The following is a 51,064-nucleotide window of genomic DNA, read 5'->3' on the forward strand; positions in this document are numbered from 1 at the left end:
CGGTCGACCACGAACTCGACGTTCACGCCGTCCGGGTAAGCGGAGGCCGGGCTGACGGGCGGCGGCGAGAACAGATCGCCGGCGTCCGCCAGGTCCTCCACGAAGGCGACCGCGTGCGGGTTGCCCATGTTGACGTTGCGCGCGGGCCAGCTGCGCTCGCCGACACTCACGGTGACGTCACCCTCGGGGAGCACCGCCTTGCCCATGCCGACCGTGACGTCACCGTCCTTGGCGATGTGCACGGTCTTCACGCCCCCGCGCGTGGCGACGGCGAGGTCCCCTTCGGTCACGTGTCCGGCGCGCTGGAGGTAGCGGGCGAACACGCGCACGCCGTTGCCGCACATCTCGGCGATCGAGCCGTCGCCGTTGCGGTAGTCCATGAACCACTCGGCCTCGGCCGCCATGCCCTCGGCCTCGGGATGCGCCGCGGACCGCACCACGTGCAGCAATCCGTCACCGCCGATGCCCGCGCGGCGGTCGCACAGGGCGGCGACGACGGCCGAGGGAAGGTCGATGGCGTTCTCGGGGTCCGGGACGATCACGAAGTCGTTCTCGGTGCCGTGACCCTTGAGGAAGGCGATCCGCGTGCTCATGCCCCGATCGTACGGGGCGCTGTGCGAGCAGGGCCGACGAAGGGTGCCGGGGGATCCGGCCGTGCGGCCGTGCGGGCCCGCCGCGGCCGTGTCGCGCAGCTCCCCGCGCCCCTTCGAGGGAGCCCGTTCTCTAGCGGAGCCTCGCCACGCGCCAGACGGCCAGTACGACCACCGCGGCGACCATCACGGCGTACGCGAGGACGACCCGCCAGTCGGGTCTGCGGCCGGAACCCTTGGCCGGCAGACCGGGCCAGGTGTAGCCGACGCGGCGGGCGGCCATCATGCCCCAGCCGGCCGCGGTCGAGCAGATCAAGAGGCCGAGCATGGCGATGACGGCGCCGCTGTCGCCGAAGTCGAAGGCGAGCGGGAACGCGAACATCAGGGAGCCGAGTGCCGCGAGGCCCACGATGGGCGCGAGCTGCCAGATGCGCAGCCGGCGCTGCGGGCGCAGCTCGACCTCGACCTCGTCCGCGAACATCGCGCCGGGCTCGGGTCCGTCGTCGGTCACACCCTGCGTCTCGTCGGGCCCGTCGGAGCTGAGACGGTCGGTCTCCTGCTCCGCCTCGTCCCGGTCCTCCCGGTCGGCGGTGATGTGATCGGTGTTTCGTGCGGTGTCGCGAGGGCCGGCCTCCATCGCCACGCGCCCTCCCAACTAGGACTCAACTCGGTCGATCGAAGCTCGATGATGGCACGCCGTCGCAGGACCGGATGACGGCCTGGGCGTCCCGATGCCATGACGTGATCAGGCTGTAACCGGTCGTTCGACCAAGGACAGCGCGAGCTGCGGAAGTTCTGTGCGATCGGCCGCAGCCCCACTCAACCAGTGCACCCGTGGATCGCGCCTGAACCATGAATCCTGACGGCGCGCGAAGCGCTTGGTGGCACGGACGGTCTCGGTCCGCGCTTCCTCGAGGGTGCACTCCCCGGCGAGCGCCGCGAGCACCTGCTGGTAGCCGAGCGCACGCGAGGCCGTACGCCCTTCGCGCAACCCATGCGCCTCCAGCGCGCGCACCTCGTCGACGAGACCGGCGTCCCACATGCGGTCGACCCGGCGGGCGATGCGCTCGTCCAACTCGGGGCGGGCCACGTCGACGCCGATCTGGACGGTGTCGTAGACCGAGTCGTGACTGGGGAGGTTGGCGGTGAAGGGCTTGCCGGTGATCTCGATCACCTCCAGGGCCCGGACGACCCGGCGGCCGTTGCTCGGCAGGATCGCGCGAGCCGCCTCGGGGTCGGCGGCGGCCAGGCGGGCGTGCAGCGCGCCGGAGCCGCGCAGCGTGAGCTCCTCCTCCAGGCGGGCGCGGACCTCGGGGTCGGTGCCGGGAAACTCCAGGTTGTCGACGGCCCCGCGGACGTACAGACCGGAGCCGCCGACCAGGATCGGCCAGCGTCCCTCGGCGAGCAGCGCATCGATTCGCTCGCGGGCCAGGCGCTGGTACTCGGCGACGGACGCCGTGACGGTCACGTCCCAGAGATCCAGGAGGTGGTGCGCGACGCCGCCGCGTTCCTCGGGCGTCAGCTTGGCGGTGCCGATGTCCATCCCTCGGTAGAGCTGCATGGAGTCGGCGTTGACGACCTCGCCGCCGAGACGCTGGGCCAGGAAGACGCCCAGATCGGACTTTCCGGCCGCGGTTGGGCCGACGACGGCGATGACGCTGGGGGCGGGGGGTGCACTGCTCACGGCCCCAGTCTCGCAAACCTCCCACCCCGCTCTCGAACGAGTTACGTGACGCCACAGCCGCGGGGTCGTTGCCCGTTGCGAGGTTCCTGCCGCCGGATCGCGGAGGCGGTGGCCCGGGCCGCGCAAACTGACGCACCGGGCGACGCGGGATTTCGCCCGCACGAGTAACGTATGGAGTGGATATGGGCGTTTTTGCACGACTTCTTCGGCGGTCGAAGGCCACGGCGGAGGCGCCTGCCGCCGACGCTCAGGCCGACAGGGCGAAGGCCGGGCCCGAGGCGGAGGAGACGGCCAAGGCCGCGGAGTCGAAGGGCGCGGACGGAGCCCCCGAGGGGGACCAGTCGGCCGCCGAGCCGACCACCGAGGTCAGCGAGCCCGAAGGTGTCGACATCCCCAAGCAGCAGTCCACCGACAAGGCGGCCGACAACGAGGCCGGTGAGGGCGCCCGTACGTGACCGCCCCGTGCGAGGGAAGGTGAACCCATGGGTCTCCTGGACAACGTGAAGGCCAAACTGGGCCCGGCCAAGGACAGGGTGTCGGACCTCGCGCAACGGCACGAGGGAAAGATCCATCGCGGCCTCGACAAGGCCGCGCAAGTCGTCGACCAGAGGACCAAGGGCAAGTACAGCGACAGGATCCGGTCCGGCACGAGCCGCGCCAAGGACGCCATGGACCGGCTCGCGCACCAGGGTGACAGCGGACCGTACGCCGGCGGCACGACACCGCCGCCCGGCGCGGGGACCACGCCGCCGGAGGCGGGCCGGAGGGTACCGCCGCGGGACGCGGGCGGCACCCCGCCGCCGGACGACGCGCCACCGCCCGCTTCCTGATCGCACATCGGCACACTGAAGGGCACCTCGGACGGCCGCGGAGCGCTCGCTCCCGGCCGTCCGCCGTTTCCAGCGCCCTGCCGTCCGGTCTACGACCAGGCGGCGACGATGTATCCCACCCCGTACGGCGCATCCTCGTACAGCAGCGATCCGCCGAGGCCCGCGCCCTCGGCCGCACCCGCCAGGACCTGCCAGGGAGACCGGCCGGACACCTTCAGCTCGTGCGCCAGACCGGTGTCCAGCGCGGTGAGGGCGGCCAGGTCCGCCGCGCCGAGCGCCCGTGCGACCTCGGCGTCGAAGGGCGCCGCCCGCTCGTCCAGATAGCCCGGGGCCTTGAGCGTCCGGCAGGCGCTGGCATCACCCATCACCAGCAGCGCGACCCGCTCGGCCCGACCGGCGACGTCCCTCCCGGCCCGGACACACCGTTCGGGCGCGAGCCGCTCCCCCACGCCGAGTCCTTCGACAGGGGCGTCGGACCACCCGGTCCGCTCCAGCAGCCAGGCGGCCACGGTCAGCGAGTACGGCAGCCGCCGCTCCGCCTCCCCGCCCCCGGCCGGTCCCAGCCGTACGTCGAGATCGACGCCGAAGCCGCGGAACGACCCCTGTGTGCCCGCCGGATACGTCTCGGGCCCGGTGCTCTCCCCCGGCCCGACGACCACGAGCCGGTCGGGCCGGGCGGCGGCGAGCACGCCCAGCGCGTCCGCGCAGGCGGCCCGCGCGACGTCCAGCTCCGGGGCAGCGCCCGCGGCGACCTCGGGAACGAGCAGGGGCGGGCAGGGGCAGACAGCGGCGGCGACAAGCATGATCGGCAGGGTAACTCCGGAGTCAGGAGGCAGGCATTCCGCGGGGCGGGCGGTGATCGACCCTCCGGACCGCAGACGGTACGCATCTCGTGCGGCGGAGCGGGTGCCTGCTCAGACGGTGACGGCCCAGACAGTGACGGTCGACGCGAGCGCCTGTCCGCCTGGCACCCGCAGTCTCCTCCGGCTGGGACCGGTCGACGCCCTCTCCTCACGGCTCAGGCGGGCCCCGCCGTACCCTCACGGCTGCCGGCCGGTCCCGCCGTCTCCTCGCGGCTCGGTTCGGCCCCGCCGTCTCCCCCGGAATCAGTCGCAGCCGCAGCCGCTCGTCGCGACCGGCAGCGGCTCCGGGGCGCCGATCTTCGGCAGGCCCAGCATGACGCCGGCCGGCTTGGCCTGCTCGGCCGCGTTCCGCTTCTCCCAGGCGTCGCCCGCGCGCGTGCGGCGCACGTCCAGCACGGGTCCCTCGGCGAGGAGGTGGTGCGGGGCGGCGTAGGTGATTTCGACCGTGACCACGTCACCGGGGCGGACCTCCCGGTCCGGCTTGGTGAAGTGGACGAGGCGGTTGTCGGGGGCGCGGCCGGACAGGCGGTGGGTGGTGTCGTCCTTGCGGCCCTCGCCCTCGGCGACCATCAACTCCAGCGTGCGGCCGACCTGCTTCATGTTCTCCTCCCAGGAGATCTCCTCCTGGAGGGCGACCAGACGCTCGTAGCGCTCCTGGACGACCTTCTTGGGGATCTGGCCTTCCATCTCGGCGGCCGGGGTGCCGGGGCGCTTGGAGTACTGGAAGGTGAAGGCCTGGGCGAAGCGGGCCTCGCGCACCACGTGCAGTGTCTGCTCGAAGTCCTCTTCGGTCTCGCCGGGGAAGCCGACGATGATGTCGGTGCTGATCGCCGCGTGCGGGATGGCGGCTCGGACCTTCTCGATGATCCCCAGGAAGCGCTCCTGGCGGTAGGAGCGGCGCATCGCCTTCAGGACCGGGTCGGAGCCGGACTGCAGCGGCATGTGCAGTTGCGGCATCACGTTCGGCGTCTCGGCCATCGCGGCGATGACGTCGTCGGTGAAGTCGCGAGGGTGAGGCGAGGTGAAGCGGACGCGCTCCAGGCCGTCGATCTTCCCGCAGGCGCGCAGCAGTTTGCTGAAGGCCTCGCGGTCACCGATGTCGGAGCCGTACGCGTTGACGTTCTGCCCGAGCAGCGTGACCTCGCAGACGCCCTCGGCGACCAAGGCCTCGATCTCGGCGAGGATGTCGCCGGGGCGGCGGTCCTTCTCCTTGCCGCGCAGGGCCGGGACGATGCAGAAGGTGCAGGTGTTGTTGCAGCCGACGGAGATGGAGACCCAGGCCGCGTACGCGCTCTCGCGGCGCGTCGGCAGCGTCGAGGGGAACGCCTCCAGCGACTCGGCGATCTCGACCTGCGCCTCCTCCTGCACGCGGGCGCGCTCCAGCAGGGCCGGGAGCTTGCCGATGTTGTGCGTGCCGAAGACGACGTCCACCCAGGGCGCCCTCTTCACGATGGTGTCGCGGTCCTTCTGCGCGAGGCAGCCGCCGACCGCGATCTGCATGCCGGGGCGGCCGGCCTTCTTCGGCGCGAGGTGGCCGAGGTTGCCGTACAGCTTGTTGTCGGCGTTCTCCCGCACGGCGCAGGTGTTGAACACCACCACGTCGGCCTCGCCGTCGGCGTTCTCGGGGGCGCGGACGTAGCCCGCGTCCTCCAGCAGTCCGGCCAATCGCTCGGAGTCGTGGACGTTCATCTGGCACCCGTAGGTGCGTACCTCATATGTGCGCGTGCCGCCCACTGTCTGGCTCCGGTCGATGCTGCTCATGGGGACAAGGGTAGGCGGTCGCCGGAAGTGACTCGGTCGCCTGTGGACAACCGGGTTCCCGAGCTCACGGCTCGATCAGGCCGGCTCTGATCGCGTACCGGGTCAGCTCCAGGCAGTCGCGCACGCCGAGCTTCCGGAGGAGGTTGGCGCGGTGGCATTCGACCGTCTTGAGCACTGAGGAAAAGGAGTTCGCCGATCCATGGCTCGTGAACTCGCCGGCGAGCGAGCGCAGGGCGCTGGTCAGCCCGTGCGCTCGAGGACACAGGGGCGCAGTCGGCGGGCGATCCGGCGGATCTCGTCCAGGCCGGCCCGGGTCGCCTCCCGCGCCTGGCCCACCTCCTCGCGCAGTTTCTCGGGCGCCCGGTCGGCGACGCTTTGAGTGGGAGCAGGACGGCGGTCAGGGTCTGCCCGAGCTCGTCGTGGAGTTCCCGGGCGATCCGGTGCCGTTCGCTCTCCTGCGCGGACAGTGCCCGGGCGGCGCCCGCGGCCCGCTCGGCCTCCAGCCGGTCGAGCATCGTGTTGTACGTCGTGATCAGCCCGGCCGCCCCAGCCGGGCCGCTCACCACCGGCCGGGAGCCCGGGCGCAGCAGGTCCGCGGTGGTCATGGCCCGGTCCAGCCGTTGCAGGGGTACGAGGCCGAAGCGCAGCCCGAGCGCGTTGCCGGCGAGCAGCGTCATCAGGCCGCAGAGCAGGACCAGCGCCTCGCCGGGCAGGACGGGGGTGGACACGGTGACCGGGCCGAGCAGCAACGCGGTGGCCCCGAAAGGCCCGCGGCGTTGAGTGAGAAGATCCGCCAGGACAACGACACGTTCCCGGCTCCGCTCCTTCCGGCCCTCGGGTATGACACAGCCCGCTCCACCCTCTCCGCGACCGGCCGCCGCGTATATCCGTCACGACACCCATGTCGTCGCGGTACGGCCGGATGGCAGCATGCGGAGGTGACTCGATCCGATGATCGCCACGGTTCACCGGACCTTCAAGAGCACGACGAACACGACGAACACGACGGACAAGGGGAAGCAACGTGTCAGCTCCGCGCCTGAGGGCGACGCCGCTGCCGGGTATCGGGGTCCAGTACGACCTGGAGACCCGGGAACACCGCCATCTGTCGGTGGTGGCGCACCGCGACGGCACGCGCACGGTGAACGTGTACCGGGCCGACGACCCCGACTCCTGCGCGCAGTCGCTGCGGCTGACCGGCTCGGAGGCCGGTTCGCTGATCGACGCGCTGAAGCCGTCCCACCACAGCCCGAGCCTGCTGTACACGACGGATCTGGGGCTGGTCGCCGAGCGGATCGAGGTGGCCGCGACCTCGCGATGGAACGGGCGGGTGCTGGGCGACACGCGGATGCGCACGGACACGGGCGCGTCGGTGGTGGCGGTGCTGCGGCGGGCCGAGGCGATCCCGTCGCCCGCGCCGGACTTCCGGCTGGCGGGCGGTGACACTCTGATCGTCGTCGGGACGCGTGAGGGCGTCGACGCGGCCGCGGCGATACTCGAGCGGGAGTGAGCCGGTGCACTCCGCGGTCCTGCTGATCGAGTTCGGCTCCATCATTCTCGGCCTCGGCCTGCTCGGCCGGTTCGCCGCCCGTTTCCGGCTTTCGCCGATACCGCTGTACCTCCTGGCCGGTCTGGCGTTCGGCGAAGGGGGTCTGCTGCCGCTCGGGGCGAGCGAGGAGTTCGTCGCCACGGGCGCCGAGATCGGCGTCATCCTGCTCCTGCTGATGCTGGGCCTGGAGTACACGGCGAGCGATCTGGTCTCCAACCTCAAGACGCACTACCCGTCCGGTCTGGTCGACTGCGCGCTCAACGCGCTGCCGGGGGCGGCGGTGGCGCTGCTGCTCGGCTGGGGGCCGGTGGCCGCCGTGGTCCTGGCCGGTGTCACCTGGATCTCGTCATCGGGCGTGATCGCGAAGGTGCTCGGCGATCTGGGCCGGGTCGGCAACCGCGAGACGCCCGTGGTCCTCAGCGTGCTGGTGCTGGAGGACCTGGCGATGGCCGTGTACCTGCCCATCGTCACGGCACTGGTGGCGGGGGCCGGGCTGCTGGCCGGCAGTCTCACCCTGGCGATCGCGCTGGGCGCGGCCGGGCTCGTGCTGTTCCTGGCCGTGCGCTACGGCAGGGTCATCTCGCGCTTCGTCTCCAGCGACGACCCGGAGAAACTGCTGCTGGTCGTGCTGGGCCTGACGATCCTGGTCGCGGGTGTGGCCCAGCAGTTGCAGGTGTCGGCGGCGGTGGGGGCCTTTCTGGTGGGCATCGCGCTGTCCGGTGAGGTGGCGGAGGGTGCGCACACCCTGCTGAGTCCGCTGCGTGACCTGTTCGCGGCGATCTTCTTCGTCTTCTTCGGGCTGCACACGGACCCGTCGAGCATCCCGCCCGTGCTACTGCCCGCCCTCGGACTGGCCGTCGTCACCGCGCTGACGAAGATCGCCACCGGGTACTGGGCGGCCCGGCGGGCCGGGATCTCCGTCAAGGGCCGCTGGCGGGCGGGCGGCGCACTGGTGGCCCGTGGCGAGTTCTCCATCGTCATCGCGGGCCTCGCGGTCGCGGCCGGAGTCGAGCCTTCCCTCGGACCGCTGGCCACGGCGTACGTCCTCATCCTGGTGGTCCTGGGCCCGCTCACCGCGCGCTACACCGAGCCGGTGGCGTCCTGGTGGGTTCGGCGCCGCGAGCCCCGCCGGCCGGAGCCCACGCCCCGGACGACGGAGGTGGAGGCACCGGTCGCCGACTGAGGGAGGAACCAGGTGGTGCGGGTCGGTCGCCGCCGACCAGGTGGCTGGCCCGAGCCCGGTCCCGCAGCCCCGGCCCCGGGAAACGGACTCGGCCCGACTTTTGGGCTGCTTCGCCCCCGCTTCCTGCAGGTGCGAGGCGACGACGGTGACGCGGGAGAAGTGCAGGCGGTGTGCCGCCCGAAGCCGGTCCAGCAGCATCCGCTGGCAGTCGGCTCACCCCCGGCCAGGTGCCCCGGTCGGATCCCCGTCCGGGTCGGTCGTCCCCCAACCTCATGCGGGAGCCCGGGTCAGTCGCCCCCGCCCGGCACCCACCCCTGCCTCCTCAGCACCCCCGGCACATCCGGCGCCTCGTAGTGCTCTCCCTTGAGGACCTTGCCGTCCTCGCGGCGGGAGACGGTGCCGTCCGGGCCGATCTTGGTCATGTTGGAGCGGTGGATCTCGGCCAGGACGGCGTCGAGGTCGATGCCGTGGACCAGAGCGGTGCCGTAAGCGACGTAGACCACGTCCGCCAGCTCGTGGGCGAGCCGGTCGAGCGGGCCCTTCACCGCCACCTCGGCGACCTCCGCGGCCTCCTCCGCGAGGAGTTCGCCCCGGTGGGCGGCGAGTGCCGGGGAGACCTCCGTCGGGGTGCTGCGGGCGTCCAGGCCGAAGGCCAGGTGGAATTCTCGGACCAGGTCAGCGGGCGAGGAGCTCATGGGGGCGACTGTAGTGGCCGGCACTGACACTCCTGACCGCCCGGATGCGGACCCCTCCCCTGGTCAGGCGGGCACAACGGCTGGCAGGATCTCGCGCATGTCCCAGACGTTCCCCCGTATCGGCAGGCGCCGTGCCATGCAGGGCGGCACCGCCGCTCTCCTGGTCCTCGGACTGCTGCTGTGGTGGCTGCGCCCCTGGGCCGAGGAGCCGCCGGGCGGGACGATCACCTTCAGCACGGGCACGCGTGCGGGGGTGTACCACGAGTACGGCGAGCTGCTGCGCATCGAGATCGCCAAGGACATGCCCGACCTGAAGGTGCGGTTGCTGACCAGTGCCGGTTCTCAGGAGAACGTCGCGGATGTGGCGACGGGCAAGGCCGACTTCGCGATCGCCGCGGCCGACGCGGTCGCCACGTACATGCTCGACAACAGTGCGGGAGCCGACCGGCTGCGCGGTGTCGCGCGCCTGTACGACGACTATGTGCAGCTCGTCGTGCCGCCGGACTCGGACATCCGCTCCATCGCGGACCTGCGGGGCAAGCGGGTGGCCATAGGACTGCCGAACTCCGGCGTACGGCTGATCGCGAACGGCGTGCTCAAGGCGGCCGGCATCGACCCGAAGAAGGACATCAAGCCGTCGTCGGACGGCATCGACACCGGGCCCAAGCGGCTCGGGCACGGCCTCGACGCGTTCTTCTGGTCGGGCGGGCTGCCCACGGACGGGTTGAGCCGGCCGGCCAAGAAATCGGCGTCGGCCTTCCGGTTCGTGCCGATCGATGCCGGGCTCGTGGCCAAGCTGCACGACCAGGGCGGTGCCACGCGCTACTACCGCGCCACCAAGATGCCGGAGTCCGCCTACCCCACCATCCAGCGCGGCGACCCGGTGCCGACCCTGGCGGTGTCCAACCTGCTGGTCACGCGCAGCGACATGGACCCGCGGCTCACCGAGTGGCTGACCCGTACGGTGCTCGACAGCCGGGACGGCATCGGCGCGACCGTGCACTCCGCCCAGCTGGTCGACGTCCGCACGGCGATCTACACCGATCCGCTCCAGCTGCACGTCGGCGCCCAGCGGTACTACCAGTCGGTCAAGCCGTAGGCGCTGACCTGGGCACTCGCACCGTCACTCGCAGCCCGTGCGGCTCGTGATGGTCGTAGGCGATCGAGCCGCCGCCCGCCGCGAGCAGCGCCCGTGAGATGGACAGGCCGAGGCCGGAGCCCTTGATGTTCTGGTGGCGGCCGCTGCGCCAGAAACGGTCGCCGATGCGGGCGAGTTCCTCGTCGGTGAGGCCGGGGCCGTTGTCGCTGACGACGACGGTGGAGGTGGCGCCATAGGAAGCGACGCTCACCTCGACCGTCTCGCCCTCGGGTGTGAACTTGACGGCGTTGTCGATGATCGCGTCCAGTGCGCTGGAGAGCGCGACCGGGTCGGTCCACGCGGTCGTCGGCGGGCAGTCGCCCGCCAGGCGTACGCCCTTGGCGTCGGCGGTCGGGGACCAGGCCGCGAGGCGTTCGGCGGCGAGCTCACCGATGTCCGTGATCCTCAGATCGGCCTCGGTGTGCTCGGCCAGCGCCAGGTCGAGCAGATCGTCCAGGACCTGTGCGAGGCGCTTGCCCTCGGCCTGGACCGAGGCGATCTCCTTGTTGCCCTCGGGCAGCTCGAAGGAGAGCAGCTCGATGCGCAGCAGCAGTGCCGCGAGGGGGTTGCGCAGTTGGTGCGAGGCGTCGGCGACGAAGGCGCGCTGCTGCTCCAGCACGTCCTCTACGTTGTCCGCCATCTCGTTGAACGACCGGGCCAGGCGCCGCAGTTCCGGCGGCCCACCGGCGGCGGCGACCCGGGACTTGAGCCGCCCGGTGGCGATGTCGTGGGTGGTGGCGTCCAGGACCCGTACGGGCTTGAGCACCCAGCCGGTCAGCCGCAGGGCGGCGCCGACGGCCAGCAGCATCGCGGCGGACTCCCCCGCGCCGATGACCAGCCAGCCGTGCAGCGTGCGCGAACGCATCTGCCCGGTGGGCGAGTCGGTGACGACGACCGCGACGACATCGCCGTCCCGGATGACCGGCGAGGCGACCACGAGGTTGCGGCGCTGCCAGGGCCACACCTGCTTCGGGTCGTGGCTGCGCCGGCTGAGCTTCGCCTCTTCGAAGGCGTCGCGTACCTCGCCCTCCTTGGGCAGGGACCATCTGGCCGGTGCGTGGGCCATGGCGGTGCCGGTGCGGTAGAAGACGCCGGAGCGGATGCCGTAGACCTCGTAGTAGCTGCGGAGCTCGCTGCTGAGGGTGGCCAGGCGCTCGTTCTCGAACGCGCCGGTGGTCCCGTCGGGCGAGTCGGTGACGAACTGGGCGAGGGCCGCGAAGCGTGCCGTGTCGTCGATCCGGTCGACGACGACCTTCTGCTGTTGCGCGCCGGCGAGGCTGACGGCGAGCGGGATGCCGAGCGCGAGGAGCACGGCCGCCATCAGGATGATGAGCAGCGGGAGCAGACGAGTGCGCACCCGGCCCCGCTACCCGGCAGGCGCGACGAGCCGGTAGCCGACCCCGCGCACGGTCTCGATGAGGGCGGGCATGCGCAGCTTGGCGCGCAGGGACGCGACGTGCACCTCCAACGTGCGCCCGGTCCCCTCCCAGCTGGTCCGCCACACCTCGCTGATGATCTGCTCCCGGCGGAAGACCACCCCGGGCCGCTGCGCGAGCAGGGCCAGCAGGTCGAACTCCTTGCGGGTCAGCTGGACCACCGCCCCGTCCACACTGACCCGGCGCGTCGGCAGCTCTATGTGCACGGGGCCGAGCCGCAGCTCGGTCTCGATGCCACTGGAGGTGTCCTCGTGGGAGGTACGCCGGCTCACGGCGTGGATGCGGGCGAGCAACTCCCCGGTGTCGTAGGGCTTCACCACGTAGTCGTCGGCGCCGAGGTTGAGGCCGTGGATGCGTGAACGCACGTCGGACCGCGCGGTGACCATGATCACCGGGGTGCTGGTCCGCTTGCGGATCTTGCCGCAGACCTCGTATCCGTCCTGGTCGGGCAGGCCGAGGTCGAGGAGGACCACGCCGAAGCAGTCGCCCTCGGGTACCAGTGCCTGGAGGGCCTCCTCACCGCTGCGCGCGTGCGTGACGTCGAAGCCGTGCCGTGCCAGGACCGCCGCCAGGGCGGCGGCGACGTGGTTGTCGTCCTCGACGAGCAGCAGCCTCACCCGGACCCCCTTCGGTTCACTGGCCGTACGATCTAGATGTGTACAAAAACGCGTGCACGCGCGCGCGTGCACCTTGTGCAGTCACGCTGATGGATGAGGACGGCGTCAAGAGGGTTCCGGTTGCGGAGAGCTTCCGTTACCCGGCTGGTATGAGCGCTGCTCATAAGTGCTACGACACGTGTCCGATTGCTATCGGATCGTGATGCTCAGATTCCCCTCAGATGTAATGACGCAGGTCGTAGAGGGTTACTACTGTCCTCCGAAACCGAGGAGGACGGAGCCTGAGAGCGATGACCGAAGTATCGGTGGCCAAGGAAGATGTGGCCGCGACCGGCGAACTGGTCGTCCTGAAGAGCGTCAACAAGCACTTCGGCGCGTTGCACGTACTCCAGGACATCGACCTGACGATCGCCCGCGGTGAAGTCGTCGTGGTCATCGGACCCTCCGGGTCCGGCAAGTCCACCCTGTGCCGCACCATCAACCGCCTGGAGACGATCGACTCCGGCTCGATAGCGATCGACGGCAAGCCCCTGCCCGCCGAGGGCAAGGAGCTGGCCCGGCTGCGGGCCGACGTCGGCATGGTCTTCCAGTCCTTCAACCTCTTCGCGCACAAGACCGTGCTCGAGAACGTGATGCTCGGCCAGATCAAGGTCCGCAAGAAGGACAAGCAGGCGGCCGAGGAACGGGCCCGGGCCCTGCTCGACCGGGTCGGCGTGGCCGCGCAGGCCGAGAAGTACCCGGCACAGCTCTCCGGCGGCCAGCAGCAGCGCGTCGCGATCGCGCGGGCTCTGGCCATGGAGCCGAAGGTCATGCTCTTCGACGAGCCGACCTCCGCGCTCGACCCCGAGATGATCAACGAGGTGTTGGAGGTCATGCAGCAGCTCGCCCGCGACGGCATGACGATGATCGTCGTCACCCATGAGATGGGTTTCGCACGATCGGCTGCAAACCGCGTGGTGTTCATGGCGGACGGCCGGATCGTCGAGGAGGCTGCGCCCGACCAGTTCTTCAGCAATCCGCGCAGCGACCGTGCCAAGGACTTCCTGTCGAAGATCCTGCACCACTGAGGCGCGCGTCGCGCCCGCGACGATCCGCGTCACCCGCAACATCGGTTTTTCTCTTCACGGCAAAGGATGTTCACCATGAAGCTCCGCAAGGTCTCCGCTGCGGCCGCCACCGCTCTCGTCCTCGCCCTGACCGCTACTGCCTGTGGTGGCGACGACGGCGGTGACTCCAACGGCTCCGGCTCCGGCGGCGGCGACAAGATCAAGATCGGCATCAAGTACGACCAGCCCGGTCTGGGCCTGAAGGAGCCCGACGGTTCCTTCTCCGGCTTCGACGTGGACGTGGCAACGTACGTGGCCAAGGAACTGGGCTACGAGCCCAACCAGATCGAGTGGGTCGAGACCAAGAGCGCCGACCGTGAGAACGCGCTGGCCCGCGGTGACGTGAAGATGATCGCGGCCACGTACTCGATCACCGACGAGCGCAAGCAGAAGGTCGACTTCGCCGGTCCGTACCTGCTGGCCCACCAGGACCTGCTGGTGAAGGCAGACTCGGACATCAAGGAGGGCACGGACCTCAACGGCAAGAAGCTGTGCTCGGTGGCCGGCTCCACCTCGGCTCAGAACGTCAAGGACAAGATTGCGCCGAAGGCCCAGCTCCAGCGGCTCGGCGGTTACTCGGAGTGCATCGCGGGTCTGCAGAGCGGCCAGCTCGACGCCCTGACCACGGACGACGCGATCCTCGCCGGTTTCGCGGCGCAGGAACAGTACAAGGGGCAGTTCAAGCTCGCCGGGCTCAAGCTGAGCAACGAGAACTACGGCATCGGTGTGAAGAAGGGCGACACCGCGACCGTGAACAAGATCAACGACGCGCTGGAGAAGATGGTCAGCGACGGCGCCTGGGACAAGGCCGTCAAGGACAACTTCGGGCCGGCGAACTACAAGTACGAGAAGGCCCCGAAGATCGGCCAGATCGTCCAGTAACGCGGGATTCCGCCGACGCAGGATCCCCGCGACACAGCGGGGATCCGCAGGCGCGCCGCCGCCTCTCGCTTCTTCGGCGGCGGCGCGGCACGTCCGCTGCCCAAGCCACACACCCGGAAGCGCGGGAGATCGTGTTCGACTTTCTATCTGACTATGACGACCCGAGCCTGCTGGGTGCCTTCTGGGTCACTGTGCAGCTCACCGTCCTCTCGGCCGTCGGATCCCTGATCTGGGGCACCCTGCTGGCGGCCATGCGGGTCAGTCCGGTTCCGCTGATGCGCGGGTTCGGCACCGCCTATGTGAACATCGTCCGGAACATCCCTCTCACCGTCATCATCGTCTTCACCTCGCTCGGCCTCGCCAACATCTTCGGCGTGACGATGGGCGTCCCCGACGACTTCGAGGCCAAGGCATTCCGCTTGGCGGTCCTCGGCCTCGTCGCCTACACCGCCGTCTTCGTCTGCGAGGCGATCCGCTCGGGCATCAACACAGTGCCTGTCGGCCAGGCGGAGGCCGCCCGTGCCATCGGGCTGAGTTTCAGCCAGATCCTGCGGCTCGTGGTGCTGCCGCAGGCGTTCCGCTCGGTCATCGGGCCGTTGGCCAACGTGCTGATCGCGCTGACCAAGAACACGACCGTGGCGGCCACGATCGGAGTGGCGGAGGCCGCCCTCCTGATGAAGGACATGATCGAGAACGAGGCACAGACGGTGCTCATCGGCGCGGTCTTCGCCTTCGGTTTCGTGGTACTGACCCTGCCCACCGGCCTGATCCTGGGCTGGTTGAGCAAGCGACTGGCGGTGAAGCGATGACGTCCGTCCTCTACGACGCCCCCGGCCCCCGGGCCAAGCGGCGCAACGTGTTCTTCTCGGTGGTCTTCTTCGTCCTGCTCGCCCTGCTGCTGTGGTGGGTCTGGCAGACGATGGACGAAAAGGGCCAGCTGCAATGGTCCCTGTGGAAGCCGTTCACCACGTCCGAAGCGTGGACGACGTACCTGCTGCCGGGCCTGGCTGACACCCTGAAGGCCGCGGTCCTCTCCATGGTCATCGCCCTCCCGCTGGGCGCCGTCCTCGGTATCGCACGCATGTCCGACCACCGCTGGGTGCGCATCCCGGCCGGCGCGGTGGTCGAGTTCTTCCGGGCCATCCCGGTGCTGCTGCTGATGCTGTTCGCCAACGAGTTCTACGTCCGCTCCACGGGCATCCCCAGCGATGAGCGGCCCCTGTACGCGGTCGTCACCGGCCTGGTGCTCTACAACGCGTCGGTGCTCGCCGAAATCGTCCGCGCGGGCATCCTCTCCCTGCCCAAGGGGCAGTCGGAAGCCGCAATGGCGATCGGCCTGCGCAAGGGCCAGACGATGAGCAGCATCCTGCTCCCGCAGGCCGTCACCGCCATGCTGCCCGCCATCGTCAGCCAGCTGGTCGTCATCGTGAAGGACACCGCGCTGGGCGGCGTGATGCTCGGGTTCACCGAGTTGCTCAACACGCGCAGCACCCTCGCGGCCAACTACGCGAACGTCATCCCCAGCTTCATCGTGGTGGCGGTCATCTTCATCGTGCTGAACTTCATCCTCACGTCCTTCGCCTCCTGGCTGGAGCGCAGGCTGCGCCGCAGCAAGCGGAGCACGGGTGCAGTTCTCGGTGCCGACAAGGTCGACGACGTGAACGCGGCCGAGGTGGGCGGCACCTACGGCACCGGTGCCGGCGGCACGATCTGACGGCCCGAAAACCGCTACGACTGTGGCCCGCCGGGGATCCGGCGGGCCACAGTCGTGCCGAGCCCTGAGCCATCCGGCTCCGGCCACCCCTGACACCCATCGAGTGACGAGCGCGTCGCCCGGCTACCCTTGGTGCAGCGGCATGATCGCCACCAACCCCTGGTCACTTGACGCAAGCACCGGCAATGGGTTGCATACGTTCTGTGATCGTGCACCCTGCTCCAACTTCCTGTTCACCTGCGTCTCTCAGGACAACACCACGGGCAGGGGGCGCCGCGCCGTGGATCCGGTGATCATCGTCGGAGCGGGGCCCGTCGGGCTCACGCTCGCCCTGGCGCTGGCGCGTCAGGAGGTGCCGTGCGTCGTCCTGGACGAGGGGCCGGGCAAGGACGAACCCCGTGCGGCGCGCACCGTCGTCCTGCGCGAGGACACCGCCGCTCTCGTGGAACGGCTGACCGGCGTACGCCTCGACCAGGCCGGTGCCCACTGGGCCGGATGGCGGTCGGTGCGGCGCAAGCAGGTGATGCGCGAGGTCTTTTTCGACGGCACCGAGCCCGTCCCGCTGCACATCGCCCAGCACGTGCTGACCGACGCCCTGCGCGCGGCCCTGTCGGGCGAACGGCTCGTCAAAGTCGCGGTGGAGAGCCGGGTCGACGGCATCGAGCAGGAGTCCTCGGGCGTCACGGCCCACACCCGCGGCCCCAAGGGCACGTGGTGGCGCGGCAGTTTCCTGGTCGGCTGCGATGGGCCCCGCTCGACCGTGCGCAAGCTCCATGACATCCGTTTCCCGGGCCGTACGGCGGTGGAACGTCACGCCGTCGCCGCACTGCGCACGGAACTGCCCTGGCCCGACGAGGCCTTGCTGCACCGCATGCCGCCCTGGCGCATGTCGGGGCCCTCGGCCAACGAAGTCACCGCCCGCCCGCTGCCGGACGGCGTCTGGCGCCTCGACTGGCTGCTGCCACCCGGCAAGGACCTGGTCACCCCCGAGCTGCTGCTGACCCGGATCCGGGAGACCCTGGCCGGCTGGACGGGCGGCACGACCCCGCCGTACGAACTGCTGGACACCGGCGTCCACACGGTCCACCACCGTCTGGCCCGCCGCTGGCGCGCCGACCGCGTCTTTCTCGCCGGGGACGCTGCCCACCTGCTCGGCGCGCTGGGGACGCACGGGCTGGACGAGGGGCTGCGCGACGCCGACAACCTCGCCTGGAAACTGGCCCTTGCCTGGCACCACGGACCGCACGAGGCTCTCCTCGACAGCTACCAGAGCGAACGCAGGGCGGTCGTCGCCGCCCGGCTCCGCGCCGCCGACCAGGCCCTGCCGCTGCTGCGCGGCGGCGGGGGCCTGCGCTCCTACGTCCCCGGCTCCTCCCGTGGCCATGACGCACTCCTGACGGACGGTCACCTGGGACAGGGCCAGCTGGGCGCGCCGGGGACGTACGTCGATTCGCCGCTCGCACCCCAACGCCTCGAAGGAGAGACCCCGGTCGACACACCGCCCGGCGCGCCCATCACCGATGTTCGGGTCACGGCGGAGGACGGCGCCTTCGTGCGACTGCGGGACCGGCTCGGGCGGGGCGCGCTGCTCGTGGTGCTGATCGCCCCGGGCACGGGCGTGTGGGAGCGGAAGCACTGGGCCAGGGCCGGCATCATGCCCCAGCTCGCGGCGGCGGTCACGGCGCTGCCGCACCCCGCCGAGCTGCTGGTCGCCGAGAGCTACCCGGGCGCGGCCGCACACACCGTGCTCCTGGTGCGCCCCGACGGGCACCTCGTCACCGCGCTGAGCGGAGTGCGCCCGGCCGACCTGCACGCGGCGGCGGAGGCCGCGGTGGGCGGGCCGGTGAAGGCGCAGGCCGGAGCCGGTGCCTCGGTGGGCTCGCCCTGACCTCGACAGCCGGCCCGACGTGCTCACCGTCACCGTGCTTCGCCATGGTGACGGTGAGTCGACCGGTCTTGGCGGTCATGGTGTACTCCGGTGCGTGACCGACACCTGTGTGCGCCTGTGGCGGAGGGTCCATATGGACCTCGTCCGCTATGCGGGCTGCGTGTGTCGCCCGTCCTGCCGCCGTGTGGCCATCGACGAGTTCCTGGAGCGCGTGCGGGCGGGCTACGAGCGGATCGAACCGCGGGAGGCGTACGAGGCCGCCCGGACCGGGGACGCGCTGCTGGTGGACATCCGCTACGCCGCCCTGCGCGAACGGGACGGTCTCATCCCCGGCGCCGTCGCCGTCGAGCGCAACGAACTGGAGTGGCGCCTCGACCCACAAGGCTCCCACCGCCTCCCCGAGGTGACGAGCCACGCCCTCCGCGTCATCGTCGTCTGCAACGAGGGCTATGCCTCCAGCCTGGCAGCCCATTCGCTGCACCAACTGGGCCTGCACCGGGCCACGGATCTGGTCGGGGGATTCCAGGCCTGGCGGGAGGAGGGGCTGCCAGTGGAGTGAGCCCCTCCGGGCAGCGCAGGTTGTCTCCTCGGGGACGCGACCGAACCGTCCGGCGCGATGGTCACCTGCCCGGCGGTTCAGCCAGGACGACGACATGGTCGTGCCGGGCATCGCACCCGAGCACCGGATCGCCGTAGCCGCCCTCCGGGTCCATCAGCACCGACTTGCCCAGCCGCCAACCTGGCGTCTGCAGAAGGCGCAGAACAAGTCGAGTCGCTCCAGAAGGAGCGTTTGCTGAGCAGGCCGGCCGTTCAGAACCCCTCGTCGCCCAGAAACTCCCTATCCTCCCCCTCCTCCTCCAACGCCTGCCGGACCACCCGCAGGGCCATGCCCTCGGGGTAGCCCTTGCGGGCGAGCATGCCCGCGAGGCGGCGGAGGCGTTTGTCCCGGTCGAGGCCGCGGGTGGAGCGGAGCTTGCGTGCGACGAGTTCGCGGGCCGTCGCCTCCTCCTGCTCGGAGTCCAGCCGGGAGACGGCCTCGTCGATCAGCGTGGAGTCGACGCCCTTGGTCCGCAGCTCCCGGGCGAGGGCACGCCGGGCCAGTCCTCTGCCATGGTGGCGGGACTCCACCCAGGCCTCCGCGAAGGCACTGTCGTTGATGAGGCCGACCTCTTCGAACCGCGACAACACCTCCTCCGCGGCGTCGTCCGGGATCTGCCGCTCGCGCAGGGCGTCGGCGAGCTGCTTGCGGGTCCGCGGGGTCCCGGTCAGCAGACGCAGGCAGATCGCCCGAGCCTGCTCGACCGGGTCCCCTGGAGGCACCTCCTGCCCGGCCCTCGACGAGGAGAGGGCACCTCCGTCCTCGACGTCGGCCGCCTCACCGAAGCCACGCCGACGACGCCCCCGCCGACCGCCGCGCTGCCCACCGCCACGCGAGCCGCCCCCGGATGAGCCGCCCCCGTGCGGCTCATCGCCTCCGAACGGCGCATCCCCGCGCCCGTCCTCCCCGTCCACGACCGAGCCCGTGTCGTCTCCGGTGTCCCTCCCCCGTGGGACACCGGAGCCGGCGTACTCGTACTCCGCCCAGTCGGTTCGTCGTGTCACGGGTCAGCTCTTGGCTGCGGCGGCCTTGGACTTGCTCGTCTTGGCCGCTGCCGGGGCGGGGACAGCCGGCGCCGCGTCGGCCGGTGCGGCGACCGCGGCGTCCGTGCCCGGCTCGGCGGCCGGCTCCTCGGGACGCACGCCGACACCCAGCTTCTCCTTGATCTTCTTCTCGATCTCGTTGGCCAGGTCGGGGTTGTCCTTCAGGAAGTTGCGCGCGTTCTCCTTGCCCTGGCCGAGCTGGTCGCCCTCGTACGTGTACCAGGCGCCGGCCTTGCGGACGAAGCCGTGCTCCACGCCCATGTCGATCAGGCCGCCCTCGCGGCTGATGCCCTGGCCGTAGAGGATGTCGAACTCGGCCTGCTTGAAGGGCGGGGCGACCTTGTTCTTGACGACCTTGCAGCGAGTGCGGTTGCCGACCGCCTCCGTACCGTCCTTCAGGGTCTCGATGCGGCGGATGTCGATACGCACCGACGCGTAGAACTTCAGCGCCCGGCCACCGGTCGTGGTCTCCGGGGAGCCGAACATCACGCCGATCTTCTCGCGGAGCTGGTTGATGAAGATCGCGGTGGTCTTGGACTGGTTGAGCGCGCTGGTGATCTTCCGCAGGGCCTGGCTCATGAGGCGGGCCTGCAGACCGACGTGGCTGTCGCCCATCTCGCCCTCGATCTCCGCGCGCGGGACGAGCGCGGCGACGGAGTCGATGACGATGAGGTCGAGGGCGCCGGAGCGGACCAGCATGTCCACGATCTCCAGGGCCTGCTCGCCGTTGTCGGGCTGGGAGAGGATGAGGTTGTCGATGTCGACGCCGAGCTTCTTGGCGTACTCGGGGTCGAGTGCGTGCTCCGCGTCGACGAAGGCGACCTGGCCGCCGGCCTTCTGCGCGTTCGCCACCGCGTGCAGGGTCAGGGTGGTCTTACCGGAGGACTCCGGTCCGTAGATCTCCACGACGCGGCCGCGCGGCAGGCCGCCCACACCGAGGGCCACGTCCAAGGCCGTGGACCCGGTCGAGATGACCTCGATGGGCTCCATGGTCCGGTCGCCCATGCGCATGACCGCGCCCTTGCCGAATTGCCGTTCAATCTGTGCGAGAGCGGCATCCAGGGCCTTCTCGCGGTCGGTTCCTGCCATGGGTTCCACCCGATTTGCTTGAGTCGATCGCTTCACGTCAAAGACGCTAACGCCTGCCACTGACAACGCGCCCCGACGCACGTCCGGCCTGTGGATAACTCGGGCACTTCTCCATCCAAACTATGTCGAAATGCCCACCGTTGAGCCTTGCCGGCGCCTCCATGAGAATAGATGTTCGATTTTCGTGTCAAGCGCACCACACGGCATCTCGGTGTCACGGTGGTCGGCCTCTCGAGGCAGGCGCCTCGACTCGCGCCGTCGGGGCCGGTCCCGGCCAGGCGGCCCGCCCGCGCACCGAGCACGTCCAGTCCGCCGTCTTCATGGCCCTGCCCGGGCTGGTCCTGTCGTGGCGGAGCGGTGCCCGTCAGGGTCCCTCAGGAGGAACTCTCCCCGGAGCCCCCGCCCCCGCGTCGCTCCGCCCCTGGCTGCCGTGCCGTCCACAGTCCCCTCGCGCGCGACAACAGGCCCGGCCCCTCCCCACGGCGCCGATGGCCATGGACCCGGGGGTCGTCCGTGACGTCGTAGCGCTTCACGTAAGCGCCCAGGAAGGCCTGCAGCGTGGCGATGGCGGGGATGGCGATCAGCGCGCCGACGGCGCCGAGGAGCGCGGCGCCGGCGACGACCGAGCCGAAGGCGACAGCGGGGTGGATGTCGACGGTCTTGGAGGTCAGCTTGGGCTGCAGCACGTAGTTCTCGAACTGCTGGTAGATCACGACGAAGATCAGCACCCACAGCGCGTACCAGGGATCCACCGTGAACGCGATCAGCATGGGCAGGGCGCCCGCGAGATACGTGCCGATGGTGGGGATGAACTGCGACACCAGGCCCACCCACACGGCGAGCACGGGCGCGTAGGGCACGTCCAGGGCCTGCAGCAGCACGAAGTGCGCGATACCGGAGATCAGCGCCATCAGGCCGCGCGAGTAGATGTAGCCGCCGGTCTTGTTCACGGCGATCTCCCACGCGCGCAGTACCTCGGCCTGCCGGGCGGGCGGCAGGACGGAGCAGATCGCGCGGCGGAGCCGGGGTCCGTCGGCGGCGAAGTAGAACGAGAACAGCGCGATCGTCAGCAGTTGGAAGATGCCTCCGATGACCTGTGCGGACACGTCCAGGACGCCCGTCGCGCTGTTCTGCACGTAGTTGCGCAGCCAGTCGGAACGGAGCAGACCCTCCTGGATGTCGACGCGCTTCAGGTCGGTCTTGAAGTGGGCGTTGACCCAGCTGATGACGGAGTCGAGATAGTCAGGGAACCCCTCGACCATCTTGATGAGCTGGCCGGCGAGCATCGATCCGAGCAGCGTGACGAAGCCCGCCGCCACGATCACCACGCCGATGAAGACGACGAACGCGGCGAACCCTCGGCGCATGCCCCGCGAGGCCATCCAGCCCACCGCGGGCTCGATGGCGAGCGCCAGGAAGAACGCGATGAGGATGTTGACCAGCAGGCCGGTGAGCTGGTGGAAGGCCCAGCTGCCCAGCTGGAACACGGCGACGAGGGCGAGCGCGAGCACCATGGCGCGCGGCAGCCAGCGCGGCATGCGGCCGTTCGGTCCGGCCCCGCCGGCCGGGGGCCGGGCGGGCGGCGTCGTATCGGACGCGGAGGACTGCTGGGCTGCCTGCCCGGTCTCGTCAGTGGGTGCCACGGACCAAGTCTCGTACACGCCACCGACAGCCGTCTGCCCGGCTGCGATCTTCGTGACCGGTCAGCGATCTTTGAGGTCGGTCAGCGATCTTCGAGGTCGACCGTCCACGGTGTCAGCGCCGCTCCCGGGGCACGTCCATCACCGCGCAGACCACCTGCCACACGGCCTTGGCGTCCCAGCCGGCGTCCAGCGCCTCGTTCACCGTGCGCCCGCCGAGTTCCGCCATCACGTGGTCGCGCGCGAAGGTGTCGGCGTATCCCGGGCCGAAGTGCTCATCCATCCGCTGCCAGAAGACCGTCAACCGCATGACTCCAGTATCCCGCCCTGGGGGTGTGCCTGAGCCGGGACGCCTGCCGGCGCCGCTTTCCGCCCTACGGTCTGACCCATGCCCGAAACCGGAGCCTCCGCACTCCCCCCGACGCCCGCGCCGCACAGCCCCGTCACGCGCGCGGAGCGGTTCGTATGGCTCACCGCCCGCGTGCTCGAGCAGCGCCTCTTCACACACCGCTTCCGGGGCGGCTCCGCCGATCCGGTGGAGATCGCCCTGGACGCCTACCGCAACGAGGACGGCGGGTACGGCCACGCACTGGAGCCCGATCTGCGCGGCCCCGTCAGCCAGCCGCTGCACACCGCCCACGCCCTGCGCGTCCTGGACGCCGTCGGGCGCTGCGCGGGACAGCGCGTGGAACGCATGTGCCGCTATCTGACGTCGGTGTCCACGGTGGACGGCGCGCTCCCGGCGATCCATCCGAGCCAGCGCGGCTACCCGACGGCGCCCTTCGTGAGGGTCGTGGACGACCCGCCCAGCGAACTCCTGGCCACCGGTCCGGTGGTCGGGATCCTGCACCGCAACGAGGTGTGGCACGCGTGGCTCTTCAGGGCCACGGACTTCTGCTGGCAGGTGGTCGAGTCCCTGGAGAGGTCGCATCCGTACGAGGTCGAGGCCGCCGTCGCCTTCCTGGACTCGGCTCCCGACCGCCCGCGTGCGGAGGCGGCAGCCGACCGTCTGGGCCGTCTGGTCCGCGCACACCGTCTGGCGGCTCTGGACCCCGGGCATGTGGACGCGTACCCGGTGTCCCCCGGCTACGCCCCGGGCGAGCACCACTTCCCGTACGACTACGCCAGGACACCGCGCTCCCTCGCGCGGGCGTGGTTCACCGACGATGAGATGGCCCGCTCCCTGGACCACCTCGCGGCCCTCCAGCAGGAGGACGGCGGCTGGCCGGTCCGCTGGCGCCACTGGGCCCCGGCCCCCGCACTGGAGGCTCGCCCGGCAGTGACGATCGAGGCCCTGCGCACCCTCAGCGCCTATGGCCGCAGCATCGGCTGATCAGGCCCCCATGACCCGCACTCCCGCGGTCACCACCACGGCCGCCGCCACGACGAGCAGGAACGGCGCACGCAGCATCAGCGCCACGGCGGCGGCACCGACCCCGGCGGCCCGCGCGTCCAGCATCAGCGTCTGCCCGTCGGCGAAGGTCTGCTGGGCCGTGAGGGCCGCGAGCAGCGCCACGGGCAGCAACGCCGCGAGCCGCTCGACGACGGGCCGCTCCAGGGCCTCCGCGGGCACCGACAGCCCGGCCAGCTTGACGGCGTAGCACCCGAGGACGGTCACACCGATGGCGATCCAGACGTTCAACGCTCATCCTCCTGTCCCCGGCGACGGCCGTCCGCCCACAGCACCACCGGCGCCGCCAGCGCGGCCAGCAGCACCGGCACCCCGGCGGGCAGCACGGGCAGGAGCCCGAGCCCCAGCAGCACGGCGAGCCCGGCGACGGCCCGTTCGGTGCCGGTCTTCAGCATCGGCGCGAGCAGCGCCAGGAACACCGCGGGCCCCGCCGCGTCCAGCCCCCACGCGTCGGTGTCCCCGAGGGCCTCGGCGCCCAGGGCACCGAGCAGCGTGGTGAGGTTCCACAGGACGTACAGGGTCAGCCCCGTCACCAGGAACCCGATCCGCGCACCGCGCCGCGTTCGCTGCGCGAGCGCGACGGCGGCCGTCTCGTCGATCACCCACTGGGCGGCGAACGGCCGCACCGCGCGGGGGAGGGCCAGCACCTGCGACAGCCGCAACCCGTAGAAGGCGTTCCGCACCCCCAGGAAGAAGGCCCCGGCAGCGGCCGTGAACGGACCGCCCCCGGCCGCGAGGGCCCCCACCAGCGCGAACTGGGAAGCACCGGTGAACACCAGGAGGCTGAGGGCACATGTCTGCAGCAGCGTGAGTCCGCTGCCGGCCGACGTCACTCCGAAGGCGAACCCGGACAGCCCGACGGCCACCCCGACACCCAGCGCGTCCCGCACGACGGCCCGGTCCGCTTCCCCACCTGTCCCTGCATCTTTGAGAGCTGTCCGATCTGCCACGCCCCGCACGCTACGAGCAGTGCCTACCGCGGGTCTTGTACGTTCTTGCGCTCCCGCTGATACGCCCCCGGAGGCACGCCGACCATCCGGCTGAAGTGCCGGTTGAGGTGCGGCTGATCGGTGAACCCCACGGCCACGGCGACCTCCGAGGGGGCCGTGCCCATGTCCAGCAGGCGTCGCGCCCGCCGCACCCGCGCATCCGTGAGCCACGCGTGCGGAGGCATCCCGTAGGCGTCCCGAAAGGCCCGCAGCAAAGCGAACGGACTGGTCCCGAGGTCGGCCGCCAACCGCTCCAGGCTCGGCGGTCGCGCCATCCGCTCTTCCAGCACTCCACGCGCGCGTGCCGCGATCCGGGTCCCTGCCGTCCGCACCTGGCGCCGCGGCATGGGCCCCCCGTTCAACCGCAGCAACCTGGTCACCGCAACCCGCAGCAGCGTGTCCGCGGCCAGCGCGTTGCCCTGGTCGGCCGCCCGCAGCACCTGATGCACCAGCCCCACGGCGTACGGATCGTCCACGACCGGACTGACGAAGCCCGGCGTCCCCCGCAGCACCGTGGTCTCGGCCGCGATCTCCGCCACCACGTCGACGGACGGGTACACGGCCCCGTACCGCCAGCCCTCGGGCACCCCGGCCCGCCCGGTGTGCGGTGTGTCGGGATTCACCAGTGCGAGAGCGCCGGCCCCCGCGTACTGATCGCCCCCACCGTGGTGGAACACCTCCACCCCGTCGGCGATGCCGGCGATCACGAAGTTCTCGTGCGTATGCCGCACGAAGGTCTTCCGCACATACCGCGCCCGCAGCAGATCCACACCGGGCAGCTCGTCGTACCGCCAGTGCCGCGCGCGCTCGCTCATCCGACCATTGTCCGCGGCCATGGACGACAGGACGCGCCCCGGTGCATCCGCACTCTCCGGCGGCGAGGGCGGGGACGGGTCGGGGGTGCACACCGGCGGGCGGTCGGCGGGATCAACGGCCAGTCGGTCGGCGCCCAGGCCTCTCGCGCCGTTCCGAGGACGCACACCCCCGGCGCGGCCCCGGCCCACCGCGAACCGGCAGGCGTGACCGAGGCGCCCCCGATGTCAGTGCCCGGGTGCACGATGGACGCATGCCCAGCACAGCACCCGGACCCCTGGACGGCTTCTCCCCCGCGACCCGCGCCTGGTTCACGGGCGCCTTCTCCGCGCCCACCACGGCTCAGGCCGGCGCGTGGCAGGCCATCCACGAGGGCTCGGACGTCCTGGTCGTGGCCCCGACCGGCTCCGGCAAGACCCTGGCCGCCTTCCTCGCCGCCCTGGACCAGCTGGCCTCGACGCCTCCCCCCGCCGACCCCAGGAAGCGCTGCCGCGTCCTGTACGTGTCCCCCCTGAAGGCCCTCGCGGTGGACGTCGAGCGCAACCTCCGCAGCCCCCTGACCGGCATCCGCCAGGAATCCGTACGCCTCGGCCTGCCCGAACCCGAGGTGAAGGTGGGCATCCGCTCGGGCGACACCCCCGCGGCCGAGCGCCGCGCCCTGTCGACCCGCCCGCCGGACATCCTGATCACGACGCCGGAGTCGCTGTTCCTGATGCTGACGTCGGCCACGCGCGACGCACTGACGGGCGTCGAGACGGTGATCCTCGACGAGGTGCACGCGGTCGCCGGCACCAAGCGCGGCGCCCATCTCGCCCTCTCCCTGGAGCGGCTGGACGAGCTCCTCCCGAAGCCGGCCCGACGCATCGGCCTCTCCGCGACGGTCCGCCCGGTCGACGAGGTGGCTCGCTTCCTCTCGCCCCGCCGCCGGGTGGAGATCGTGCAGCCGGAGTCGGGCAAGGAGTTCGACCTGTCCGTGGTCGTCCCGGTCGAGGACCTGGGCGAGCTGGGCGGCTCCCCGGTGGCGGACGGCCAGGAGGGCGCCGAGCGTCCGTCGATCTGGCCGCACGTGGAGGAGCGGATCACCGACCTCGTCCAGTCCCACCGCTCCACGATCGTCTTCGCGAACTCCCGCCGCCTCGCGGAGCGCCTCTGCAACCGCCTGAACGAGATCGCGTACGAACGGGCCACGGGCGAGCCCCTCGACGAGCACCACTCCCCCGCCGAGCTCATGGGCGGCTCAGGTGCCGCCCAGGGCGCACCCCAGGTCATCGCCCGCGCCCACCACGGCTCGGTGTCCAAGGAGCAGCGCGCCCTGGTCGAGGAGGACCTGAAGGCGGGCCGCCTCCCCGCAGTCGTGGCCACCTCCAGCCTCGAACTGGGCATCGACATGGGCGCGGTCGACCTGGTGGTCCAGGTCGAGTCCCCGCCGTCGGTCGCCTCCGGCCTCCAGCGCGTGGGCCGGGCCGGCCACCAGGTGGGCGCGGTCTCCACCGGCGTGGTCTTCCCCAAGTACCGCGGCGACCTCGTGCAGGCGGCGGTGGTCACCGAGCGCATGCGCACCGGCTCCATCGAGTCCCTCAGGGTCCCCGCCAACCCCCTGGACGTCCTGGCCCAGCAGGTCGTCGCCATGACGGCCATGGACACCTGGCAGTTCGACGACCTCCTCGCCGCCGTCCGCCGGGCCGCTCCCTTCGCCTCGCTGCCCGAGTCCGCCTTCACCGCGGTCCTCGACATGCTCGCGGGCCGCTACCCGTCCGACGCCTTCGCCGAGCTGCGCCCGCGCGTGGTGTGGGACCGCGTCACCGGCGAGATCACCGGCCGCCCAGGCGCACAGCGCCTCGCCGTCACCTCCGGGGGCACGATCCCCGACCGCGGCCTCTTCGGCGTCTTCCTCGCGGGCGCCGACCCGAAGAAGGGCGGCGGCCGGGTCGGCGAGCTCGACGAGGAGATGGTCTACGAGTCCCGCGTCGGCGACGTCTTCACCCTCGGCACGAGCTCCTGGCGCATCGAGGACATCACCCGCGACCGCGTCCTGGTCTCCCCCGCCCCGGGCGTACCGGGCCGGCTGCCCTTCTGGAAGGGCGACCAGCTGGGCCGCCCGCTCGAACTGGGCCGGGCGGTGGGCGCGTTCCTGCGCGAGGTCGGCTCGCTGTCCAAGGACGACGCCCGGCTCCGTCTCCTCGCCGCCGGCCTGGACGCCTGGGCGGCCGACAACGTGCTCTCCTACCTGGACGAGCAGCGTGAGGCCTGCGGACACGTCCCGGACGACCGGACGATCGTCGTGGAGCGCTTCCGCGACGAGCTCGGCGACTGGCGCGTGGTGGTGCACTCCCCCTTCGGCGCCCAGGTGCACGCCCCCTGGGCGCTCGCCCTCGGCGCCAAGCTCTCCGAGCGGTACGGCATGGACGCGCAGGTCATGCACGCCGACGACGGCATCGTGCTGCGCCTGCCGGACGCCGACCTGATGGGCCTGGACCTGCTGGACCAGGAGCCGGTGAAGACGGGCCGGGAGTACGACGCCGAGCAGGCCCCCGTGGGCGCCGCCGACATCGTCTTCGACAAGGGCGAGGTCGACCAGGTCGTCACCGACCAGGTGGGCAGCTCGGCGCTGTTCGCGGCGCGTTTCCGCGAGTGCGCCGCCCGCGCGCTGCTGCTGCCGCGCCGCAACCCGGGCAAGCGCACCCCGCTGTGGCAGCAGCGGCAGCGGGCCTCACAGCTGCTGCAGGTGGCGAGCGAGTTCGGTTCGTTCCCGATCGTCCTGGAGGCGGTCCGGGAGTGCCTCCAGGACGTCTTCGACGTGCCCGGACTCGTCGAGCTGATGGGCGATGTGGAGTCCCGCAAGGTCCGCCTCGTCGAGGTCACCACCCCCGAGCCGTCCCCCTTCGCGCGCTCCCTCCTCTTCGGTTACGTCGCGCAGTTCCTGTACGAGGGCGACTCCCCGCTCGCCGAACGCCGCGCCGCCGCCCTGTCGCTGGACTCGCGGTTGCTGGCCGAGCTGCTCGGCCAGGCGGAGCTGCGCGAGCTGCTCGACGCGGAGGTCCTGACCGAGCTGGAGCGCGAGCTCCGGTGGCTGACGGAGGACCGCCGCGTCAAGGACGCCGAGGGCGTCGCCGACCTTCTCCGCATGCTGGGTCCGCTCACGGACGCCGAGCTCGCCGAGCGGGGCGCCGAACCGCAGTGGGCGCGGGAGCTGGCCGGTGCCCGCCGCGCCATCCGGGTCAGGATCGCCGGTGCCGACCACTGGGCGGCGATCGAGGACGCGGGCCGCCTGCGCGACGCGCTGGGCACGGCCCTGCCCGTCGGCGTGCCGGAAGCCTTCACCGAGCCCGTCAAGGACCCGCTGGGCGACCTCCTCGCCCGTTACGCCCGCACCCACGGCCCGTTCACGTCGGCCGCGGCGGCGGCCCGTTTCGGCCTGGGCGTGGCCGTCACCGAGGGCGCTCTCCAGCGGCTCTCCGCGGCGGGCCGGGTCGTCCAGGGCGAGTTCCATCCGGCCGGGATCGGCCAGGAGTGGTGCGACGCGGCCGTGCTGCGCCGACTGCGCCGCCGCTCCCTGGCCGCCCTGCGCCACGAGCTGGAGCCGGTGCCGCCGGCCGCGCTCGCCCAGTTCCTTCCCCAGTGGCAGCACATCGGCAAGGGGCACTCCCTGCGCGGCGTCGACGGACTGGTGCGCGCCGTCGAGCAGCTGCAGGGCGCGTCCGTGCCGGCCTCCGCCCTGGAGAAGCTCGTGCTGCCCTCCCGGGTCGTGAACTACACCCCGGCGATGCTGGACGAACTCACCGCCGCCGGAGAGATCGTCTGGGCCGGAGCGGGCTCCCTCCCCGGCAAGGACGGCTGGGTCTCGCTCTACCTGGCCGACGCGGCACCGCTGCTCCTGCCGCCCCCGCACCCCCTGGAGCTGACCGCCCTCCACCAGTCCGTCCTGGACGCCCTCTCCGGCGGCTACGGCCTGTTCTTCCGCCAGATCGCCGACCAGGTCCGCGCCACGACCCATCCCGAGGCCACCGATCCCCAGCTGGCGGACGCCCTCTGGGACCTGGCCTGGTCGGGCCGCCTGACCAACGACACGCTCACCCCCATGCGCTCGCTGCTGGGCTCGGGCCGCACCGCCGGATCCACGGCCCACCGCGCCAAGCGCGCCGTCCCGCGCGGCCGCTACGGCTCCCTGACGGCCGCGGCCCGTACCGCGTCCCGCTCCGGGCCGCCGACCGTCGCCGGCCGCTGGTCCCTGCTCCCGGCCCACGAGCCGGACCCGACCGTGCGGGCCCACGCCCTCGCCCGCACCCTCCTCGACCGGCACGGCGTCGTGACCAGGGGCGCGGTCTCGGCGGAGGGCGTCGAGGGCGGTTTCTCGGCGACGTACCGCGTCCTGTCCGTCTTCGAGGAGAGCGGCCAGGCCCGCCGCGGCTACGTGGTGGAGGGCCTGGGCGCGGCTCAGTTCGCGATGGACGGCGCCGTGGACCGGCTGCGCGCGGTGTCCAACGCCCGCGACCGGGGCGAGAGCCTGCCCGGCCCTCCGCCGGACCCCGGCCTCGATCCCTTGCCCGCCCATGACTTCGCCGGACCGGACGGCTCGGCCCCCTCGGGCGACCACACCGACGCCCCCGGCCCCGACGGCTTCCCCGGCCTGGGCGTATCCTTCGACGCACCTCAGCCGTCCCGGGACGAGTGGGTCTCGCCCCGCGACTACACACCGCGGAACACCCCGCCCTGGCAGAACGGCGGACGCGCACCGTACGACTCCGATTTCACGGGCCGCCGCACCCGCCCCGAAGCGTCCGGGGCCGTCGTCCTGGCCGCCGCCGACCCGGCGAACGCGTACGGCGCCGCCCTGGGCTGGCCCGAACCCCCGACCGGCGCCGGGCACAAGCCGGGCCGCAAGGCGGGCTCCCTGGTGGTGCTCGTCGACGGCGAACTGACGCTCTACATGGAACGCGGCGGCAAGTCCCTGCTCGCCTGGGCCGCCGACCCGGAGGGCGGCCCCGCAGAAGACCCCCGCCTGCGCGCAGCGGCGGAAGCTCTCGCCGCAGCCGCCCGCGCGGGTTCCCTCGGCACGGTCACCGTGGAGCGCGTCAACGGCGCCCAGGCCCTGACCTCCCCCATCGGCACTCTCCTGGAAGGAGCGGGCTTCATCGCGACTCCCCGCGGCCTCCGCCTCCGCGCCTGATCGTCCCGGCGACGTGCCACTCTTGAACCATGCCCGAAGGTGACACGGTCTGGCAGGCCGCGAGACGGCTGCACGACGCCCTCGCGGGCAAGGTGCTGACCCGCAGCGACCTCCGGGTGCCCCGTTTCGCCACGGCCGACCTCACGGGTCGCACGGTCCTGGACGTCACCCCGCGCGGCAAGCACCTCCTCACCCGCATCGAGGGCGGCTTGACCCTCCACTCCCACCTGCGGATGGACGGCGCCTGGAAGGTGTACGAGAACGGCCGGCGCTGGACCGGCGGCCCCGGGCACCAGATCCGCGCGATCCTCGGCACCACCGACCGCACGGCCGTCGGCTACCGCCTGCCCGTCCTGGAACTCCTGCGCACGACCGACGAGCACCGCGCGGTGGGTCACCTCGGCCCCGACCTCCTGGGTCCGGACTGGGACCCCGACCGGGCCCTGGCCAACGTCCTCCAGGACCCTGCCCGCCCTCTCGGCGAGGCCCTGCTCGACCAGCGCAACCTCGCCGGCATCGGCAATGTCTACAAGTGCGAACTCTGCTTCCTCCTCGGCGTCACCCCCTGGCTCCCGGCAGGCGACCTGCCCGCCGACCGCGCCGCACAGCTCCCCGTGCTCGCCAGGAAACTGCTGGAGGCCAACCGCGACCGCCCGATCCGCGTCACGACGGGCCGCCGCGGCCATGACCTCTTCGTCTACGGCCGGGCACCCCGCCCCTGCCTGCGCTGCCGCACCTCGATCCGCGTCGCCGAACAGGGCGACGGCTCGCGCGAACGCCCCACGTACTGGTGCCCCACCTGCCAGCCGGGCCCCGCCCCGGCCGTTTCCCCGACCCGGCGGCGAGGCCGCACCGATTGACGCCCCGTCAGAGACGCTCGTACGGTCCCTGGATGCCTGTCACGGCGTACGACCTCACCGGCCGGAGCGCGCGTTCGTCACCGGCGACGCGAGCGGCCTCGGCGCGACTGCTCACCGAGACGGGCGGCCACCGTGCACTGCGCGGACCGCGACACCGAGGGCCCGCACGAGACGGCCACCACAGCCACCTCCACTGCGGATCCGGTCCGCCACCAAGCCCACAGCCACTCCCGCCCACCCAGAAGCTCACCCCCGCCGCGAAGCCATCCCCGATCCCGTCATCCCCCACGCCCTCCGCCACCGCCGCGCGCCCACCGCCCCCTTCGCGCGCCGCTTCGGGACGCAATGCACCGGGAGCACGCTCAGCCCCCACCCCCCGGCCGCGACCGCCGCCTCCACCGCTCCCGCCTCGGCTACGACCACCAACCGCAGCACCGCCCACCACCACAGCACGCCCAGCCCGAGCACGGCCCCGCGGGCCCCCCAGCGCGCTATCCCCGCCATGGCCGCCACCTCCAGCGGCCCGAAGCCGTTCGGCCGCTCCACCCGACGGACAGGGCGCGGCACGGCCACCCAGGCACACCGCAGACGCCACCCGGGGGCACAGGCGCGACACCACACACCGCTCCGCGCCGAGCGGCGAAAGCCCGGCGCGGCCCGTCACCCGCTCCGGCGGCCGCTCGAGTCACCCGTTCTCGGCCTGGAACATCCAGTGATGCTTCTCCAGGTCCGCCGTGATCCCGATGAAGATGTCCTGGCTCACCGGATCGGGCTCACCGGTCGCCTCGACCCGCTCCCGCATGCGCGCGATGACCGCGCTCAGGGCGTCGACCAGCGCCCCCACGGCGGCCGTGTCGTCGACCCAGCCCTCGGGGGTCACACCGATCCCGCTGCCGACGGCCACGGTCGCGGCCCGCCCGTCGGGCGGGATCCCGAGCGCCGCGGCGCGCTCGGCCACGGTGTCGGAGTACTTCCGCGCGGTGTCGACGACCTCGTCGAGCTGGAGGTGCACGGAACGGAAGCGCGGCCCCACCACGTTCCAGTGGATCTGTTTCGCCACGAGAGCGAGATCCACCAGATCGACGAGGGCACCTTGCAGCGCCTCGGACACGGTCTTCAGGTTCGCGTCCGACAACGGGCTCTTCACGACGTACATCCGCACCTCCGTGGACTGCCCCCGCCATCCCCTCAACGATGACCGCCCCGAGCTCCAGCGGCAAACGCACACAAACCTGACACCTCAGCGCCGGTCGGTCGCGGGCAAGCGAAAACCCCGACCGGCACCCTCCGGGTCTTCCGGAGAGGCACGACCGGGGCCTCGTTCATGCCACGTGAGCGTCGAGCCTCACGCGGCGACGACGTCCACCGCCTCGGCAGGCGCCTTGATCGTCACCCGTTCCGGCGGCACACCGGTCACCGAAACGGAACCCAGCATCGGGCGAACCGGTGTGGGTACGGGCTCGCTGGGGGTGGCCGCTGCAGACTGGGCCAGCTCGGCGAGGGCGAGCTCGTCGCTCACTTCCCGCATGAGCTCGGACATCCGTACGTCCAACGCGTCGCAGATGGCGGAGAGCAGCTCGGAGGAAGCCTCCTTCTGCCCCCGCTCCACCTCGGAGAGATAGCCGAGTGAGACTCGGGCGGACGAGGAGACTTCGCGCAGAGTACGGCCCTGGCGCTGGCGCTGCCGACGCAGCACGTCACCCAGCAGGCGACGGAGCAGAATCATCGGTGGCTCCCTCCTCGGACCGCGTAGCCGCATCCATTACGCCCCACCGTACCGCCTTGCGCCGCGGCCGTGCGGGGAGCGATGTCGTGTTCACTCAGGGCTGCAAACATCAAAACCCCCCGTTCCGTTCCGTATCCTGTGCCCGCTCATTCCCAGTCTGTTCGCCCGCAAGCTCCTTCATGAGCAGTGCGAGTACGCTCCGTACACTCTCTCTACGAATTTCCGCGCGGTCGCCGTTCAACCGCAGACCCTCCACTTTTCCGCCGCCGGCAGAACCGGAGTCCGGCCCGAAGGGCCCGTCCACGGCGATGAAAACCGTCCCGACGGGCTGCCCGTCCTGCGGCTCCGGGCCCGCCACACCGGTGGTCGCGATGCCCCAGTCGGTGCCGAGCGCCTTGCGCACGCCGACCGCCATCTGCGCCGCGACCTGCGGATCCACCGCTCCGCGTGCCGCCAGCAAAGTGGCGTCGACACCGAGCAGATCATGCTTCAGTTCGGTGGCGTAGGCGGTCACCGAGCCCCGGAAGACCTTCGATGCCCCGGGGATCGATGTGATCTCCGCCGCAACGAGACCACCGGTCAGCGACTCCGCGACGGCGAGCGTCCCACCGGTCACTGTGAGTAGTCGAACCACGTCGGTGGCCGGGGAACTCACGCTTCCTTCTCCTCCAACGCGGCCTTGCGCTCGGCGATTCCCTGCCTGCGCAGCACAATGGCCTGTTTCACATAGTCGAGCCCGGTCACCACGGTCAGAACAACCGCCGCGGCCATCACCCAGAACCTCATGGTGGCCAACCACCCCGTCAGTGCCAGCACGTACATGCCCACGGCCACGCCCTGGGTGAGGGTCTTGAGCTTGCCCCCGCGGCTGGCGGGGATGACGCCGTACCGAATGACCAGGAAACGCAGCAGCGTGATCCCGAGTTCCCGGCCGAGGATGACGCCGGTGACCCACCAGGGCAGATCGCCGAGCGCGGACAGACAGATCAGCGCGGCCCCCATGATCGCCTTGTCTGCGATGGGGTCGGCGATCTTCCCGAAGTCGGTGACCAGGTTGTACGTGCGCGCGAGATGACCGTCGAAGAGGTCGGTGATCATGGCGATGGCGAAGGCCGCCCAGGCCAGCGACCGCCACGCCGGGTCGTATCCGCCGTCCGCGAGCATCAGCAGGACGAAGGCCGGGACGAGGACCAGCCGGAGCATGGTCAGGAGGTTGGCGACGTTCCAGACGCTGGCCTGGTTGACGGCCGCGGCCGTCAGCTTCCCGCCCCGCGCCTGCTTCCCGTCGGTGCCCTGGACCTCGGCGCCGGGACCCTCACCGACGAGCGCCGCGCTGTCACCGGCGACGGCCCTGCTGTCACCGGCAGCCTCGCCGTCACCGGCACCGGCCGCCCCACCGGCAGCGTCACCATGACCCACGTCCGACGACCCGCCGTGCCCCGCAGCGGGGACCCCACCATCAGCCGACCGCGCGGCCGCACGCCCCACCGCCGCCCCGGGAACCTTCCCCGAGGCCGCGGCAGCCGCACCGGCCGCGGCTCTCCTCGCGCCGGAGGAGCCTCCCGCCGCGGATACCGGGACACCGGTCATCTGCCTGCCTCCTCACTCCACGCAGGCGAAGCGAACGAGCCCTGCAGCGGCTCGGCCACCAGGTCGACACCCTCCGTACCGACCACCTTCGCTTCGACCATACGGCCGCTGCTCAGACCCGCGCCGCTCGTGAGCAGCACCTGGCCGTCCGTCTCGGGCGCCTGGTGCGCGGCACGGCCGTACACGCCCTCCTCGTCGTCCACGGACTCGACGAGCACGTGCACCGTCTGGCCGACACGCTCCTCGGCGCGCTGCGAGACGAGTTCCTCGGCGAGCCGCGAGACGCGGGCCAGCCGCTCGGCGACGACGTCCTCGTCGAGCTTGTTCTCGTAGGTCGCCGCTTCGGTTCCCTCCTCGTCGGAGTAGCCGAAGACGCCGATGGCGTCCAGCCGCGCGCCGTTCAGGAACCGCTCCAGCTCGGCGAGGTCGCCCTCGCTCTCGCCGGGGAAGCCGACGATGAAGTTGGAGCGCACGCCGGCCTCGGGTGCCTTGCTCCGGATCGTGTCGAGCAGCTCCAGGAACCGGTCGGTGTCGCCGAAGCGGCGCATCGCGCGCAGGACGCCGGGCGCGGAGTGCTGGAAGGACAGGTCGAAGTAGGGCGCGACCTTCGGGGTGGAGGTCAGCACGTCGATGAGGCCGGGCCGCATCTCGGCCGGCTGAAGGTAGCTGACGCGCACCCGCTCGATGCCGTCGACCTCGGCGAGTTCGGGCAGCAGCGACTCCAGCAGGCGGATGTCGCCCAGGTCCTTGCCGTAGGAGGTGTTGTTCTCGGAGACCAGCATGATCTCCTTCACGCCCTGCTCGGCCAGCCACCGCGTCTCGTTCAGCACGTCCGAGGGCCGGCGCGAGATGAAAGAGCCGCGGAAGGACGGAATGGCGCAGAAGGAGCAGCGCCGGTCGCAGCCGGAGGCCAGCTTCACGGAGGCGACCGGGGAGCCGTCCAGGCGGCGGCGCAGGGGCGCGCGGGGGCCGGAGGCCGGAGCGAGGCCCTCCGGAAGGTCGGCCGGGGCGTGCCCGGGCAGTGCGACCGCGGTGGCCGACTCCTGGCGCTCCGCCGGGCTGATCGGCAGCAGCTTGCGCCGGTCCCGTGGGGTGTGTGAAGCGTGGATGCCGCCGTTGAGGATGGTCTGGAGGCGGTCCGAGATGTCCGAGTAGTCGTCGAATCCGAGCACGCCGTCGGCCTCGGGCAAAGCTTCGGCGAGTTCCTTGCCGTACCGCTCGGCCATGCAGCCCACCGCCACGACGGCCTGGGTTCTGCCATGCCCCTTGAGGTCGTTGGCTTCCAGGAGGGCGTCGACGGAGTCCTTCTTGGCGGCTTCGACGAAGCCGCAGGTGTTCACGACGGCGACGTCCGCGTCCTCGGCGTCCTCGACGAGCCGCCAGCCGTCCGCCTCCAAACGGCCTGCGAGCTCCTCCGAGTCCACCTCGTTACGGGCGCAGCCAAGGGTGACGAGTGCGACGGTACGGCGTTCAGACATGCGCTCAAGACTACTTCGTCCCGCTGACACCCCACGTCGACGGGGTTGGCCCAGCATGGCCAACCCCGCACGTCCTGCACCCCTTCGGACCAGTTACCCGGCCTCGGGGTCACCCTTCGTGTAGGTCAGGCGCTCGACGGCGCCCGGCTGGAAGTTCTCCTCGATCTTCTTGCCGTTGACGAAGAGGTCGATCGCACCGGCGTCTCCCAGGACGAGGTGGACCTTCGAGCTGTCCTGGAAGGTCTTGGTGTCGCCCTGTTTGAGGACGCCGTCGAAGATCAGCCGGCCGTTGTGGTCCTTGGCGGCGATCCAGCTGTGTCCATCGGCGGCGGCCACCCGGACCGTCACCTTGTCCTGCGGCGCGGCCGCGATGGCACTGTCGGACGGCTTCGGCTCGGGGTCCCCGGGCTTCTTGGTCTTGGTGGTCGGGGAGGCGGACTCGCTGGCCGTGGAGCCCTCGGCCACGTTCGCCTCGCCGGCGCTGTCGTCGCTGCCCTGGAACATGGTGAACCCGACGAAACCGATCACGGCGACGATCGCGGCGACCATGGCCGCGGTCCAGTTGGGCCCGCGTCGCTCCGGACGAATACGTTCCGCCTCGAAGAGGGGAGCTGCCGGGGTCGGCGCCGGACGTCCGCCGTGCTCGTCGCCGTACTGGGCGAGCAAGGGCTCCGGGTCGAGGCGGACGGCCTTGGCCAGGGCCCTGATGTGCCCACGGGCGTAGACGTCCCCACCGCAGGAGGAGAAGTCGTCGGCCTCGATCGCGTGCACGATGTTCATGCGGACCCGGGTGGCGCTACTGACGTCGTCGACGGTCAGCCCGGCGGCGATTCGAGCCTGCTGCAGGGCACGGCCGATGGAGGGGCGGGCTTCCTCGCGGTCTGCTTCGACGTGCTCGTCTTCGAACGGACGCTCGTCTTCAGGGGAGTTGCCGATGGACACGGGGGCGCCTTTCGAGCGTGTAGCCGCCTGTGCTGGAGGTTCAGTCTAGGGGGGGTGCAAAAGGGTGAGGCAACCGGGCGGTGGCACTTTGTACTCCATCGGAATGGCCCGACAGTCCGATGGTTGGGTCGCTGCGTTTCGCTTCCCTCAACTTGACGTACGCCGACGGGAAACGGTTGCGCGATGACCCCTTACGGGTGAGTCACGATCCGGACACCCGTTTGCCGTACACGCCCCGCGAGGCGATCACCGTGTCGCGTTCCCCTACCCTTCAGACTCCCCCCGGATCAGCGCGAGCACGCCATCCAACTCGTCAGGCTTCACAAGAACGTCACGTGCCTTCGAACCCTCGCTCGGTCCGACGATGTTCCGGGACTCCATGAGGTCCATCAGCCGCCCGGCCTTGGCGAAGCCGACGCGCAGTTTGCGCTGGAGCATGGACGTCGATCCGAACTGCGTGGAGACCACCAGTTCGGCCGCCTGGCACAGCAGGTCGAGGTCGTCGCCGATGTCCTCGTCGATCTCCTTCTTCTGCTTGGTGCCCACGACGACGTCGTCCCGGAAGACGGGCGTCATCTGTTCCTTGCAGTGCCGGACGACCCCCGCGATCTCCTCCTCGGTGACGAAGGCGCCCTGCATACGGGTGGGCTTGTTGGCCCCCATCGGCAGGAACAGCCCGTCGCCCTTGCCGATGAGTTTCTCGGCGCCGGGCTGGTCGAGGATGACGCGCGAGTCGGCCAGCGAGGAGGTGGCGAAGGCCAGCCGGGACGGCACGTTCGCCTTGATCAGACCGGTGACGACGTCGACCGAGGGCCGCTGGGTGGCGAGCACCAGGTGGATACCGGCCGCACGCGCGAGCTGCGTGATGCGCACGATGGCGTCCTCGACGTCCCGCGGCGCGACCATCATCAGGTCGGCGAGCTCGTCGACGATGACCAGCAGGTACGGGTACGGCTGAAGCTCCCGTTCACTGCCCTCGGGCGGCTTGACCTTGCCCTCGCGCACGGCCCGGTTGAAGTCGTCGATGTGCCGGAAGCCGTAGGCCGCCAGGTCGTCGTAGCGCAGGTCCATCTCGCGTACGACCCACTGGAGCGCCTCGGCGGCCCGCTTGGGGTTGGTGATGATCGGCGTGATGAGGTGCGGGATGCCCTCGTAGGCGGTCAGCTCGACCCGCTTGGGGTCGACGAGGATCATCCGGACGTCCTCGGGGGTCGCCCGCATCATGACCGAGGTGATCAGGCAGTTGATGCAGGACGACTTGCCGGAGCCGGTGGCGCCGGCGACCAGCATGTGCGGCATCTTCGCCAGCGAGTGCATGACGTAGCCGCCCTCGACGTCCTTGCCGAACGCGACCAGCATCGGGTCGTCGTCCTCCGCGGACTCCGCCAGGCGCAGCACGTCACCGAGGTTGACCATCTCCCGGTCGGTGTTCGGGATCTCGATGCCGACCGCGGACTTGCCGGGGATCGGGCTGATGATCCGTACGTCCGGGGAGGCGACGGCGTAGGCGATGTTCTTGGTCAGCGCGGTGATCCGCTCGACCTTCACGGCGGGGCCGAGCTCGACCTCGTAGCGCGTGACCGTCGGCCCGCGGGTGAAGCCGGTGACGCCGGCGTCCACCTTGAACTCGGTGAAGACCGTGGTCAGCGACTCGACGACGAGGTCGTTGGCGGCGCTGCGCGCCTTGCCCGGGCCGCCGCGCTCGAGCAGATCGAGCGACGGCAGGGCGTACGTGATGTCGCCGGACAACTGGAGCTGCTCCGCACGCTGAGGCAGATCGCGCGGCTCGGCGGGCGGCGCCTTGGTGAGGTCGCGGACGCCCGCCCTGGGCTTCTGCGGCTCGGGCTTGTCCTGCTGCGGCTTGTCCTGCCGGGGCCGAGCGGCGGGGACGGGCGTCGGTGTGGTCGGCTCCCGGTCGCCCGCCCGCACGCCCTGGGTGAGGTCGGCGACGATCGGCGAGGGCGGCATCCCGTGCAACACGGCACCGTCGAGCGCGGCGGCGGCAGCAGCGGCGACGTCCACGGCGTCCCTGGGGCGGTCCATGTCGGGCTGCGGCACGGCCGAGCGCCGGGGACGGCCACGGCGCCGCGCGAGGGCCTCCTGCTCGCCGTCGTCGGGGTCGTACGCCGCGGGTGCCGGCGCACGCCTGCCGCGCGGGCGCGCGGGCAACGCCTCGCGCCACTGCTCCTCGTAGCGCTCGTCGTCCTCGGCGAGGCCGTACTCGTCCTCGGCCGGGTCGCGCACGATCCCGAGCCGCACCCCGAGCAGCCGCAGCCGCTGCGGAATGGCGTTGACCGGGGTGGCCGTGACGACCAGCAGCCCGAAGATCGTCAGCAGCACCAGCAGCGGTACGGCGAGCACATGGCCCATGGCGTACGACAGCGGGGTCGCCACGGCCCAGCCGATGAGGCCGCCTGCGTCCCTTATGGCCTGCATGCCGTCGCCGCGCGCGGGTGAGCCGCAGGCGATGTGGACCTGGCCGAGCACCCCGATGACGAGCGCGGACAGGCCGATGACGATGCGCCCGTTGGCCTCGGGCTTCTCCGGATGGCGGATGAACCGCACGGCGACGACCGCGAGCAGTATCGGCACGAGCAGGTCGAGCCGGCCGAAGGCGCCGGTCACCAGGATCTCGACCAGGTCCCCCACGGGGCCCTCGAGATCGGCCCAGGTGCCCGCGGCGACGATCAGCGCGATGCCGAGCAGCAGCAAAGCGACGCCGTCCTTGCGGTGGGCCGGGTCGAGGTTCCTGGCGCCCTGCCCTATTCCGCGGAACACGGCGCCGACGGCGTGCGCCACGCCCAGCCACACGGCGCGCACGAGCCGGTAGACGCCACCGGTGGGACTGGGCGCCGGTTTGGGCGCGACCTTCTTGGCCGCGGCCTTCCGGGCTGGCGCCTTCTTCGCGGGAGCTTTTCTGGCAGCGGCCTTCTTCGCCGGAGCCTTCGCCGAAGCGGCCGCCTTCTTCGCGGGCGGCTTCTTGGCTGCGGAGGGACGTGAGGCCATGGGTGTGAGGTTACCGGTGGAGACGGCAGGGGACACGTGTGCCTACGGCTTCACCCGTTCGTGTCGTATCCGGGAGAGGCACGAAACTGACGCGCGGTCACGGCGGACAACCCCGCCTGTGCGCGGGTCAGTTCTGCGAGGACACCGAGGACGTGCTCCCGGTGCCCGGCTCCAGCGCGTCCAGCGCCCGCCGCAACCCCGTGAGCTTGCGCTCCAGATGAGCCGCCGTGGCCACGGCGGCAGCGTCCGTCGACTCGTCGTTGAGCTGCTTGGTCAGCGCTTCGGCCTGCTCCTCGACGGCCGCGAGCCGCGCGGAGAGTTCCGCGAGCAGCCCGGCCGACTCCTTGGCCTCGCCGTCCGCGTCCTTGCCGTTGCCCTCCAACTGGAGCCTCAGCAGCGAGGCCTGCTCACGCAGCTGGCAGTTCTTCATGTACAGCTCGACGAAGACGGAGACCTTCGCCCGCAGCACCCAGGGGTCGAACGGCTTGGAGATGTAGTCGACCGCGCCCGCCGCGTAACCCCGGAAGGTGTGGTGCGGGCCGTGGTTGATCGCCGTGAGGAAGATGATAGGGATGTCCCGGGTCCGCTCACGCCGCTTGATGTGCGCGGCGGTTTCGAAGCCGTCCATGCCCGGCATCTGGACGTCCAGCAGGATGACCGCGAAGTCGTCCGTGAGCAGCGCTTTGAGCGCCTCCTCCCCGGACGATGCCCGCACCAGCGTCTGATCGAGCGCAGAGAGGATCGCCTCCAGCGCCAGCAGATTCTCCGGCCGGTCATCGACCAGGAGGATCTTGGCCTTCTGCACCATGGCCCGCCCTCCTCGCCCCGGCGTGGGGCCTCCCCTGTCCGCAGGTCCTGTGGAAGCACCGGTGGGTGCCGCCCCAGGGGACGACTCCCTTGCGTCGCCCGTCCTTGTGCCGGTCATCGTAGCCGCACCCCGCCCGTCGCCACACCCTGTCACCGTGATGTCACCGTGCACATAGCAGAAACGCAGCAGGAGACCAGAAGGTTCCCCGGATCTTGTACTTCTACACGACTATGCACACACCGAGTTCGCAACTCCGTGTGAACACCGAACCTTCCCGCCATGGTCGCGCACCTGCCCAAGGTTCCCCTCACTCCCCTCGCATCCACTGATCCATCACCGTCAGCAGGTGATCGGGGTCGACCGGCTTCGTCACGTAGTCGGAAGCGCCCGAGTCGATCGCCTTCTCCCGGTCGCCCTTCATCGCCTTCGCGGTCAGCGCGATGATCGGCAGCCCGGCGAACTGCGGCATCCTGCGGATCGCCGTGGTCGTCGCGTACCCGTCCATCTCGGGCATCATGATGTCCATCAACACGACCGCCACGTCGTCGTGCTGCTCGAGGACCTCGATACCCTCCCGGCCGTTCTCGGCGTACAGCACCGACAGGCCGTGCTGCTCCAGGACGCTGGTCAGGGCGAAGACGTTGCGGATGTCGTCGTCGACGATCAGGACCTTCTGACCACCGAAGCGGATGCCCCGCTGCGTCTTGGGCACCGTCTCCTGCTCCGCGGGCGTCCACTGCTCCGGCTGGGCCGGACGCTGCGACAGCTCGGGCATCCTGCGGCGCCGCCGGAACAGGGCGGCCGGCCCGTTCTGCGTGTCGCGGTACGACTTCACCTCGGCCGGCGTCTCGGCCTCCACGTCGGACAGCTCGGTCAGATCGGACGTCGACGCCACCAGGTCACCGGCCTCCAGGGCGGGCAGCTGCTGCTGGTAGCCCTGCGGCGGCAGCTCGCTGGGGTGCAGCGGCAGGTACAGCGTGAACGTCGAGCCGCGGCCCGTCTCGCTCTGCGCGTAAATCTCCCCGCCGAGCAGCTGCGCGATCTCCCGCGAGATGGACAGCCCCAGACCCGTACCGCCGTACTTGCGGCTGGTGGTGCCGTCGGCCTGCTTGAACGCCTCGAAAATCACCCGCATCTTGCTGGACGCGATGCCGATCCCGGTGTCCGTGACGGAGAACGCGATCAGCTCGGCGTCCGCGTCGGTCAACGACCCGGTCTCCAGCAGCTGCTCCCGGATCTTCTGCGGCACGTCGTCCCGCGCCGGCCTGATGACCAGCTCCACCGACCCGGAGTCGGTGAACTTCACCGCGTTCGACAGCAGGTTGCGCAGCACCTGCAGCAGCCGCTGCTCGTCGGTGTGCAGCGTGGCGGGCAGCTCCGGCGACACCCGTACGGACAGGTCCAGGCCCTTCTCCGCGGTCAGCGGGCGGAAGGTGGCCTCCACGTAGTCCACGAGCTGGACGAGCGCGATCCGCGTCGGCGAGACGTCCATCTTCCCCGCCTCGACCTTCGACAGGTCGAGGATGTCGTTGATCAACTGGAGCAGGTCGGAACCGGCCCCGTGGATCGTCTCGGCGAACTCGACCTGCTTCGGGGAGAGGTTCCCCTCGGCGTTGTCGGCGAGCAGCTTGGCCAGGATCAACAGCGAGTTGAGCGGCGTACGCAGCTCGTGCGACATGTTCGCCAGGAACTCGCTCTTGTAGCGCATCGACACCGCGAGCTGCTCGGCGCGCTCCTCCAGGACCTGCCGCGCCTCCTCGATCTCGGTGTTCTTCACCTCGATGTCGCGGTTCTGCCGGGCCAGCAGCTCGGCCTTCTCCTCCAGTTCGGCGTTGGAGGCCTGGAGGGCCTTCTGCCGCTGCTCCAACTCGGCGGACCGCTCCCGAAGTTGCTCGGTCAGCTCCTGCGACTGCGCCAGCAGCAGCTCCGTCTTGGTGTTGACGGAGATGGTGTTGACGCTGGTCGCGATCATCTCCGCGATCTGGTTGAGGAAGTCCTTCTGGATCTGCGTGAACGGCGTGAAGGACGCCAGCTCGATGACGCCGAGCACGCTGCCCTCGAACAGCACCGGCAGCACGATCACCTGTGCGGGCGGCGCCTCACCGAGCCCCGAGGAGATCTTCAGATAGCCGCTCGGCGCGTTCTCCACCAGGATCGTGCGCTTCTCCTCGGCGGCCGTCCCGACCAGCGCCTCACCGGGCTGGAACGATGTCGGCATGGAGCCCATCGAGTAGCCGTACGAACCGAGCATGCGCAGCTCGTACTGGTCCTCGTCCGCGGCGTTCATGTCCTCGCCGTCGACGAGCGGCATCGCCACGAAGAACGCGCCGTGCTGCGCGGACACCACCGGTGTCAGCTCGCTCATGATCAGCGAGGCCACGTCCTCCAGGTCGCGGCGGCCCTGCATCAGCGCGGAGATCCGGGCCAGGTTGCCCTTGAGCCAGTCCTGCTCCTTGTTGGCGATCGTGGTGTCGCGCAGGTTGGCGATCATCTTGTTGATGTAGTCCTGGAGCTCCTGGATCTCCCCGGACGCGTCCACGTCGATCTTCAGGTTCAGATCGCCCCGGGTCACCGCGGTCGCCACGCGCGCGATGGCGCGCACCTGCCGGGTCAGGTTCCCGGCCATCTCGTTCACGGACTCGGTCAGGTCCCGCCAGGTGCCGTCGACGTCACGCACGCGTGCCTGCCCGCCGAGCTGCCCTTCCGTACCCACCTCGCGGGCGACCCGGGTGACCTCCTCGGCGAAGGACGACAGCTGGTCGACCATCGTGTTGATGGTCGTCTTCAGCTCCAGGATCTCCCCGCGCGCGTCGATGTCGATCTTCTTCGTCAGGTCACCCTTGGCGATGGCCGTGGTCACCATGGCGATGTTGCGCACCTGACCGGTGAGGTTGGACGCCATCTGGTTCACGGACTCGGTCAGGTCCTTCCACGTACCGGCCACACCCGGCACGTGCGCCTGCCCGCCGAGGATGCCGTCCGTACCCACCTCACGGGCCACCTTGGTGACCTGTTCGGCGAACGAACTCAGCGTCTTCACCATCGTGTTGATGGTGTCGGCGAGCTGCGCGACCTCGCCGCGCGCCTCGATGGTGACCTGCCGCGTCAGGTCACCGTTGGCGACCGCCGCGGAGACCTGGGAGATGTTCCGCACCTGAGTGGTCAGGTTCTTGGCCATCAGGTTGACGTTGTCGCTCAGGTCCTTCCAGATGCCCGTGACACCCGGCACGTGCGCCTGGCCGCCGAGGATGCCCTCGGTGCCCACCTCACGGGCCACGCGTGTCACCTGCTCGGCGAACGAGGACAGCTGGTCGACCATCGTGTTGACGGTCGTCACCAACTCGAGGATCTCGCCCTTGGCGTCGACGGTGATCTTCTTCGACAGATCACCCCGGGCGACCGCGGTGGTGACCTCGGCGATGTTGCGCACCTGGATGGTCAGGTTGTTCGCCATGCCGTTCACGGACTGGGTGAGGTCCTTCCAGGTGCCGGAGACGCCCTGCACCTCGGCCTGACCGCCCAGGATGCCCTCCGTACCCACCTCACGGGCCACACGCGTGACCTCCTGGGCGAACGACGACAGCTGGTCCACCATCGTGTTCAGGGTGTTCTTCAGCTCCAGGATCTCGCCGCGCGCGTCCACGGTGATCTTCTGGGACAGGTCACCCCGGGCCACCGCGGTCGCCACCTGGGCGATGTTGCGCACCTGCGCGGTGAGGTTGCCGGCCATGCCGTTCACGGAGTCCGTCAGGTCACGCCACACACCGGCGACCCCCGGCACCTGCGCCTGGCCGCCCAGCCGGCCGTCCGTACCCACCTCGCGCGCGACCCGGGTCACCTGGTCGGCGAAGGCCGAGAGCTGGTCCACCATCGTGTTGATGGTGTTCTTCAGCTCCAGGATCTCCCCGCGCGCGTCGACGTCGATCTTCTGCGACAGGTCGCCCCGGGCCACGGCCGTCGTCACCTGCGCGATGTTGCGCACCTGGGAGGTGAGGTTGCCGGCCATCGAGTTGACGGAGTCGGTGAGTTCCTTCCACGTGCCCGACACACCGTCGACACGGGCCTGACCACCGAGACGGCCCTCGGTGCCCACGTCCCGGGCCATCCGGGTCACCTGGTCGGCGAAGGACGACAGCTGGTCCACCATCGTGTTCACGGTGTTCTTCAGCTTGAGCATCTCGCCCGAGACGTCGACCGTGACCTTCTGCGAGAGGTCGCCGTTGGCCACCGCCGTCGTCACCTGGGCGATGTTCCGCACCTGACCGGTGAGGTTCCGGAACGCCGTGTTGACGGAGTCCGTCAGGTCCTTCCACGTCCCGGCAGCACCCGGCACCTGCGCCTGACCGCCCAGCTCACCCTCGACACCGATCTCCCGCGCCACACGGGTCACTTCCGCACCGAAGGACGACAGCTGATCCACCATCGTGTTGACGGTGTTCTTCAACTCCAGCATCTCGCCGGCCACGTCCACGGTGACCTTCTGCGACAGGTCACCGTTGGCCACCGCCGTCGTCACGGCGGCGATGTCCCGCACCTGAGTGGTCAGGTTCCGGAACACCGTGTTCACCGAATCGGTGAGGTCCTTCCACGTCCCCGCCGCACCCGGCACGTTCGCCTGACCGCCGAGCCGCCCCTCGGCACCGACCTCGTTGGCCACGCGCGTGACCTCGTCCGCGAAAATCCGCAGTGTCTCGGTCATCTGGTTGATCGTCTCGGCGAGCTGCGCGACCTCGCCGCGCGCCGGCACGGTCACCTTCCGCGACAGATCACCGTTGGCGACCGCGGTCGTCACCTCCGCGATCCCGCGCACCTGGGCCGTGAGGTTCCCGGCCATGGTGTTCACGGAATCGGTGAGCTCCTTCCACACACCGTCCACGCCGGGCACCTGCGCCTGACCGCCCAGCGCGCCCTCGGTGCCCACCTCGCGGGCGACTCGCGTCACCTCGGAGGAGAACGCCGACAGCTGGTCCACCATCGTGTTGACGGTGTTCTTCAGCTCCAGCATCTCGCCGGCCACGTGCACCGTGACCTTCCGCGACAGATCACCCTTGGCGACCGCCGTCGTCACCAGCGCGATGTCCCTCACCTGGGCCGTCAGCCGGTACGCCATCGTGTTGACGGAGTCCGTGAGGTCCTTCCACGAACCCGACATGCCACGCACACGTGCCTGCCCGCCCAGTTTGCCCTCGGTGCCCACCTCACTGGCCACACGCGTGACCTCGTCGGTGAACGTCGACAGCTGGTCCACCAGGTTGTTGACGGTCCGCCCGACCTTCAGGAACTCGCCCCGCAACGGCTGACCGTTCCCGTCCGGCACCTGCGTCCGCAACTCCATACGCGGCGACAGATCACCCTCGGCCACCGCGGACAACACCCGGCTGACCTCGGAAACCGGCCGAACCAAGTCGTCCACCAGGGCGTTCGAGTTGTCGATCGCGGTCGCCCAGGAGCCCTCGCAGGCGCCCGTTTCCAGCCGCTCGGTCAGCTTGCCCTCACGGCCCACCATGCGCCGCACCCGCGACAGCTCACCCGTCAGATGCAGGTTCCGGTCGGCCACCTCGTTGAAGACCGCCGCGATCTCGGACATCACGCCGTCGCCGGACACCGTGAGCCGCTTGCGGAAGTTCCCGTCCCGCATGGACACCAGGGCCGCCATCAGACGGTTCAGCGCTGCCGTGTCCACCTCGGTGGTGCCGTTGCGCGCTCTGCCCTGGTTGCTCGGGGACTGTCCGCCTTTCGCGCGCGTCTTCGTGCCACGCGTCGCTGTGCCAGACTCCACTGTGTCCCTCCCGCAGGGGTCGACCGTCACTGCTGTGCCCGGTTGCCGCGCTCGGCGTACCGGTTACTACTGCGTATTCTCTGCCCTGCATACCAGGCCGTTTCCACGGGGCTGCTGCCCGGCGTAAGCCTCGGCCACTCAGCCTGCCCGGACTTTCACAAGAAGCTTGCCCAGTGTTTCACCTCGGCCGAACCAGGCCATAACAGTTCGGCAGCTTCGCACATCGTCCGCACACCCTCCGGACGGAAACACTGCAGACCGGCATCCGCACGGACCGCGAAGGTAAGTAACCTTGCATCCGGCTGTCCAGCCGCGCCGGTCCGTCCGGCCTGGGCGGTGGCACGAAGACGAGCGGGCATCGGAGGGGCGGCCGCACACATGACCACCGGACTGATCCCGGGGGGACAGCCCCCGGACCCCCGGCCGACGGGCGGACTGCCGCAACAGCGGCGCGAGCCCGTCGGCCCCGAAGCCCAGCACGTCGAGAACCGGTCGAGGAGTTCTGTGATCACCGCGCGCGCGGCCGCCAGTTTCGAGCCCGTCGGGCGCTCGGTCGCGAGCGCCCGCTCCTTCGTCCGCGACACCCTCCAGGGCTGGGGCTTCGCCGACATCGTCGACGACGCCGTCGTTCTCACCAGCGAACTGGTGACCAACGCAGTGGTCCACGCCGGCACCTCCGCCGACGTGCTGTGCCTGCGCAGCGACGACGGCGTACGCATCGAGGTGGCCGACCGCTACCCCGAGCGTGAGATCCCGCTCCAGGGCACGGCCGTCAACATGGGCAGCCCTGACCGCGAGGGCGGCCGCGGCCTGCAACTGTGCGCGGCCCTCGCCGGACGCTGGGGCGTCGAGTACACCCCCGCCCACAAGACCGTCTGGTTCCAACTCGACCTGCCCGCACGGGTTGTGGGCACCCGCGCTGCCGGCCCGGCCCTCCCCTCGGAACTCCTCCCCCTCGCCGACGGCCGGGTGCGCGTGGCCGTCATCCAGATCGACCACACCGGCCACATCACCGCCTGGAACGAGGACGCCGAGGAACTCTTCGGCTACCCCGCCGAGCAGGTCACCGGCAAGCCCCTCACCGACCTCGCCGCCTGGCCGCACACCCCCGGCACCAGCACCGGCATCGCCGAGGCGCTCCGCCTCTCCCGCTGGGAGGGCAGCTACGGCATCCGCGACGCGGGCGGCCGCGTCACCCCCGTCTACGCCTCCCACCTGCGTGTCCGCGACACCGGCGGCGAACCGTCAACCGTGTGCCTCCTGGTACGGGACCACGAACGGGCCGTTCTTCAGACGCCCCTGCGCGTCCCCGCCTCCGACACCTCCACCGGCTCCGACGGCCAGAGCACCGACCCCTTCGAGGTGTTCATCGGCTCCCCCGCCCCGGACGACCTCGACGGCCTCCTCCAGCGCACGGTCGAACGCGCACGCGACATGCTCGACGGCGACTCGGCCTTCCTCCTGCTCGCCACCGATGACGAGACAGAACTGGAGGTCCGCGCCTCCACCGGCCTGCCCTCCGCCCGCCAGCGCTTCGCCCGCGTCCCCGTCGAGGCGGGCACCGGCCGCTACGGCTCGGCCCGCATGCCGGCCGTCCACGACGACCTAGCGGCGGTCTCCGGCGCGGTGCCCCTGCTGAACGGCACGGGCATGCGCTCGGTCGTCACGGTCCCCCTGAAGGTCGAGGGCCGCCTCACCGGCTCTCTCGGCGTCGCCGCCGAGGCACCCGGCAGATACTCCAACGAGGAGGCCCTGCGCCTCCAGTTCGCCGCCGACCGCATCGCCCTCGCCGTCGAATCCGCCCGCCTGGGTGAACTCGAACGCCTGCGCCGCGGCTCCCTCAGCTTCCTCGTCGAGGCCTCCGACCTCCTGGCCGGCACCCTGGACCGCGACCAGACCCTGGCCCTGATGGCCCAGATGACGGTCCCGACCCTCGCCACCTGGTGCGCCGTCTACACGATCGCCGATCAGGCCTCGGAGCCCTACCTCTCCTACGTTCTGCACGAGGACGAGGAACTCATCGACGGCATCAAGTCCCTGCTGTCGAAGGTCCCCCCGCCCGACCCGGTCCCCACCCCCGGCGCCCGCGTCTGGACGGCCCCCGCCGAGGTGGCCCACCAGGCGGCCCTGCGCAGCTCCATGCGCAGCCTCGGCCTGAGCGGCGGCCCGACCCGCCAGGTCACGCCGGGTATCGCTCCGAGCCTCGCCACGGCCTCCGCCGTCGGCGGCGAGACGGTCGTCCTCCCCCTGGTCGCCCGTAACCGCGTCATCGGCATGCTGACCCTCGGCAAGCCAACCGACGAGCACTTCCGCCAGGAGATCCTGGAGCTCGCCGAGGACCTCTCCCGCCGAGCCGCACTGGCCCTGGACAACGCCCGCCTGTACTCGGAGCGCACGGCGATCAGCCAGTCCCTCCAGCGCAGTCTCCTCCCCCCGGAACTCCCCGAGATCGACGGCGTCGAGGTCGAGGTCATCTACCGCGCTGCCGGCGAGGGAAACGAGGTCGGCGGCGACTTCTACGACCTCTTCCCCATCAGCGACGGCGCCTACGGCTTCGCCATCGGCGACGTCTGCGGTACGGGCCCCAACGCGGCGGCGGTCACGGGCCTCGCCCGCCACGCCCTGCGCCTCCTCGCCCGCGAGGGCCTCAGCGGCCCGGCGGTCCTGGAACGCCTCAACTCCGCCATCCTCGACGAAGGCGCCCGCAGCCGCTTCCTCACCCTCCTCTACGGCGAGATGCGCCCGCAGGAGGACGGCAGCGCGGAGTTGAAGGTGGTCTGCGCCGGACACCCGCTGCCGCTGCGCCTGCGCCAGGACGGCACGGTCGAGCCGGCCGCCGAGCCCCAGCCGCTCCTCGGCGTCATCGACGACCTGGAGCTGTACGAGCAGAGGGTCACGCTCGACCCGGGCGATGTCCTGCTGTGCGTCACGGACGGCGTCACGGAACGCCGCGAGGGCACCCGCATGCTGGGCGACGACGGCCTCACCGACGTCCTGACGACCTGCACGGGCCTCACGGCCGGCGCGGTCGCGGCCCGCATCATGCGCGCGGTGGAACGCTTCGCATCGGACGCCCCGTCCGACGACATGGCGATCCTGGCGATGCGCGTCCCGGGCCTCCACAAGGACTAGGACAACGAAAAAGGCCCCACCCTCTCGGGTGGGGCCTTTTCTGCTGGAGCCCCCAAACGGAATCGAACCGTTGACCTTCTCCTTACCATGGAGACGCTCTACCGACTGAGCTATAGGGGCCTGTCGCTTTGCGGGGTTTCCCCCGGCGGCAACGGAATAGATCATACCCTGAACAGGCCCGTGCTCCCAACCACGTCAGAAGGCGGGCTGGAGAAGCCCTCCTAGGGCATTACAGGCGGACACGATCCGCTGCATGTCCCGCTTGGTGAGGGCGGCGTCCACCGGCAGCGCGAGCGTCTCGTCGGCAGCCCGCTCGGTCTCCGGAAGGGAAACACACCGCCGGAATTCGGGCAGTCGGTGCACGGGCGTCTTCACCGGCACCCGGCATTCAACTCCCTTGGCCCGCACGGCCCGGGCGAAAGCATCGCGATCCGGCCGCCCGTTGCCCGGGACCCGCACGACGTACTGCTGATAGGTGTGTCCGTCACCGTCGTCCGGCGTCCGCACACCCCTCAACTTGGCGTCGAGGTAGGCCGCCCGTTCCCTGCGCTGGGCTATCTCGTCGTACGGCGCCTCGGACTCCCCTTGCTCCAGGACGAGCAGCCCGTGCCGCTGCCCCACCTGGTGCAGCCGTGCGATGTCGGCGAGCCGGCCGAAGCGGTGGACGACCACCACGGCCGCGGTCCGCGAAGTCACCGCCGCTTCCACGGCGACGGGGTCCAGGCAGTAGGTGAAAGGATCTATGTCGGCGAACACCGGCATCGCCCCGGCCATGGCAACGGCCTCCGCGACCTCGACGTTTCCGAAGGCCGGCACGACGACCTCGTCACCGAGTCCGACACCGGCGGCCCTGAGCATTGCAGCAGTACCCATGCTCTGGATGCTGGTTGCGCAACGTGAACTTCAAGTGACGCGCAACAAAAAAGGGTTGGACCCCGAACCGAAGTTCAGGGTCCAACCCATTCAATGATTGTTCGGCGGCGTCCTACTCTCCCACAGGGTCCCCCCTGCAGTACCATCGGCGCTGTAAGGCTTAGCTTCCGGGTTCGGAATGTAA

General features: G+C 70.8%; 40 protein-coding genes, 1 tRNA gene, 1 rRNA gene and 4 pseudogenes (1 of these 46 running past the window's edge). 15 read left to right on the plus strand and 31 right to left on the minus strand.

Features of this window, described 5'->3' with window-relative positions; translation table 11 throughout:
• The 3 genes from dapF to miaA form a co-directional block, all read right to left on the minus strand.
• A protein-coding gene (dapF, locus tag ACWD1U_RS32785; protein WP_451113002.1) for a diaminopimelate epimerase crosses the window boundary here: on the minus strand, positions 1-593 show its 5' portion. Its footprint begins 280 nt before the window's first position; only the first 593 of its 873 coding nucleotides appear in the window; it begins with the start codon at positions 591-593; its stop codon lies beyond the left edge, outside the window.
• Between the two features lie 130 nt (positions 594-723).
• On the minus strand, positions 724-1,227 hold the full coding sequence (locus tag ACWD1U_RS32790; protein WP_451113040.1) for a hypothetical protein: 504 nt from the start codon (positions 1,225-1,227) through the stop codon (positions 724-726).
• Between the two features lie 108 nt (positions 1,228-1,335).
• Positions 1,336-2,274: a tRNA (adenosine(37)-N6)-dimethylallyltransferase MiaA gene (miaA, locus tag ACWD1U_RS32795; protein WP_451113003.1), complete on the minus strand. Its 939-nt coding sequence runs from the start codon at positions 2,272-2,274 to the stop codon at positions 1,336-1,338.
• Positions 2,275-2,456: 182 nt separating this feature from the next.
• Here miaA and ACWD1U_RS32800 point away from each other — a divergent pair, with 182 nt between their 5' ends.
• Both ACWD1U_RS32800 and ACWD1U_RS32805 read left to right on the plus strand, forming a co-directional pair.
• Positions 2,457-2,729: a hypothetical protein gene (locus tag ACWD1U_RS32800; RefSeq protein ID WP_451113004.1), complete on the plus strand. Its 273-nt coding sequence runs from the start codon at positions 2,457-2,459 to the stop codon at positions 2,727-2,729.
• A gap of 27 nt (positions 2,730-2,756) precedes the next feature.
• Positions 2,757-3,104: an antitoxin gene (locus ACWD1U_RS32805; RefSeq protein ID WP_451113005.1), complete on the plus strand. Its 348-nt coding sequence runs from the start codon at positions 2,757-2,759 to the stop codon at positions 3,102-3,104.
• 89 nt (positions 3,105-3,193) lie between these two features.
• Here the strand turns inward: ACWD1U_RS32805 and ACWD1U_RS32810 are convergent, their stop codons facing one another.
• From ACWD1U_RS32810 to ACWD1U_RS32825, 4 genes and pseudogenes are all read right to left on the minus strand, one after another.
• On the minus strand, positions 3,194-3,907 hold the full coding sequence (locus ACWD1U_RS32810) for a class III extradiol dioxygenase subunit B-like domain-containing protein (RefSeq protein WP_451113006.1): 714 nt from the start codon (positions 3,905-3,907) through the stop codon (positions 3,194-3,196).
• A 303-nt stretch (positions 3,908-4,210) separates the two neighbouring features.
• Positions 4,211-5,728, minus strand: coding sequence for a tRNA (N6-isopentenyl adenosine(37)-C2)-methylthiotransferase MiaB (gene miaB / locus ACWD1U_RS32815; protein WP_451113007.1), 1,518 nt, complete (start codon positions 5,726-5,728; stop codon positions 4,211-4,213).
• A gap of 64 nt (positions 5,729-5,792) precedes the next feature.
• Positions 5,793-5,900, minus strand: a pseudogene (locus tag ACWD1U_RS32820) (LuxR C-terminal-related transcriptional regulator); the annotation flags it as partial.
• A 24-nt stretch (positions 5,901-5,924) separates the two neighbouring features.
• Positions 5,925-6,536: pseudogene (locus ACWD1U_RS32825) on the minus strand (sensor histidine kinase); the annotation flags it as partial.
• 216 nt (positions 6,537-6,752) lie between these two features.
• Between ACWD1U_RS32825 and ACWD1U_RS32830 the strand changes: the two are divergent.
• Both ACWD1U_RS32830 and ACWD1U_RS32835 read left to right on the plus strand, forming a co-directional pair.
• Positions 6,753-7,238, plus strand: a complete 486-nt coding sequence (locus ACWD1U_RS32830) for a cation:proton antiporter regulatory subunit (RefSeq protein WP_451113008.1) — start codon at positions 6,753-6,755, stop codon at positions 7,236-7,238.
• A gap of 4 nt (positions 7,239-7,242) precedes the next feature.
• Positions 7,243-8,460 carry a cation:proton antiporter gene (locus ACWD1U_RS32835; RefSeq protein WP_451113009.1) on the plus strand — a complete coding sequence of 406 codons (1,218 nt, stop codon included), beginning with the start codon at positions 7,243-7,245 and terminating at the stop codon, positions 8,458-8,460.
• A gap of 83 nt (positions 8,461-8,543) precedes the next feature.
• Here ACWD1U_RS32835 and ACWD1U_RS32840 read toward each other — a convergent pair.
• Together ACWD1U_RS32840 and ACWD1U_RS32845 are read right to left on the minus strand one after the other, a co-directional pair.
• Positions 8,544-8,670: pseudogene (locus ACWD1U_RS32840) on the minus strand (IS5/IS1182 family transposase); the annotation flags it as partial.
• Between the two features lie 77 nt (positions 8,671-8,747).
• The gene (locus tag ACWD1U_RS32845; RefSeq protein ID WP_451113010.1) at positions 8,748-9,155 is read right to left on the minus strand and encodes a pyrophosphohydrolase domain-containing protein; all 408 of its coding nucleotides are present in this window, start codon (positions 9,153-9,155) and stop codon (positions 8,748-8,750) included.
• A gap of 97 nt (positions 9,156-9,252) precedes the next feature.
• Here ACWD1U_RS32845 and ACWD1U_RS32850 point away from each other — a divergent pair, with 97 nt between their 5' ends.
• Positions 9,253-10,254 carry a TAXI family TRAP transporter solute-binding subunit gene (locus ACWD1U_RS32850; RefSeq protein WP_451113011.1) on the plus strand — a complete coding sequence of 334 codons (1,002 nt, stop codon included), beginning with the start codon at positions 9,253-9,255 and terminating at the stop codon, positions 10,252-10,254.
• Here the strand turns inward: ACWD1U_RS32850 and ACWD1U_RS32855 are convergent.
• The gene (locus ACWD1U_RS32855) at positions 10,244-11,650 is read right to left on the minus strand and encodes an ATP-binding protein (RefSeq protein WP_451113012.1); all 1,407 of its coding nucleotides are present in this window, start codon (positions 11,648-11,650) and stop codon (positions 10,244-10,246) included. The two genes, ACWD1U_RS32850 and ACWD1U_RS32855, sit on opposite strands and share 11 nt — an antisense overlap.
• A 9-nt stretch (positions 11,651-11,659) precedes the next feature.
• Positions 11,660-12,346, minus strand: coding sequence for a response regulator transcription factor (locus ACWD1U_RS32860; protein WP_451113013.1), 687 nt, complete (start codon positions 12,344-12,346; stop codon positions 11,660-11,662).
• A gap of 290 nt (positions 12,347-12,636) precedes the next feature.
• On the opposite strand from ACWD1U_RS32860, the gene ACWD1U_RS32865 reads away from it, so the two are divergent.
• The 6 genes from ACWD1U_RS32865 (at position 12,637) to ACWD1U_RS32890 (ending at position 18,495) form a co-directional block, all read left to right on the plus strand.
• The gene (locus ACWD1U_RS32865; protein ID WP_451113014.1) at positions 12,637-13,413 is read left to right on the plus strand and encodes an amino acid ABC transporter ATP-binding protein; all 777 of its coding nucleotides are present in this window, start codon (positions 12,637-12,639) and stop codon (positions 13,411-13,413) included.
• A gap of 75 nt (positions 13,414-13,488) precedes the next feature.
• Positions 13,489-14,334, plus strand: coding sequence for a glutamate ABC transporter substrate-binding protein (locus ACWD1U_RS32870; RefSeq protein WP_451113015.1), 846 nt, complete (start codon positions 13,489-13,491; stop codon positions 14,332-14,334).
• Positions 14,335-14,465: 131 nt separating this feature from the next.
• Positions 14,466-15,143 (plus strand): amino acid ABC transporter permease, encoded by a 678-nt coding sequence (locus ACWD1U_RS32875; RefSeq protein WP_451113016.1) that lies wholly within the window; start codon positions 14,466-14,468, stop codon positions 15,141-15,143.
• A complete protein-coding gene (locus ACWD1U_RS32880; protein ID WP_451113017.1) occupies positions 15,140-16,048 on the plus strand; it encodes an amino acid ABC transporter permease in 909 nt (302 codons plus the stop codon). The genes ACWD1U_RS32875 and ACWD1U_RS32880 overlap by 4 nt, the downstream gene beginning before the upstream one ends.
• Before the next feature lie 280 nt (positions 16,049-16,328).
• Positions 16,329-17,936: an FAD-dependent monooxygenase gene (locus tag ACWD1U_RS32885; protein WP_451113018.1), complete on the plus strand. Its 1,608-nt coding sequence runs from the start codon at positions 16,329-16,331 to the stop codon at positions 17,934-17,936.
• Positions 17,937-18,030: 94 nt separating this feature from the next.
• A complete protein-coding gene (locus ACWD1U_RS32890) occupies positions 18,031-18,495 on the plus strand; it encodes a rhodanese-like domain-containing protein (protein ID WP_451113019.1) in 465 nt (154 codons plus the stop codon).
• 251 nt (positions 18,496-18,746) lie between these two features.
• Here ACWD1U_RS32890 and recX read toward each other — a convergent pair whose 3' ends face one another.
• The 4 genes from recX to ACWD1U_RS32910 form a co-directional block, all read right to left on the minus strand.
• The gene (gene recX, locus ACWD1U_RS32895) at positions 18,747-19,538 is read right to left on the minus strand and encodes a recombination regulator RecX (RefSeq protein WP_451113020.1); all 792 of its coding nucleotides are present in this window, start codon (positions 19,536-19,538) and stop codon (positions 18,747-18,749) included.
• Positions 19,539-19,541: 3 nt separating this feature from the next.
• Entirely contained in the window at positions 19,542-20,666 is a 1,125-nt protein-coding gene (recA, locus tag ACWD1U_RS32900; RefSeq protein ID WP_451113021.1) for a recombinase RecA, read from the minus strand.
• 374 nt (positions 20,667-21,040) lie between these two features.
• A complete protein-coding gene (locus ACWD1U_RS32905; protein WP_451113022.1) occupies positions 21,041-22,309 on the minus strand; it encodes an AI-2E family transporter in 1,269 nt (422 codons plus the stop codon).
• A gap of 112 nt (positions 22,310-22,421) precedes the next feature.
• Positions 22,422-22,616 carry a DUF3046 domain-containing protein gene (locus ACWD1U_RS32910; RefSeq protein ID WP_451113023.1) on the minus strand — a complete coding sequence of 65 codons (195 nt, stop codon included), beginning with the start codon at positions 22,614-22,616 and terminating at the stop codon, positions 22,422-22,424.
• A 78-nt stretch (positions 22,617-22,694) separates the two neighbouring features.
• On the opposite strand from ACWD1U_RS32910, the gene ACWD1U_RS32915 reads away from it, so the two are divergent.
• Complete coding sequence (locus tag ACWD1U_RS32915) at positions 22,695-23,639, plus strand: hypothetical protein (RefSeq protein ID WP_451113024.1); 945 nt, start codon at positions 22,695-22,697, stop codon at positions 23,637-23,639.
• Here ACWD1U_RS32915 and ACWD1U_RS32920 read toward each other — a convergent pair whose 3' ends face one another.
• From ACWD1U_RS32920 to ACWD1U_RS32930, 3 genes and pseudogenes are all read right to left on the minus strand, one after another.
• The gene (locus tag ACWD1U_RS32920; RefSeq protein WP_451113025.1) at positions 23,640-23,948 is read right to left on the minus strand and encodes an AzlD domain-containing protein; all 309 of its coding nucleotides are present in this window, start codon (positions 23,946-23,948) and stop codon (positions 23,640-23,642) included.
• Positions 23,945-24,667, minus strand: a complete 723-nt coding sequence (locus tag ACWD1U_RS32925) for an AzlC family ABC transporter permease (protein WP_451113026.1) — start codon at positions 24,665-24,667, stop codon at positions 23,945-23,947. The genes ACWD1U_RS32920 and ACWD1U_RS32925 overlap by 4 nt, the downstream gene beginning before the upstream one ends.
• Positions 24,577-25,542 (minus strand): annotated as a pseudogene (locus ACWD1U_RS32930) (AraC family transcriptional regulator); the annotation flags it as partial. The gene ACWD1U_RS32925 and the pseudogene ACWD1U_RS32930, both read right to left, overlap by 91 nt.
• 230 nt (positions 25,543-25,772) lie before the next feature.
• Here ACWD1U_RS32930 and ACWD1U_RS32935 point away from each other — a divergent pair.
• Both ACWD1U_RS32935 and ACWD1U_RS32940 read left to right on the plus strand, forming a co-directional pair.
• Positions 25,773-30,686, plus strand: coding sequence for an ATP-dependent helicase (locus ACWD1U_RS32935; protein ID WP_451113027.1), 4,914 nt, complete (start codon positions 25,773-25,775; stop codon positions 30,684-30,686).
• A 29-nt stretch (positions 30,687-30,715) separates the two neighbouring features.
• Entirely contained in the window at positions 30,716-31,546 is an 831-nt protein-coding gene (locus ACWD1U_RS32940; protein ID WP_451113028.1) for an Fpg/Nei family DNA glycosylase, read from the plus strand.
• A 246-nt stretch (positions 31,547-31,792) separates the two neighbouring features.
• Here the strand turns inward: ACWD1U_RS32940 and ACWD1U_RS32945 are convergent, their stop codons facing one another.
• From ACWD1U_RS32945 to ACWD1U_RS32990, 10 genes are all read right to left on the minus strand, one after another.
• Positions 31,793-32,050 (minus strand): hypothetical protein, encoded by a 258-nt coding sequence (locus tag ACWD1U_RS32945; protein ID WP_451113029.1) that lies wholly within the window; start codon positions 32,048-32,050, stop codon positions 31,793-31,795.
• A gap of 181 nt (positions 32,051-32,231) precedes the next feature.
• Positions 32,232-32,702, minus strand: a complete 471-nt coding sequence (locus tag ACWD1U_RS32950; protein WP_451113030.1) for a Dps family protein — start codon at positions 32,700-32,702, stop codon at positions 32,232-32,234.
• Positions 32,703-32,891: 189 nt separating this feature from the next.
• Positions 32,892-33,272, minus strand: a complete 381-nt coding sequence (locus ACWD1U_RS32955; protein ID WP_003993396.1) for a helix-turn-helix domain-containing protein — start codon at positions 33,270-33,272, stop codon at positions 32,892-32,894.
• A 109-nt stretch (positions 33,273-33,381) separates the two neighbouring features.
• Positions 33,382-33,927: a CinA family protein gene (locus tag ACWD1U_RS32960; protein ID WP_451113031.1), complete on the minus strand. Its 546-nt coding sequence runs from the start codon at positions 33,925-33,927 to the stop codon at positions 33,382-33,384.
• Positions 33,924-34,862 carry a CDP-diacylglycerol--glycerol-3-phosphate 3-phosphatidyltransferase gene (gene pgsA / locus ACWD1U_RS32965; protein ID WP_451113032.1) on the minus strand — a complete coding sequence of 313 codons (939 nt, stop codon included), beginning with the start codon at positions 34,860-34,862 and terminating at the stop codon, positions 33,924-33,926. Before pgsA ends, ACWD1U_RS32960 begins: the two co-directional genes overlap by 4 nt.
• A complete protein-coding gene (rimO, locus tag ACWD1U_RS32970; protein ID WP_451113033.1) occupies positions 34,859-36,340 on the minus strand; it encodes a 30S ribosomal protein S12 methylthiotransferase RimO in 1,482 nt (493 codons plus the stop codon). The genes pgsA and rimO overlap by 4 nt, the downstream gene beginning before the upstream one ends.
• Before the next feature lie 93 nt (positions 36,341-36,433).
• Positions 36,434-37,282 carry a helix-turn-helix domain-containing protein gene (locus ACWD1U_RS32975; RefSeq protein WP_451113034.1) on the minus strand — a complete coding sequence of 283 codons (849 nt, stop codon included), beginning with the start codon at positions 37,280-37,282 and terminating at the stop codon, positions 36,434-36,436.
• A gap of 264 nt (positions 37,283-37,546) precedes the next feature.
• A complete protein-coding gene (locus ACWD1U_RS32980; RefSeq protein WP_451113035.1) occupies positions 37,547-40,288 on the minus strand; it encodes a DNA translocase FtsK in 2,742 nt (913 codons plus the stop codon).
• Positions 40,289-40,415: 127 nt separating this feature from the next.
• Positions 40,416-41,096: a response regulator gene (locus tag ACWD1U_RS32985; protein WP_451113036.1), complete on the minus strand. Its 681-nt coding sequence runs from the start codon at positions 41,094-41,096 to the stop codon at positions 40,416-40,418.
• Between the two features lie 307 nt (positions 41,097-41,403).
• The gene (locus tag ACWD1U_RS32990) at positions 41,404-46,875 is read right to left on the minus strand and encodes a HAMP domain-containing protein (protein ID WP_451113037.1); all 5,472 of its coding nucleotides are present in this window, start codon (positions 46,873-46,875) and stop codon (positions 41,404-41,406) included.
• Positions 46,876-47,253: 378 nt separating this feature from the next.
• Here ACWD1U_RS32990 and ACWD1U_RS32995 point away from each other — a divergent pair, with 378 nt between their 5' ends.
• Positions 47,254-50,007: a SpoIIE family protein phosphatase gene (locus tag ACWD1U_RS32995; RefSeq protein WP_451113038.1), complete on the plus strand. Its 2,754-nt coding sequence runs from the start codon at positions 47,254-47,256 to the stop codon at positions 50,005-50,007.
• A gap of 44 nt (positions 50,008-50,051) precedes the next feature.
• Here ACWD1U_RS32995 and ACWD1U_RS33000 read toward each other — a convergent pair.
• From ACWD1U_RS33000 to rrf, 3 genes are all read right to left on the minus strand, one after another.
• Positions 50,052-50,127: transfer RNA gene (locus ACWD1U_RS33000), tRNA-Thr, on the minus strand.
• A 75-nt stretch (positions 50,128-50,202) separates the two neighbouring features.
• A complete protein-coding gene (locus ACWD1U_RS33005; protein WP_451113041.1) occupies positions 50,203-50,865 on the minus strand; it encodes a DegT/DnrJ/EryC1/StrS family aminotransferase in 663 nt (220 codons plus the stop codon).
• A gap of 114 nt (positions 50,866-50,979) precedes the next feature.
• Positions 50,980-51,064 (minus strand): 5S ribosomal RNA (gene rrf, locus ACWD1U_RS33010); the annotation flags it as partial.

This window comes from Streptomyces sp. NPDC002788 (assembly GCF_053592115.1).

What these genes read in the sequence shown, in the direction of transcription:
- ACWD1U_RS32800 (WP_451113004.1), top strand. Translation starts at nt 2,457, where the DNA reads ATGGGCGTTTTTGCACGACTTCTTCGGCGGTCGAAGGCCACGGCGGAG.
- ACWD1U_RS32995 (WP_451113038.1), top strand. Translation starts at nt 47,254, where the DNA reads ATGACCACCGGACTGATCCCGGGGGGACAGCCCCCGGACCCCCGGCCG.
- ACWD1U_RS32910 (WP_451113023.1), bottom strand. Translation starts at nt 22,616, where the DNA reads ATGCGGTTGACGGTCTTCTGGCAGCGGATGGATGAGCACTTCGGCCCG.
- pgsA (WP_451113032.1), bottom strand. Translation starts at nt 34,862, where the DNA reads ATGACCGGTGTCCCGGTATCCGCGGCGGGAGGCTCCTCCGGCGCGAGG.
- ACWD1U_RS33005 (WP_451113041.1), bottom strand. Translation starts at nt 50,865, where the DNA reads ATGCTCAGGGCCGCCGGTGTCGGACTCGGTGACGAGGTCGTCGTGCCG.
- ACWD1U_RS32950 (WP_451113030.1), bottom strand. Translation starts at nt 32,702, where the DNA reads ATGTACGTCGTGAAGAGCCCGTTGTCGGACGCGAACCTGAAGACCGTG.
- ACWD1U_RS32915 (WP_451113024.1), top strand. Translation starts at nt 22,695, where the DNA reads ATGCCCGAAACCGGAGCCTCCGCACTCCCCCCGACGCCCGCGCCGCAC.
- ACWD1U_RS32880 (WP_451113017.1), top strand. Translation starts at nt 15,140, where the DNA reads ATGACGTCCGTCCTCTACGACGCCCCCGGCCCCCGGGCCAAGCGGCGC.
- ACWD1U_RS32985 (WP_451113036.1), bottom strand. Translation starts at nt 41,096, where the DNA reads ATGGTGCAGAAGGCCAAGATCCTCCTGGTCGATGACCGGCCGGAGAAT.
- rimO (WP_451113033.1), bottom strand. Translation starts at nt 36,340, where the DNA reads ATGTCTGAACGCCGTACCGTCGCACTCGTCACCCTTGGCTGCGCCCGT.
- miaB (WP_451113007.1), bottom strand. Translation starts at nt 5,728, where the DNA reads ATGAGCAGCATCGACCGGAGCCAGACAGTGGGCGGCACGCGCACATAT.
- ACWD1U_RS32935 (WP_451113027.1), top strand. Translation starts at nt 25,773, where the DNA reads ATGCCCAGCACAGCACCCGGACCCCTGGACGGCTTCTCCCCCGCGACC.
- ACWD1U_RS32810 (WP_451113006.1), bottom strand. Translation starts at nt 3,907, where the DNA reads ATGCTTGTCGCCGCCGCTGTCTGCCCCTGCCCGCCCCTGCTCGTTCCC.
- ACWD1U_RS32865 (WP_451113014.1), top strand. Translation starts at nt 12,637, where the DNA reads ATGACCGAAGTATCGGTGGCCAAGGAAGATGTGGCCGCGACCGGCGAA.
- ACWD1U_RS32955 (WP_003993396.1), bottom strand. Translation starts at nt 33,272, where the DNA reads ATGATTCTGCTCCGTCGCCTGCTGGGTGACGTGCTGCGTCGGCAGCGC.
- ACWD1U_RS32870 (WP_451113015.1), top strand. Translation starts at nt 13,489, where the DNA reads ATGAAGCTCCGCAAGGTCTCCGCTGCGGCCGCCACCGCTCTCGTCCTC.
- ACWD1U_RS32850 (WP_451113011.1), top strand. Translation starts at nt 9,253, where the DNA reads ATGTCCCAGACGTTCCCCCGTATCGGCAGGCGCCGTGCCATGCAGGGC.
- ACWD1U_RS32980 (WP_451113035.1), bottom strand. Translation starts at nt 40,288, where the DNA reads ATGGCCTCACGTCCCTCCGCAGCCAAGAAGCCGCCCGCGAAGAAGGCG.
- ACWD1U_RS32790 (WP_451113040.1), bottom strand. Translation starts at nt 1,227, where the DNA reads ATGGAGGCCGGCCCTCGCGACACCGCACGAAACACCGATCACATCACC.
- ACWD1U_RS32845 (WP_451113010.1), bottom strand. Translation starts at nt 9,155, where the DNA reads ATGAGCTCCTCGCCCGCTGACCTGGTCCGAGAATTCCACCTGGCCTTC.
- ACWD1U_RS32940 (WP_451113028.1), top strand. Translation starts at nt 30,716, where the DNA reads ATGCCCGAAGGTGACACGGTCTGGCAGGCCGCGAGACGGCTGCACGAC.
- ACWD1U_RS32805 (WP_451113005.1), top strand. Translation starts at nt 2,757, where the DNA reads ATGGGTCTCCTGGACAACGTGAAGGCCAAACTGGGCCCGGCCAAGGAC.
- recA (WP_451113021.1), bottom strand. Translation starts at nt 20,666, where the DNA reads ATGGCAGGAACCGACCGCGAGAAGGCCCTGGATGCCGCTCTCGCACAG.
- ACWD1U_RS32945 (WP_451113029.1), bottom strand. Translation starts at nt 32,050, where the DNA reads ATGGCGGGGATAGCGCGCTGGGGGGCCCGCGGGGCCGTGCTCGGGCTG.